This is a genomic window from Flavobacterium ardleyense (genome assembly GCF_033547075.1).
In the GTDB taxonomy this organism is placed as follows: Bacteria; Bacteroidota; Bacteroidia; order Flavobacteriales; family Flavobacteriaceae; genus Flavobacterium; species Flavobacterium ardleyense_A.
In genome coordinates, this window is the sequence record NZ_CP137891.1 from 2,595,216 (window position 1) to 2,652,886 (window position 57,671).

The following is a 57,671-nucleotide window of genomic DNA, read 5'->3' on the forward strand; positions in this document are numbered from 1 at the left end:
TATGCTTTAAATTCCACTGTCGATGTAGTTGCCTCAATAATTTCCAATTTAAGCCATCTATTTGCTTTTGACCAACTGAGAATATCAGATTTCTTGTGAAGTTTACGTGTAGATTTGTGAGTAGTCTGCACTAAATAATCGGCTTCTTGAGTGCAATAAGCGCTATAACGTGAACGCATCAACTGCTCTGCCGATGTGGCATTTAGAGTCCCTATAATTAGTGGTTGACAACAGTTTGCAAATAAAACTAAGCTTCCGCAATAACAATTAGTCATCTAATTCAGATTTTTTTTGCTCGTTAAACTGCTTGGCAATCTGCTTCAATTTCTCTTTCCGAGAGACTTCAGCTTGTTTTGCTTTTTCTTGCGATTTATGCAATTTGTCGTTATGTTTCTTGATATTTCCTTCGTTATTGCGACTCATGAATTTTGTATATATCGTGCAAATATATGTTTTTTGCAAAAAATCAGTGATCTTTAGAATTATAAAATTTATTAATACAACCTACTTAGATTTTACTTTTAAATATCCTATATGAAAAACATCTTCTGCTCTTGGTTCAGTTAAAGCGGTAATTTTTAGTGAATACAGTTGCTTTGCTTGATCGCTTAAAAGATCGGCAACCTTATGCGCATCGTCAATATCTACTCCATATTTTTCATCAATGTGACTAACTGCACCTTTAAAATCAAATTCTTTATAAAAAGCAGACTCTTTTGCCGACTTTACGGCGGTTGATATATTGGACGCGACAGTTAGCATTTTGAAATGATATTCGTCAAAATTTCCTGCTTTATAACCACCAAGATTCAAAAAATATAAATTCAATTTACCACTATTCTCCTGACTTCTTTCCACCACTTCTATCAAATAATTGTCAACAACAGTAACTTCTCGCCAAGCATCAATATGAAATTTTCCCGCTGCTTCTGGCCAAAAAACTGCCAATTGAGCGCTCAGATCTTTTACTTTAGTGGCAACGCCAAAATATATATCGTGCTGCTCTGTCACACGACCCACAATATTGCAGCCCATCATTATCATAAATAACTTTAAACGCTTTGCCATAATACTCTAAAAAACAAATTTAAACCACGTAAGTCAGCTTTACTTGCCATCCATCTTCTCATTACAAATCTCGGGAATAAATGGCAAAAACAAGTTGAACGTTGCACCTTCTCCTTCTGAGCCGTTTGCAAATATAAAACCTTTATGATTATCAACTATTTTCTGCACAATTGTCAGTCCGATACCTGTGCCACTATATAGATTATTGTCATTAAGTCTCCGGAAAATTTCGAAAATCATTTCTTTATGTTCATTATTGAATCCAATTCCATTATCGCTGATTACTATATGAGAATAAGCAATTTTATTAGGTAGATTTCTAAAGATGATGGCACTGCTTTCTGCTATTTTACACGAAATTTTAATCTCCAGGACTTCATCATGCCTTTTAAATTTAACCGCATTCGAAATTAAATTTTGTAGCAACTGCCGAAATTGAAAAGGAATAACTGTTATAAAATCGGTTTCAGAAATAGAAATACGGATCTCATCTTGCTGCCAATTCTCTTTTAATTCTGAAATTACTTCGTCAATACAGAATCTAAAATCGATTTTTTCTAAGTTCCTTTCACTTTCAGTTGATCTCGAATGCGCAAGCAAATCATTAATCAGAGATTGCATTCTAACCGCCGAACTATGAATTCTTTCAAAATAATACTTTCCCTTTTCAGTTAAATTTTCAGACTCTTCTTCCTTGATTCTACTAGCAAAAATCTGAATTTTACGCAAAGGTTCTTGCAAATCATGGCTAGAAATAAAAGCAAATGTCTCCAAATCTCTATTTGCCTGCAACAGTTCAATTTCACGTTTTTCCTTTTCGACATTCTGAAAGGCAAGTTCGTTGTTGGCGATAATTAATTCAGCGGCACGATCTTCTTTTTCGGCATTCTGATAAGTCAATTCCTTATTTGCAATCAGCAATTCAGATGCACGATTTTCCTTTTCCTGATTTTGATAGGCAAGTTCTGCATTCGCAATCAGCAATTCGGCCGCACGATCCTCCTTTTCTTGATTCTGAAAAGCTAGTTCCTTATTCGCAGTATACAATTCCGAAGCTCTTATTTCTTTTTGCGTATTCTGGAAAGCAAGTTCTCTATTTGCAATAATTAATTCTGCAGCTCTATCTTCTTTTTCCTGATTTTGATAGGCAAGTTCTGCATTCGCAATAAGCAATTCTGCAGCGCGATCCTCTTTCTCTTGATTATGAAAAGCCAATTCTTTGTTTACCGCAGCAAGTTCAGCCGCACGCTTATTGCTCTTCGCTATTTGCAAAGCAAGTTCTTTATTTAGCTCAGCTACTTCCATAGAGTACATTTCTTAATTAATATTTCAAAAATAAACTCTTGCAATTTCTCTAGTTATAATGTATTTCTACAGATCGTTTGCAGTCAAAGGTACTTCAAATCATACCCATACTTTCTTTAAATAGGCGATTTTTCTTCAATTCAAGATTTTTTGTTAGGGCGAATCCCGAGCCACAATGACCATTGTTAAAATTGAACAAATCGGTGGCTCGGGCCGGGCTGTCCTCTACGTCTTTGCTGCACTAACTACCCCATTATGGTAGGAAATTTAATTTGGCAGCAAAGGATGTGCTTCGCCAATTTGCTTTGCTCGGGAAGGTCCAATCCCTTTCGCAAAAAATCCTGCCATTAAAGAAAATTTATAAATAAAAAAAATCTACTTAACAAAAGCTAAATAGATTTTTAATTGAAATTACGTTTTTTAGAATTATCTGGACATTTTTTTCTTTTCCATCATCTTTTTTCTTCTCAGCTCTCGCTTGGCGTCCTTTTTTGAATGATTCTGTTTTCTATCAGCTTTCATTGCGGCCAATTTTTGTGACTGCTCAGGAGTTAATATCTCTGCCATCTTTTCTTTATTAGTATGACGAAGTTCTCGCATTGCTGCCTTTTTGGAAGTTTCGTCAGCCGTAACATCGCTTTGTACTTTTGCGCGCTGCATTTTGGTTTCTTTTCGCATTTCGGCCATTCTTGCCTGCTGCTCTTCGGTTAGATCTAATTTTTCTGCAACTGTCGCAGAGCGCATCTCCATTCTCTGCTCTTTGGTAGTTTCTGATTTTTTATCTTGAGCAAATCCTGCCGTACTCAGCAAGACTCCTAACATAAAAACTGATAATTTAATTGGTTTCATAACTGTAAGTTTAAGATTTGATTTTTAGTGTTTCAATATATATGCCAAAAAATTAGATTGTCATAATTTAAAAAATTAATATAAAACTTTTGATAATAATAATCAAGTAGAACAACGAGCTTTTTTCAAAAATAGTAGAGATTAAAATTATTTTTTAACAAAATTAACCACGGAGACCTCTTGGCTAATTTCTACCTTGGCAACCCTGTAAGATCATACTCAAAAATAGAAGCAATATTTTTCATAATTTTGCTTAGAGGCCAATTAAAATTACTGTCACTTCATTAGTATCCAAACTCATTTTGATAAATTCGAAAAAAATAAAACAGAATCTCCAAAAAATATTGCAGAAATTGGCTGGAGTGCGGAATAAGTTTTCAAACGTTCAGTACTTGTCAATTGGCGAAAATTGTCTAACCGATAATGTCCTTGACCGTCATAATCTCAAAAGTTTTAGTACACCCTACTCGCACGGCAGGAGCAATCTTGATTACGCAATTGCATTAGAAAAAGAAAAATATGCAAGTCTACTAAATCCAGAATATCTATATTATGATTATGTTGGTGACACAAAAGTTGTCAGAAATAAGTACTATTCCATTTCCAATTCTATTTACAATCAACTCCATAAAAATGGTTTTGAATTTACGCATCATGACGTTTTAAATAATAATGCGCAGCGACAGAGTTATGAGCGAAAAATCACTAGAATGCTGTCTTTTAACAAAAAACAACATCTAAAATTTATCTACCATTATCGAAATAATGACGATATAGACATCAAAATACTGATCGAGAAAGCGTCAGAATTTTTGCGATATTATCAAAATAGACAAATCAAATGCGAATTTATATTTTTTACTCAGGAAATCGTCGCAGAAAAATCGGAAAGATCTATTACCAAAATTCACGATCAAAATAACGTCACAGGATTTAAATTAAAAACTTTGGAATTTTGGGCAGGCGATGACGAAGATGTACTTTGGGCAAGAAAAGATGACGATTTGTTTACTATAATGCTAACTGATATTAGATGATTACCATTAATATGAGGCAAATCGATCATTATTTTCTGATCGACCACGATAGTAAATAGTGTATTTTTGCAGCCACTGTACTTTTTCGATCGTCAGTTTGCTAACCTTGAATTGCATAACATTATGGATATCTTATTTTCGACAGCTTTTTTTCTACTTGTAGTATTTCTGATTACTCAATTTTTAGATTCTAAAAATAGTAAGACATTGATTATCCTTGCATCATTTGCAATACTTGTCGGAATCATTTCAATTATATATGTATCGTACTTCACAACTTCAACAAAAATTATAAATCCAGTTGAAATAACTGTCCAAAATTCTACCAATCAATCTTTAAAAATTTATGCGATCACATTTGACGCAGATTTGACGGACACAATTAATACAACAGTTCTTCTTGAAAAGGAACTTGCGGTTGCCAAAAAAACGACTTTTCTCATAGATAATAAAAATTTACAAAAGTTTTGGATAGTTGCAAAAAATGAGGCTAATGAAATTAAATTTTTAAAATCATCTAATAAGTTTTTGCCTAACCTTATTTTTAAAATAACCACTGATGAAAATATTGATAAAGCTGAAGCACAAACCGCTAGAGAATTAATTTTTGATAGAGACATCAAAATGCAAGTTCTACGCTTTGCTATTTGGTCTAATATTCTGTTAATAGCACTTCTTCTTTGGAGCATTTTTAAATTAAATAAAATTAGAAATAAAAATAAATCTACACTTAGCATATAAAATATGGAAAAAGTTGAAAGCTTTAAAATAATTGGTATTTCGGTGTCAACATCCAATCAGGATGGGCAAAATGCTCAAGATTTAGGAAATCTTTGGAGTCAATTCTTTTCCAACGATTTACTTGAAAAAATTCCAAATTCTATTTCAAAAGAAATTTTTTGTATTTACACAGATTATGAAAGTAACTTTAAAGGTAGTTACACTGCCATTTTAGGACGTAAAGTTTCGTCCTTTGATGCTATTCCCGAGGGTTTAATTTCTCGTGAGTTGCCAGCTGGGAATTTCATGAAATTTACTGCCAAAGGAATTATTCCTAATGCTGTAATAGATACTTGGGAAGAAATTTGGGCCGACGATCAACAACTAAAAAGAAAATACACCTATGATTTTGAGGTCTATGGAGAAAAATCCCAAAATGGAGAACTTTCGGAAGTAGACATATTTATTGCTATATAGTCTAATAATATAGTTATTAAAAAAAAATAGCCTCCTAAATTTTTAAGAGGCTATTCTTTTAATAAGTGTTATTATTGAAGTTTACTGCTTTTAAGTCAACAAACAAATCTATTGTAGCTATTTGCTTTTGAAGAAATCTGCTAGATTATTCACATTCAAAAAACCCTTCTTAAATAGTGCAAAATTGCAGTTAATCCCAGTTCTTTCTGCTTTTATTAGAAGAAAAATTAGATTCAAAAATTCTGTATTTAAATAATCCTACCACAATTGCTCCTCCAAAACCATTCCCTAACATAGTGATAAGCAGGAACGATAAATAATTACCGGTAGATACAGTTTCTGAATGCAAATAGGCACCAAATACTTCGAGATTACCTACTATACTGTGGTGAAATCCAGCAAATCCAATTGCTCCCGTTACCATTAAAATTATTAAAATGCGTGTCAATGCCTGATTTGTACTGTTGAGTAGCCACGTAAGAAGCCCCATAAGCCATCCTGCTGCAATTGCGCTAAGGAATAATGCCCACGGTTTATGATTTAAAATATGCATACCAACCGTGACCATTGTATCGGTATCAAATAGGCCAAGTTCTGGCGCTAGCGAACTAATAAAGATTACAAAGAAATTTCCACCTAAAACGTTCCCAACAATTACAACTCCCCATACTCGGAGAAGTTCAAAAACTGTTCTCTGACCATTAAGGACGGGAAGCGCTAAAACCGAAGTCTGTTCTGTAAAAAGAGCAGATTTTCCGAGTATAACTAATACAAATCCAAAGGGATAGACGAAAGCAAATAGTCGGTAAATTACTGGATCTGAAATTCTTCCTTGCAATAAAAAAAACAAGGCACAGACTAGCACATAACTAAATCCAATTTCGAGACCTGCAATGCAAGAACTTAGAAAGATGGCTTGTTTCTTCTTTTTAAATATCTCCTCACCTTCGTGAATAACACTGGTCAAAATTTCGGTATACTCCTTAGAATATACTGCTTCATTTGATTTTTTCTCCAACTCTTGTTGTTGCTCTGTCTGCGTTTTGTCCTCTTCTTTCATAAATCACTATCAAAAAATGTTTCGAATCTGGCTAGCAAGGTAAATATTTGCTTGATTAATAAAGGTAATTTATTTGAATAATTTTGAGTGTTGAATTTTTATTTTGCCAATTATTTCACTAAATATTAAAATCATTTCTTCAAAAAAAAATACCCTCCCAAAATTTTACTAAGTTAAATAAAACAATATTTAAACGAACCTTCTGTTAAGTTACTCAAGATCAGACGCTCTCCAATAACAGAATTTACTAGCTAATTATAGAAATTCTTCAATGTTTGATTCATTTAAATAGGACCAAATAATACAATAATATAGTTGTTGATTTATATCATGAGACGTCAATTAAGCTAGTTGATTTCTAATTTTTTTTAATTACTAAATGTTTATCAAGAAACTTATTATCTATATTCGCAGTTAAATTACATAGTTCTCTAACCACTATTTTTTCAATTGCTTTTATGAAACAAAAATTACTATTCTTCGTATTATTTTTAGCCGTAAGTGCGAACTCGTACGCTCAGTTTACCTTCCAAAAAGGATATTTTATAAACAACAATAATCAGAAAACAGAGTGCCTCATTTACGATATCGATTGGAAAAATAATCCAACAAATTTTGACTATAAAGTAAATGAAACTGCCGAAATACAATCTGAAAATATTGAAAATGTCTTAGAATTTGGTCTAGTTGACGGTGTGAAGTACCAACGTGCAACATTCGAAATTGACCGATCATCTGATGATGTAAAAAAAATGGGGAAGCAAAGAAATCCCAGCTTTAAAGAAGAAACTTTGTTTCTGAAGACAATGATAAATGGAAAAGCTTCTCTTTATTATTATAGAGACGGAAGTTTAAAACGTTATTTTGTCCAAAAAGATTCATCGCCAATTACACAACTTGTTTATAAACGCTACCAAACTGAAGCTGGAGGACTTGCTACAAATACATATTTTAAACAACAACTATTATCTGATTTTCAATGTAGTTCTATCAGTCAAAAGGACGTTGAATCGCTTGAATATGAACTAAAAGATTTACAGAAATTTATTCTAAAATTTAATGAATGTCAAAATTCGACTTCTCAAACTTTTAAAAGCAAACAAAAAAGAGATTTATTTAATCTTGCCATTAGACCTGGAGTAGATTTTAATAGTTTGAATGTCTATTTGCCGAAAAATGATCGCCGAAATGTGGATTTTGGTAAGCAAACAAATTTTAGAGTTGGACTTGAAGCTGAATACATAATCCCGTACCATAACAATAAATGGAGTATCGTTTTAGAGCCTACTTATCAGTCGTATAGAAGTGAAAAAACCTACGAGGCTTCTGGAATTAATGATGGTATCCTTACAGCAAAAATTGATTATAGTTCTATTGAACTTCCAATCGGTATTAGACACACATTCTTTGTAGCCGAATCTTCAAAAATCTTTCTAAATGCTCAGTATGTACTAAATCTTGATCTTAGTCCATCGCTGAATTACTACCGATCTGATGGAACTGATTTCGATCAATTAGATATGAATTCTGGAAAAAATTTCGCTTTTGGTGCTGGTTTCAAGTTTCAGGAAAAATATATTATTGAATTTAGATATCAAACCGACCGATTTGTGTTGGAAAATTATCCTACCTGGAGCGCAGATTACAAAACAATGTCTGTAATTATTGGTTACAACTTTATGTAAACTTAAACGGTAATTGTCTTCAAAAGTAATTTCGTAAGTAGTAAAACCTAAAATCCCCATTTCGACACAAACGAAATGGGGATTTTTATCAAAAGTAAATTCAATATTATTTAAAAGCGCGATCGTATTGAGTTGGACAATCTACCTCTTCTCGAAGTTCTTTTGCTGCTTGCAACGGAAAGTAAGGATTGCGTAAAAGCTCTCGACCCAGAACGATAAAGTCTGCATTATCATTGACCAAAATCGTTTCTGCTTGTGCTGCGGTTGTGATCATTCCTACACTTGCAACGTGAATTTTATCTTTTAAAGCTTTTTTGATATCGGCCGCCAATGGCACTTGATAGCCTGGTCCAACTGGGATTTTGGCATCTGCCACCACTGCCCCACTCGAAACATCAACTATATCCACACAAGCATTTGCAAGCTTTTCGGAAAGCCACACTGAATCATCACTTTTCCAACCATCATCTCTCCAATCTGTTGCCGAAATTCTCACCGAAATTGGCAGGTCTGTAGGCCAAACTTTCTGCACGCTTTCTATAATTTCCATCAAAAATCGAGCTCTATTTTCGCGACTTCCACCGTATTGATCGTCCCTTTTATTGGTTAAAGGCGACAAAAATTCGTTGATCAGATATCCGTGGGCACCATGAAGTTCAATCATTTCAAACCCAGCTTTGTGCGCTCTTGCGGCAGCATCCTGAAACGATTGTTTAATCGCTTCAATATCATCAATAGTCATCTCGCGTGGTACCGCGAATTTATCCGAAAAAGCGATTGCCGAAGGTGCGATCATTTCCCAACCACCTTCTCCTTCGGCGAGATTTTTACTTTCACTCCCAAAGGCCCAAGTGCTCGCTTTTCGACCAGCGTGAGCCAATTGTATTGCAGGAATACTGCCGTTATCTTTGACAAATTGGGTAATTCGGCTCAACATTTCAATGTGCTCATCTTTGTAAATTCCCAAATCGCCGGTGCTAATTCGACCGTCCGCTCGTACTGCCGATGCTTCAAAAATTACGGTACCAGCGCCACCCATCGCTCGCGTTCCGTAGTGTACAAAGTGCCAGTCGGTAGCAAATCCATCCTCGCAGGAATACATACACATCGGCGACATTACGATTCGATTTTTAAATTTTATTGATTTTATAGATATGGGACTGAATAATTTTGACATAGTTAAATACTTTTAAATTGCGTACAAGCAAATTTCGCGCAATTTATCTAAACTAAAAATAATCAGTAGTTAAATCCTTGTCAAAATTAGCATTAGCAGATTTTTTTGGGCGCAACCCGTCGCCAGAATGACTTGCTTACCATAGAAATAAGAGCTGGCTCGGGTCGGGTCGTCCACTGTATCTTTGCTGCCAGAATATTTAATTTTCAAATAAGAAAATTTTAGTTGGCAGCAAAGGATGCCGCTCCCACCCCTTGCGCAATTGAATCAAAAAGATTAAAATAATCTAAAAAATCGAAATGAACGGAAGAGATTAAAAAATTTAAAGATTTAAAGATTTAAAGATTTAAAAATTCCAAGAATTATAATAATTGAATAATCTAAAAAGATCCAATGCTGAAAAGCACGGCCAAAAGTTTAAAAAAGTGCCTCAAATTTCTTAAACTTGTAGAACCAAATAAATCTAACTTCCGCGGATTGATAGAATGTTTCAAAAGTTAAAAAATGATGACAAAATGAATTTGACAAAGGAACAAGCAGCGATTATAAATTCCACAGAAAATATCAAAATAAATGCAGTTGCGGGTTCGGGCAAAACCACAACTATTATTGAGTATGCTCGAACTCGTTCAACAAGTGCAAAAATTCTCTATCTCGCTTTTAATAAATCGGTAAAGTTAGATGCGATCAAAAAATTCGTCGATAAAGGACTTGATAACGTTACTGTAGAAACCGCTCATTCTCTCGCGTACAAGCATATTGTGTACGGCAGCAGATACAAAATAAGTCCGCAGGGATATAAAACAAACGAAATTGCCGAAATTTTAAATCTACAAGGCAACGGAGAAAAACATACCGAATATGTGATTGCAAATCACATCAGTAAGTTTCTGAGTTATTTTTGCAATAGCGACAAAAAGAAAGTCCAAGATCTTAATTATTTAGATACAGTAACCGACGAAAAAGCAATAAAATTTGTCAAAACTTTTTACAACTATATCGAAAAGCAATCACGAATTTTTTTGGCTAAAATGAATTCGGGCGAAATTGACATAACCCACGATTTTTACTTAAAGAAGTTTCAGCTCTCGGATGTGCAGCTACAATACGACTATATTTTATTTGACGAAGGACAGGATGCATCTCCAGCAATGCTTGATGTATTTCTCAATCAGAAAGCTACCAAGGTAATTGTAGGCGATACACATCAGCAAATTTATTCTTGGCGATTTGCCGTAAATTCATTAGAAAAAGCGACTTTTAAAACTTTTAATCTTTCTACAAGTTTTCGATTCAGCCAAGATATTGCCGATCTTGCGATGAATATTTTAGAAAATAAAATCGACTTTGTAGCACAAGATATTCTTCCAATTACTGGCAAAGGGACTACTTCTGCAACAAAATCAAAAGCAATTCTGGCGAGAACAAATTTGGGTCTTTTGCTAAAAGCGATTGAATATGTTACCGAAAAAAAGAAAATTAAGCAAATTTATTTCGAAGGAAATATCAATTCCTACACTTATGCTGATGACGGTACTTCTTTATACGATGTTTTAAATTTATACAATTCAAAAAATCATCTGATACGTGACAATTTGATCAAAGGAATGTTGAATCTCGAAGAATTGGAAGATTATATTGAGAAAACCGAAGATGTACAATTGGGAATGATGGTGGAAATTATTCGCGAGTACGGAAATAAAATTCCCGACATCATCAAACTTATCAAAGAGAAACACATTACCGATGGCGAGCGCGAAAATGCCGAAATGATATTTTCGACCGTTCACAGATGCAAAGGAATGGAATACGATACAGTGCAACTGGTTAATGACTTTATTTCTGTAGAAAAACTAGAAAAATTGAAGAAAAATTTTAGGAAGGAAGAGATTAATTTGCAGAAGATTAATGAAGAAATTAATCTACTTTACGTTGCAGTAACAAGGACGAAAAACAGCATTCATATTCCAGAAAGTTTAGTCGACGAGGATTTCCCTATTTCTAGTCAAATTCATTTATTGAAAAGTATCTCGGCCGATGACCAAAAAATGATTAAACAATTACGAAGAGAAAAAGCAAGTAACACAACAGAAAAGGCATATTCTCTGGATGCTATTCGGCTAGTTCATAAAGGCGCTTACAATCCGTGGACGGCTGAACTTGACAACGAATTGACTGTACTTTTTTGCGAGGGAATGCACGAAAAAGATATTGCGACCCACTTTGGCCGAACTCGCGGAGCTATAAAATCTAGGATTAAAAAACTTGAATTGGCGGAGCTTTATAATTAATTAACCAAGAGCAGGAAGTAACTTGAATTGGATAATTTCGAATTAATTATTTTCTAAGCCTAAACAAATACAAAATAAAATGATAAAAATTGACGACAAGAAAATTAATGAAATAGCACAAAATCTTGATTGTGGAATGAACTGCTATCTCAACATTAAAACTGGAGAATTGATTGATTTACCAGAGAATTATGAAGACATTGACGAAGAAGATGCGATCGAAATGTTTGGGGATATTTTAGAAAAAATTGAAGATCCCGACTTTAAGAAAATCCCTGTTATAGAGTCTTACGAGAGTTTTCAGATAATGAAAAGCTTTTTAGATAAGGTCGAGAACAAAACTTTCTATGCAAAACTGCAATCTGCATTAGATGGCAAAAAGCCTTTTGCAAATTTTAAAAATGTCATTGATAATTCAGAATTTAGAGAAAATTGGTTTGCACACAAACAGGAAGAATTGGAAACGTATGTGCGTGAACAGATTCGGTTTTATGAAGAAAATTGAATGATTAAAAGATTGATAGATTGCGAGCACAATAGTGTAAAAATAATTAAAAAGAAATTAATAAAAACAAAAAATGATCGGTCAGCACCTGGTAGTAAATTATGAAAGATACGCTTGTAAATTGTAAGCGATACTGGGTCTTAAACCGTAAATTTTTGCCGCAACCCAAGCAGCTTCTGTTGATAAAGTTTTCAATTTGCCCCGAAAACTTATATCAGGAAAAGGGGCTGGTGCTCGCTCCGATCATTCCGCCTTTCGGCTAATCTACTAGGAAAGTAAGCCAATTTATTTCTTGAACTTTACTGTCAATCTCTCTAAAAGCTCTTCCCGCTTGATCAATTTCTATTTGCAGTTTCTCGATATTAATTGTCGTTTTCAGATTGCTATCGCCAGTATTAAATATTTGTGCGGAGCGTCTAATATTGCGAAGTTTTTCTGAAACTAATTTTAAAGAATCACGTTTTGCAAGCGCTTCCATCAGTAAACCTTCACCTTCCACAATTGTCACGTTATTGGTTTTATTGATTCTTATAATTAAAATTTCCAAATCCTGAATGGTTTTTCTAAGTTGCGCAAGCAATTTATCCGGATCTTCTTGTGGAAGCCTATCATCAGAAACAATTAGGACAGGCATAATTCTATTTTGCAGATGCTCTATTTTTTTTATCAAATCAGCTCTCAATAAAAGTCCTTCCGCAAGCTTCATATTCTTATTATTCTGTTCTTCTGACATTTATTTTATGTTTATAATGGGCTAATTACCTTCAATTCGAATTTACTAAATAATTACGAAATAGAAAACTTAAACCGTCTTGAAATTATTACTTTAATGATAATACGATTTCTTTGGGCGCATCCCGTCGCCAGAAGGTATTGTGAAAAGTTAGATATGAGATGTGGCTCGGGTCGGGTCGTCCGCTATATCTTTGCTGCCTAAATGAACCGTTTAAGTTTGAAATTTTCGTTTGGCAGCAAAGGATGTGCTTCGCCAGTTCGCTTTGCTCGGCTCTTTCCCAACCGTTGCGCGAAGGAATCTAAAAATACAAGAAATCTAAAAAATCGAAATGATCTAAAATACCAAAATGAACAGAAAAGATTAATAGATTGAAAGATTTCTACAACATCTTAAACCGGCGCTGCGATTTCCATCAAATATGCCGCAAGCAACGCACCATAAGTTCCGAGGACATAGCCAAAAACAGCAAGCAAAACTCCAACACTCGCCAATGATGGATGAAAAGCCGAAGCGACGATTGGTGCCGAAGCTGCTCCGCCGATATTGGCTTTACTTCCCACGGCAAGAAAGAAATATGGTGCTCTTATTAATTTGGCAACAATTACCAACAATAAGACGTGAATTGCCATCCAAATAAGTCCTACGATTAACAATCCTGGATTGCTCATTACAGATCCCAAATCCATTTTCATTCCGATAGAAGCTACTAAAATATAAATAAAGACACTTCCTATCTTGCTTGCTCCCGCACCTTCGTAGGTCTTAAGCTTGGTAAAAGAAAATGCGATTCCCAAAGCAGTCGCGATACTTACCATCCAAAAGAATCTATCTCCAAAGGTAGATGCAAAACTTGTAGGATCGTTTACAACATCAAAATTGGCTTTTAATAGTTCCGAAAGTGAGTTACTTCCCCAATGCGCTAATCCCACTGCCGAGAATGCGATTCCCAGAATAATCATCAAATCGGTTAAGCTTGGATTTCTAGTTACATTGTCAGAATAGGCGGTCATTTTATCCTTTAGTTCGTCAATGGACGAACTGTCCGCTTTAAGCCATTTGTCGATTTTTTCTTTTCTGCCAATTCCGAAAAGTAAAACTGCCATCCAGATATTTGCAACTACAATATCGACCAAAACCATTGCGCCGTACTTCTCCTGATTGTATTTGAAAACTTCAAGCATTGCCGCTTGATTCGCTCCTCCTCCAATCCAACTTCCTGCAACAGTCGAAAGTCCGCGCCACACTGCGTCAAAACCTGCACCGCCAACAGTTTCGGGTGAGAATATCGAAACTATCAAAACGGCAAGTGGCGCTCCAATTATAACTCCAACTGTTCCAGTAAAGAACATAATTAATGCTTTTGGACCGAGTTTAAACATTGCTTTTAAGTCAATACTTAAAGTCATCAAGACCAAAGCCGCAGGAAGCAAATATCGGCTCGCGACAAAATATATAGAAGATTTTTTGGTAACAACTTCGCCAGTTTCGGTGATTTCGCTCCATTCTGGCGAAATAATATTCAGCGAACTGAAAATAGATGGTAGTAAATAACACATCAATAGTGATGGAAAAATAACATAGAACTTTTTCCAAAAGCCACCTTTTATATTACTTGTATAAAATACAAACGCCAATAACAGCATTAAAAGTCCAAAAACAATGGTATCGTCAGTAATAAAAGGGGCGTTATTCATCTATTTTATTTTGGGCGCAAAATAGGACAATTTTTTTAGTGGTGAGGGTTGTAGTTGTGGAAAGTTTGGAAAAAGACTTTACAACTATATAGAAAACTTCATTAGTTTTCAAACTGTCTAAGCCTATAGAAGAGGAAATAAAATTAATATCGCTTGCGAAGACGTCAATATTTAGAGATAATTTGATCAAAATAAAAGTATTTTAAACTAAAAAAAAACTGCCGCCAGAAATAATTCTCCATTAGCAGTTTATTACCAAAATTTTGTAATCTCCAATTTGCCTACATCTTCTTAATATTGTTTACCACGCCTCCATCGACTATAATATCTGTTCCGGTGATGAAGCGAGCTTTGTCGCTGACTAAGAAATAAACAACATCAGCAATGTCTTCTGGTTGTCCGTTTCTACCAAGTGGTGTGGCTTTTTTGATCATTTCCATTCTTTCAGGATGTTCTTCGGCGGCTTTAAGTCCCATTGGAGTTTCGATTACTCCGGGTGAAACGGCGACGATTCTTGCGCCTTTGCTTCCCCATTTGTTGGCATGCTTCTGAGTTAGTAAAATCGTTCCGCGTTTTGCGAAATTGTAAAGCATATCCGAACTGCCATCAATAAACTTTTTAATGGTTTCGAATGATCCTTGCGCTTGCGGATTGCTCAGTGCTTCGTCGTAGTTTTCACTCGGCGGAACCGTGTGTCCCATCATTGACGATAGAATCACAGCAACTGATCCTTGGGTGGCTAATTCGTAAAAGGCATCAATCAAAACCTCGGGCGCGACTAAGTCGATGTCGTAAATTTTTTGAAGATCTTTCATTGTTCCGCTGACTCCTGCGGTGTGGATTAATGCTTTGAAAGTGCCGTTGTCTGACACGAACTTGGTCAGCTTCTCAATATCTTCTTTGCTGGTAATGTCGCAAGCGATTCCGATGGCGGTGATTCCCTCTTTTTTAAGATCTTCGATGGCGCGGTCGACGTCTTTTTGGGAATAATCAGTTAGAATAAGATGTTCGTCTTTAAATGCTTTTGCACAAGCTGTTCCGATTCCGCCGGCTCCGCCGGTAATTACTATCGACTGTTTTTGAGTTGCCATATAATTGAATTTTTAATTTTAGACTTTGAAATTTATCTTACAAAAGGTACAAAGATTTTCTGGTTTTTTCAACTTTTAAAAACGATAGTTCTTCGAAAAAGTTTGATTTTCTCTTCCCGGCAAAAGTCTTGAATCTTAGCAGAGTCTCGCGGCAGGGATGGGAACGCCATCCTTTGCTGCTTAACGAAAAAGCTGAAAATTTACTCAAAAATTTCTAGCAGCAAAGATACAGTGGACAGCCCGGTGATGCCGGTAGGAACGCTCCGGCAGCAGCCGCCCAAAAGAAAAAAAACACCAATTGAAAGGGTCAGTTTTATTCAAAAAAAAAAGCCTCACATACGTGAAGCTTTCTATATTTATGAGTCGAAATTGACTAGAATGCAACGTTCCATCTAGGAAGTCTGTCGTTTTCGTCCAAGAAATTTTGCAGAATTTGTGCTTCTACAAAAGTTGGAATTTGCTTGTCTGTGTCATTAAAAGTTTCATACCAAGTAACCTCAAGTCTATCGATATTTTCCTTTTTCATCTGTGCAGGCCAAGAATATTTACGACCTGTTTTGGCAAATTGATGACCATTTACGATTTTGTCGTAAAGACCGCCATTTTTGATTTTTAGGGTTCCGTCATTTTGTACTGTTCCAGTAGACCCAACCATTACAACTTCGGCTCCGTCCTCTGAAACTGCTGTTACAACAAATACTCCGCTACCGCTTTCAGGTGCATTGCAAACCTCTTCTAAACTACCATCGGCAGTAAGTGAAAATGATTCTGTTTTAAACTTCTCTAATTCTTTGTACATATAGGATATAATTGCTCAAACAATAGTTGACCACAGAAATGTGGACTTATATTGCTTAAATTCGGTGCAAAAGTAAGGTTTGTAAAGGCGTTTTCCGAATTTATTGTGAGAAAATTTGGGGATGTATTTCACTGAGGTAAATTAATTATTGGATTTATGATGAAATTTGAGGTTTTGTATAACTAATTCAACCAACTGCTTACCTGAAATTTTCGATGTCTATAATTATTGTTCGTCCTAATTCCATATTTACTATTGCAGAATCAAGTCGTTTCTCGTTCGCTCGACTTGACATCTCATAATTTGTTGCCATCCAAGAATTATATTCCTTGAGTGATATAATAACTATTCCGTCTCCCTCTTTTGATGTAATTGTAATTGGTTCGATACTTTTAATTACATCCTCAAAATGCAACTCTGTATTTCTCTTGAATTCAGCAAGTTTTAAAGTTTTCATAATAGCCTGATTTTGAATAAAATTAACCAGAATTGTTGAACTTTCAACTATTTTAAAGGTTATTTAAAACAGAGAAGCCACCTCAATTGAGATGGCTTCCTATATATAGTTGTTTTGGGAAAGACTATCCTAAAACTTCTTTCACTTTTTTTCCAATTTCTGCTGGAGAATCTACAACGTGGATTCCACATTCTCTCATAATGCGTTTTTTAGCTTCGGCAGTATCATCTTCACCTCCAACGATTGCACCTGCGTGACCCATTGTTCTACCTTTTGGTGCAGTTTCACCAGCGATAAAACCAATTACTGGTTTGCGGTTACCATCTTCTTTGATCCATTTTGCAGCATCAGCTTCTAGTTGACCACCAATTTCACCAATCATTACGATACAGTTGGTTTCTGGATCATTCATCAAAAGCATCACTGCTTCTTTTGTAGTTGTTCCGATAATTGGATCTCCACCAATACCAATTGCAGTAGTGATTCCCAATCCTTGTTTTACAACTTGATCAGCAGCTTCGTATGTTAATGTTCCTGATTTAGAAACGATTCCAACAGTTCCTTTTTTGAAAACAAAACCTGGCATAATACCTACTTTCGCTTCTCCTGGAGTAATGATACCTGGACAGTTTGGTCCTACAAGTGTACAAGGTTTGTTCTCGATGTATGCAGCTACTTTGATCATATCTGCGACTGGAATACCTTCTGTAATTGTAATAATAACTTTGATTCCTGCATCTGCAGCTTCCATAATAGCATCAGCAGCAAAAGCTGGCGGTACAAAAATGATTGTAGTGTCAGCCTGAACTTGGTCTACAGCATCTTTTACAGTATTAAAAACTGGACGGTCTAAGTGCGTAGATCCACCTTTTCCTGGAGTTACACCACCTACTACATTTGTTCCGTACTCAATCATTTGTTCAGCGTGGAAAGTTCCTTCGCTACCTGTAAATCCTTGTACTATTATTTTCGAATCTTTATTAACTAAAACACTCATACTATATCTTTTAAATTGTTTTTTAAAATGGTGTTGCAAAAATAGGTTTTTAGGGGCAATATTTATAGTAAAATCATAAAAAAATGTAGCCTACAACTTATTCAAGTCTTTTAATATTCTCTTTCATGTAAGGATACTGATAGATTACAAATTCTGCTTCTGAATTTGGATATTTTTTGTCCCCATATTTTTGAATTTTTATGTAAACCCTTTCTTCGGGATATAGGGCAACATTCATTGCCTTCATTGCCCAATCATCTACAGAAATGCTCCCTTTTGAATCGCAGTAATGCTTGTTTTTCGAAAGGTATTCATTGAGATCATCGTCTATTCTAGTTTCATCAATACAAATTCTAAAGCTAGTTAACTTCCCCGAATAGAGATTAAAGGAGAGGTAATTATCATATAATCCAAAAAAGGATACTAGTGGTAAAATGGCAATTACTGCAAACGGGATTTTGTTAGATCCGCTCACAAGATTTCTAAATGAAATTATAGTGTTGTTGTGGTAAAATAAAATTATCAAATATAGTATCATCAGCACATTCCAAGGCCAAACAATTGAAATGTAGTTAATTCCTAATGGAGAAAGAAAAATTAGAATAAATATGTGCATTGCAATCAATAGAAGTGCGTAACGTTGTTTGTTTTTTACAAATAACAAACCTAATGCAGCAAGAATTTCAAAGATTGGCAGGGCTAAACCAGCATAGTGAACTACGATATTCTGAATTTGATTTGGTTCGAAACCACAAAATCTAATCTGGATCATTTTCTCCCAAACGGTTTACAGAAAACCACCGTTCAATTTGTGTAGACCACTAAAGAAGTATGTCGCAATTATCAAAAATGAAAAATAGTTGAGAAACTGCTTTGGATTTTTATTATAAAAGAAAAAGAAAATGAATGTTAGCAAATATTGATATTCCCAAGGTTGCCAGCGACTTTGATCTAAAAGGCAAGAGGAGAATTCAACCGCAGTTGTGGCTACTAGAATTACTTTCGACTTTGGAAAAATTCCTACCAAAGCAATTCCACTTAAGGCGATAAAGAATAAGGCCAAATGGACCGAATTCGGAATATTCTCTAGAAATTCAAACGGAGGAATAACAGGGAAAAGTCTGTCAGTATGCCAGACTTTATAAGAAAATAGTTTTGTAAAAATCCAAAAAGCGGACGTGATTCTGATAATCAAAATCGTTGTCGAATCTTCCGATTTAAGTTGAAACATAATTACAATATGGTTAAATTATGCTTGCAAAAAGTATTTACGACAGTTGACTCATCTGATAGCACTTAAACAGCTTTCCGTCTTTTAACTCCCAGACAACCATAAAATGTGCAAGCAACATTTCCTCATTAGGATTCTCAATTGTCGAAACATATTGCGAATATCGGACAGCAACCTTTTGGTTTTCGGCAACAATATGACCAATCTCAATACGAGAACTTGGATAAGCTTTAGACAACTCGTCAGACAGAGCAATCATCTCCATCCTATTCATCATAACCAGTCCCTTGCTGCTCTGCCACTCGAGACTTGCATCTGCATGAAGCAAAGTGTCTAGTGCCTTACTATTAATAATCGCATCTGATTTGTATAAACTTTCAACAATTTTTCTAGCGCTCATAATTTTTTAATTTGTTTATAATCTCCGGCAATTTTTTAATATTTGCCAATTGCTTTAGTTTCTCCCTAGATTCTTCTATTGGAGTTCCAAAATAACTTTTGCCACCTGCAATAGATTTGGTTACGCCTGTTTGTCCCATCACCACAGCTTTTGTGCCGATAGTAATGCCACTCGTAGTACCTACTTGTCCCCACAGAGTCACCTCATCTTCTATAATAACACAGCCGGCAATACCTGTCTGAGAAGCGATAAGGCATTTTTTACCGATAATAGTGTCATGACCAACGTGCACCTGATTGTCAATTTTAGTTCCCCAACCAACAGTAGTATCTCCAGTAACGCCTCTATCAATTGTGCAAAGTGCACCAATATCGACATTATCTTCTATAATTACACGACCACAGGAAATAAGTTGATCAAAACCACTTTCTCTCTTTTTGTAATAAAATGCATCCGCTCCCAAAACAGAGCCGGCGTGTATTTTTACATTATTACCAATAATAGTATTATCATAAAGCACTACATTGCTATGAATAAGACAGTTATCGCCAATTTTAACATTATTTCCAACAATTACATTTGGTTGCAAAATTGTCCCTTCTCCAATCGTTGCCGATGGCGAAATGCTCGAATGCGAAGGATTAAAAGGACTAAAATGCTTTATAATTTTATTAAAATCTCTAAAAGGATCATCCGAAATTAAAAGTGCTTTTCCTTCAGGACATTCCACTTCTTTATTGATTAAAACAATCGTTGCAGCAGATTGCAAGGCTTTATCGTAATATTTTGGATGATCTACAAAAACAATATCCCCAGGAGTAACGACGTGAATTTCATTTAAACCGTAAACTGGAAAATTTTCATCTCCTACGAATTTGGCGTCTATTAAAGCAGCAATTTCTGCTAGTGGATATTTTTCTGTAAACTTCATTATATTTTTTTAGTGCGCTTTCGCGAAATGTAGAATGGTATAATTACGATTTAACGCGTTCCATATAAGAACCTGATGTTGTATCGATTTTAATTTTGTCTCCTTCATTAATAAACAAAGGTACATTTACTGAAGCTCCAGTTTCAACTTTTGCAGGTTTCATAGCATTTGTTGCCGTGTTTCCTTTCATTCCTGGCTCTGTATAGGTTACTTCAAGAACAACCGAAGCTGGCATATCTACAGAAAGAGGCAGTTCAGTTTCCGCATTAATCTGCACCATTACATTTTCTCCTTCTTTTAATAAATCTGGAGCGTCAAGGATTGCTTTGTTTAAAATGATTTGCTCATATGTTTCTACGTGCATAAAGTTGAAATCATCGCCCTCTGCATATAAAAATTGGAACTTATGTGTTTCTACACGTACTTCGTCAATTTTATGTCCTGCCGAGAAAGTGTTTTCTAAAACTCTTCCCGTGGTAAGACTACGCATCTTTGTACGAACGAAAGCTGGTCCTTTTCCTGGTTTTACGTGAAGGAATTCGATAATTTTATAAATATCGTTATTAAATTTTATGCATAATCCGTTGCGAATATCTGAAGTACTTGCCATTTGATGGTGTATTATTTAAAAGTTATTATTTTTGTATTGTGATTTTTAGTTGCTTCCGGTATATCCTTTCATCACGCCTCGGGATGAATTGCGAATAAACAATATAATTTCGTCACGTTCTGGAGTCGCTTCCATTTCAGCTTCAATTATTCCTAAAGCTTGAGTCGTATTGTAATTTTTCTGATAAAGGATTCGGTAGATCTCTTGTATTTCGCGAATTTTCTGGGCTTCAAAACCTCTTCTTCTAAGTCCTACCGAATTTATTCCAACGTAAGATAAAGGTTCTTTTGCAGCTTTGGTAAATGGAGGTACATCTTTACGAAGCAACGAGCCACCAGAAATCATTGCATGTGCTCCAATATTTATAAATTGATGTACTGCAGATAATCCACCGATAATAGCATAGTTTCCTACACTGACGTGACCACCAAGTAAAACACCATTTACAATAATAACATTGTCACCTATCTGACAATCATGTGCAATGTGTGCAGTAGCCATCACTAGACAATTATTACCTATCACCGTTTGGCCAGAAGCAATTGTGCCTCTATTTATAGTTACACATTCTCTTATAGTTGTATTGTCTCCAATGATGGCAAGTGAATCCTCTCCACCAAATTTAAGATCTTGCGGAACGGCAGAAATTACAGCGCCTGGAAAGATGTTGCAATTTTTACCAATTCTAGCCCCTTCCATTATAGTAACATTTGATCCAATCCACGTTCCATCACCAATTATAACATTATTATGTATTGTTGTAAAAGGTTCGATGACCACATTTTTGGCAATCTTTGCGCCTGGATGTACATATGCGAGTGGTTGATTCATAATCTGAATTTAATTTTTAATTTACTCTGGCAATTTGAGCCATCAATTCTGCTTCCGCAACTAATTTACCATTCGCGTAAGCGTTCGCTTGCATATGACAGATACCGCGACGAATCGGCGAAATAAGATCACATTTAAATATTAATGTATCTCCTGGTAATACTTTCTGTTTGAACTTAACATTGTCTATTTTCATAAAATAGGTTAAGTAATTTTCGGGGTCAGGAACAGAACTTAAAATTAAAATTCCTCCTGTTTGAGCCATCGCTTCAACTATAATAACTCCAGGCATCACCGGTGCTCCAGGAAAATGACCAATGAAGAATGACTCGTTCATGGTTACATTTTTTAACCCTACCACATGCGTTGCCGACATCTCAATTATTCTATCAATAAATAAAAATGGAGGTCGGTGCGGCAAAATACTCATAATTTTATGAATATCCATTAAAGGCTCTTGATTCAAATCAAAGGCAGGCACTTGATTGCGCTGCTCTAATTTAATTATCTTCGAAAGTTTTTTTGCAAATTGCGTATTAATATTATGACCTGGTTTATTTGCTATAACTTTTCCTTTGAGTCGAATTCCCACCAAAGCCAAATCGCCAATCACGTCAAGTAATTTGTGTCTTGCAGCTTCGTTAGGATAATGTAAAGTAAGATTGTCAAGAATACCATTTGGCTTTACCGAAATATGTTCTTTACCAAAGGCTTTTTTCAAATTCTCCATTGTCGAATCTGAAATTTCTTTGTCTACATATACAATTGCATTGTTGAGATCGCCACCTTTTATAAGTCCATTATCCAACAAAGATTCTAATTCGTGTAAAAAACTAAAAGTTCTTGCATTTGCAATTTCTTCCTTAAAGTCGTCAATACTCTTAAGAGTGGCATTTTGAGTTCCTAATACTTTAGTTCCAAAATCGACCATTGCCGTTACTTGATAGTCATCAGAAGGCATAATTAGAATTTCGCTTCCTGTCGTTTCATCTGTAAAATTGATTACTTCCTTAACAACATAATATTTGCGTTCGGCATTTTGCTCTTCAATTCCTGCTTGCTCAAGTGCTTTGACAAAATACTTAGAAGAACCATCCATAATTGGGGGCTCTGATTCATTTAATTCAATTATAATGTTATCAATGTCACAACCTACACAAGCTGCAAGTACATGTTCTGAAGTTTGGATTTTTACCCCCAATTTTTCCAGATTTGTCCCTCGCTGCGTGTTGACTACGTAATTAACATCGGCTTCAATTACGGGCGAACCTTCCAGATCAACCCTTACAAAGGTGTAGCCATTGTTCACAGGCGCCGGTTTTAATGTCATAGTGACTTCCTTTCCAGTATGCAGACCTACTCCCTTGAGAGTAACTTCCTGCTTTATGGTTTTTTGTTTAACCATTATAATCGTCTTTTTTAATTATTTGTTTTTTTAATTCGTCAATATCATTAATAATTTTTGGTAAATTTCTGAAATGCACATACGATTTACTAAAGTCATTGTATCCAAATGATGGTGACCCCTGTACAATCTCGCCATCTCCGAGGCTTTTTCCAACACCTGCTTGTGCTTGAATGCGTACATTATTACCAATTGTAATATGACCCACGATCCCAACTTGACCTCCAATCATACAATTTTTGCCGATTTTGGTCGATCCAGCAACTCCCGTCTGACTTGCAATTACAGTATTTTCTCCAATTTCGACATTATGAGCAATCTGAATCTGATTGTCCAGTTTTACTCCTTTTCTAATGATTGTAGATCCCATCGTTGCTCGATCAATTGTTGTCCCTGCTCCTATCTCTACATCGGCCTCTATGATTACATTTCCTATTTGTGGAATCTTATCAAATGTTCCGTCTTTTTGAGGTGCGAAACCAAATCCGTCTGAGCCTATAATAACACCTGAATGGATCACGCAATTATCGCCAATAATACAATCTTCATAAATACGAACGCCAGCAAAGATGCGAACATTATTGCCAATTTTGCAGTTTTGTGCAATATGTACGTGTGGATGAATCTGCGCATTGTCGCCAATTTCTACATTATCTTCGATAACGGCAAAGTGACCTAGGTATAAATCCTTTCCGCAAATCGCAGAATTGGAGATATAAGAAGGTGTAGCAATACCATTTCGGTTGCTCTTAGTTTCGTTGTAATGTTGTAATATTTTTGAGAATGCGTCATACGCATCGTCCACTCGGATCATCGTAGTAGAAACAGGATGATCTGGCGAAAAATTGGAGTTTACAATAACTACACTTGCCAAGGTATTGTATATAAAGTGATTGTATTTTGGATTAGATAAAAAAGTTAAAGCTCCTTCCGTACCTTCCTCAATCTTGGAAAGCTTGAAAACTTCGGCTTCAGGATTCCCTTCAATCGTCCCCTCTAATACAGTTGCTATTTGGTGTGCAGTAAATTTCATTCTGACAAAAATATAAAAAATAGGTCTTAGTTCTTATTTTTCAACAAGTACTTTTGGAAAACAAATATAATACTTAGTTACTGGTTTGGACAACGCTCTGAGATTTAATTGATCTGATGCATCAATAACATCTTCAACAGAACCATCCTTCTTCAAGATTCGGATAGGTTCCAAACATTTATTATAAGCTTGATTCTTGATTTTACCTTTAAATATAAAGTACTTCGCTTCTGTGGCAGTCAATTTATTTGTTTCTAAAAATCGGTCCACTAATTTTTGAGTTTCCTCTGATGAAAATTTATCATTACTCAAAATAATTTTAGGCAACTCTCGGTTAATGATCATATTACTTAGCTTTCGCAAAATAAAATCATCATGAGTTAGCCACTGTTTCACAGCCGAAATAATATCGTAATCGTCAAGCAGTGCAAAAGTATCTAGAGCATCACCACACAATTCTTCTTTGCTAACGTTGTGATTAAGAAAAAACGACAATGGCGCTGAACAATTAACTTCAATCTTATTCTGAATTAATTCTCTTGCTCTTTTCATCACTTTTATCAAAATCAACTCGGTGACAAGACTTGTTTTATGTAAATAAACTTGCCAATACATCAATCTTCTCGCCGTTAGAAAGTTTTCGACGGAGTAAATACCTTTTTCTTCGATGACCAAAACATCATCCTTTACATTCATCATCTGAATCATTCGCTGCGAACTGATATTACCTTCTGCAACTCCAGTAAAAAAGCTATCTCGTTTTAGATAATCCATCCGGTCCATATCGAGTTGACTTGAAACCAACTGAATCATGAATTTTCGAGGGTAAGAAGCTTTAAAAATTTCGATTGCCAAATCTAATTTGCCTGGGAAAATAATATTAAATTTCTCCATAAACGCCAACGAAATATCTTCGTGTGACACTTCTTCGATAATACTGTGTTCCAAAGCGTGCGAAAATGGGCCGTGTCCGATGTCGTGCAAAAGAATAGCCAAGTAAAGTCCATTTTCTTCATCATCAGAAATACGTACCCCTTTTATTCTTAAGGTATTTACAGCCTGTTGCATTAAATGTAAACAACCTAAGGCATGATGAAATCTCGTGTGATGCGCACCTGGAAAAACCATATATGCCATTCCCATTTGGGATATTCGTCGCAATCGCTGAAATTCAGGGTGCTGTACAATATCGTAAATAAGCGTATTTGGCAAGGTTATAAAACCATAAATAGGATCACTAAAAATTTTTAATTTGTTTATTTTCTCCAAAATCCAATTTTTATTGAGAGCAAATATACAGTATCAGACCGAGAAACTTTATACCTTGGGGTAATCTCAAAAAATTTTCGGCATTTTCTATTAAATATCTTATATCTAAATTACACAATGACTTGTTAAGATTTCTTGGACTTTCTAATTTTAGCGAAAGCAATATCATAAGAATTCTTGTACTTTTACAATAAGTTTAATAATGCGGTGTGGTGAATAGTGCTAAATTGCCTTCAATAAATAGATACTTATGAATCAAATAAAAATATTATGGGTAGATGACGAAATAGATCTACTCAAACCACATATTCTCTTTTTGGAGAAAAAAAATTACCACCTTACTACGTGCAATAATGGCCGCGACGCTGTAGATATGTATGCCGATGGTGACTTTGACCTCGTCTTCCTTGACGAAAATATGCCCGGAATGAGCGGACTTGAAGTTCTTGCCGAAATAAAAGAAATAAAGTCCTCAACGCCTGTAATTATGATTACAAAAAGTGAGGAAGAATATATTATGGAAGAAGCGATTGGATCAAAAATCGCAGATTACCTTATAAAACCAGTAAATCCAAACCAAATACTCTTAAGTATTAAGAAAAATCTTGATCATTCTCGATTAATTTCGGAGAAAACAACTTTGGATTATCAAAAGGAATTCAGAAAAATTGCACTTGATCTTTCAATGGTAAATACATATGAAGGTTGGGTTGATTTGTATAAAAAGCTGATTTTCTGGGAACTTCAATTAGAAAATATTGAAGATCAAGGAATGAGCGAAATATTAGAATCGCAAAAAAGTGAAGCAAATTCACAATTTGGGAAATTTATCGAACGTAATTACGAAGATTGGTACGAACCAAAAGCGGAACATCCAGTACTATCACACACATTATTTAAAACTTTGGTGGTTCCCGAGCTAAAGAAGAAGGACAGACCCGTCCTCTTTGTAGTGATCGACAATTTGCGCTACGATCAATGGAAATCTTTTGAAAGTATTGTTGCTAATCATTACAAATTAGAAAAAGAAACTGCTTACTACGCAATCCTTCCTACTGCAACTCAATATGCTAGAAATGCGATTTTCGCTGGTTTGACGCCATTGGAAATGGAAAAGAAGTTTCCGCAATATTGGAAAAATGACGTAGAAGAAGGTGGAAAAAATCTATACGAGGCCGAACTTTTGTCTGCTCAACTTAAAAGATTAGGATTAAATCTTAAGGAAGATTACTTCAAAATTACTAGTTTGGCAAGTGGCCGTAAACTTGTAGATAATTTTAAAGGGCTAAAAGAAAATGATTTAGTGACGGTAGTCTACAACTTTATTGATATGCTATCTCACGCAAAAACCGAAATGGACGTGGTAAAAGAGCTTGCCGCTGATGATAAAGCATATCGATCATTAACTTTAAGTTGGTTCAAAAATTCGCCACTTTTAGAAATTATTCAGCAAGCGCAGCAAATGGGTTTCCGCTTAATTATAACCACAGATCACGGAACAATTAATGTAAAAAGTCCGTCGAAAGTTATTGGAGACAAAAACACTAGTTTGAATTTGAGATATAAAACCGGTCGCAGTTTAACTTACGAAGACAAAGATGTTTACGCAGTAAAAGATCCCAAAATAATTGGATTGCCTGCGATAAATATGAGTAGCTCATTTATTTTTGCTAAAAATGATAGTTTCCTGGCCTATGTAAATAATTACAACCATTACGTCAGTTATTACAGAAACACCTATCAACACGGGGGAATTTCGCTCGAAGAGATGATTGTTCCATTCCTGGTTTTTAATCCAAAATAATTAGAGTTATAATGGAAAAGATTTTCTCTTTAAGTACTATTGATTTGGCTGTTGCTCACTTTTTTAATTCTGATCCTCATAAAGTAGTATTATTTAATGGGTTGATGGGTGCTGGTAAAACGACTTTTATCAAGTCATTATGCAAACATTTAGGAGTTGAAGATGTTACAAGTTCACCTACTTTTTCTTTAGTAAACGAGTATAAAACTCTTGAAGGTAGTAGTATCTATCACTTTGATTTATATCGAATAAACTCCGAGATAGAAGCTTTGGATATGGGAATCGACGATTATTTGTATTCAGGAAACTGGTGCTTTATTGAGTGGCCAGAAAAAATCCCTAATCTGCTTCCAGACAATGTTACCACGGTTACTATCCGTGAAACTGAATCTGGAGAAAGAGCTTTGGAAATAATATAATAAGAGTCACTATTGCCGAGAAAAAAAATTCAACAATACTTTTTTTTATAATTTTGGAAAAGAAGAAAATAGAAATCTTGCTTTTTTTTGATAACTTAGAGCGTTAATTTACTAATACTATGTCATTTAGCCCATTTACAAAACAACAGTTAATGCCACAGGAAGAAACTCTGGAAGTTGGCCGCCATAAAAGTCAACTTTTCATTGGTATTCCCAAGGAAATTAGTTGCCAAGAACGGAGAATTTGCCTTACGCCAGATGCAGTTGCTTCTCTCACGCTTCATGGTCACAGAATTTTAATGGAAGCTGGTGCAGGATTGTCAAGTAGCTATTGTGATAGAGAATACAGTGAGGCTGGTGCCGAAATTACTACCGATACGAAAAAGGTTTTAAGCTGTCCGTTACTACTAAAGGTAGAGCCACTAACTCTCGAAGAAATTGAACATATTGCGATAAATGCCGTCATTATATCGGCAATTCAAATAAAAACCCGTCAGAAAGAGTATTTTCAAGCTCTAATGAAAAAGAAAGCTACAGCTTTGGCCTTCGAGTATATTAAGGACGAAGACGGAAGTTATCCAGCTGTAAAATCACTGAGTGAGATCGCAGGAACAGCTTCAATCTTGATTGCTGCCGAATTAATGATTAACAGCCACGCGGGAAAAGGTTTACTATTTGGAAATATTAGCGGCGTTCCACCTACAGATGTTGTAATTATTGGAGCAGGAACCGTTGGTGAATATGCTGCCAAAACGGCCTTGGGAATTGGAGCAACAGTAAAAGTCTTTGATAACAGCATTACCAAACTGCGACGATTGCAAAATAATGTGAAGCACAATATCTTCACTTCAACTATTCATCCAAAGACATTACTCAAAGCCTTGAGAAGATGTGATGTAGCCATTGGTGCAATGCATGGCAAAGAGCGCTGTCCGATTGTGGTCTCAGAAACAATGGTGGAGCATATGAAACGAGGTGCCGTAATCGTAGATGTGAGCATTGATACAGGAGGTTGTTTTGAAACTTCGGAAGTAACTTCTCATGAAAAACCAACCTTTATCAAGAACAACGTGATTCACTATTGCGTTCCAAATATCCCGTCGCGCTATTCCAAAACTGCATCACTTTCTATCAGCAATATCATTACGCCATATTTAATCGAGGTTGGTGATGATGGTGGCATCGAAGAATCTATTCGCTCCAACGTCGGGCTTCGCAATGGCGTATACTTATACCACGGGATTTTAACAAGCAAAACTATCGGTGAATGGTTCGGATTGAATGATAGTGACATCAATTTATTTGTGTTTTAACATTGCTTTGGAGTACCTTTGCGCAAAATAAATTACAATGAGATTTAGATTTAGACTCGCATATTACCTTGCTGGATTTGCGATAGGAATATTTTTTCTTTCAATGATTTTAAGCGGGAAGGAAACTCGATGCACCTATTTTCCCAACGGAAGAGTGCTCAATGATTTACGTAATAAGCCATTTCATTACTCAGACGCTGCTTCTGCAGTCCTTGCAGAATCGTGGATTGACACTATCGATATCAAAAACACTCTAAATCACGGAGATGTGGACTTTGATAGGAGTAATACAAAACTTGACAATGGAAAAATTTATGTAATTGAAGGCAAAACAATGCAAAATGTTCCAATTACCTTGAAAGTTGTCAACTATAGTAGTAAAGCAGTTTTGCAAGAAATTTCGAAATAGCTTTTTCAAAATAAAAATTAAAGCCATTGCAAATAGTGATGGCTTTTTTATTGTAATAATAATTTCAAGGAGCTATATCCAGCTTTCTGCGACAAGTCCTCACAAAAAAAGCCATTTTTTATGGCCATAATAAGAGCTTCCGTTGGTCGCTTTATTCTGTCCAAAAAATGTGTTTTTTTTTGTTCCGGGCTTTTTGCGGCAGTCTGGGCTAGGGGTCTGATGGTTGTTCAGAACTCAACTTTTGAAAAGCTAAGAACATATTCTAAAATTTGTGTAGTTGATCAAGCTTTCCAGAAGCAAATGGAACCAGCTGTTATTGTGTACCTAAAATATCTTGTGAATTCTCAAATTTTTGAATCTTTCAATCTTTCAATTCTTTTCAATTATTTTCTAAACATCTTCCTCGCCACAATCACTTTCATAATCTCATTGGTTCCGGCATAAATCCTTGCAACTCTATTATCAACGTACATTCTCGAAATCGGATATTCCCACATATAGCCGTAACCACCAAAGAGTTGAAGACATTCGTCCACAACTTCTCCACACATATCGCTTGCACTAAATTTGATCATCGAGGCAATTTCTGCCGAAAGTGTTTCATCCATCAAGTGCTCAATACTTGAATCCAAAAACGATTGGTGCAATTGCAATTTCGTAGCACATTCGACTAACTTAAATTGCGTATTCTGAAATGAAGAAATTGAATTTCCAAAAGCAGATCTTTCGTTGGTATACTCAATTGTACTTTCAATAGCACCTTGAGCAGTTGCTACCGCTGTGATTGCCACGGTGAGTCGTTCTCGTGCAAGTTCGCTCATCATAATATAAAATCCTTTTCCCTCCTCGCCTAGCAAATTCTCTTTGGGAACTTTTACATTATCAAAGAATAATTCGGCAGTATCTTGAGCTTTCATTCCGATTTTCTTGAGAGGATTTCCTTTTGCAAAACCTTCAGCGTTGACATCCATAATTAAAAGGGAAACGCCTTCATCTTCGGTATTTCTGTTGGTTTTTACTGCGACTATAACCATATCGCACATAAAACCATTGGTGATAAAAGTTTTTTGACCGTTTACAAGATAATGATCTCCACAATCTTGAGCAGTAGTTTTAATTGCTTGCAAATCACTTCCGCAGTTTGGCTCGGTCATTCCAATTGCGGTAATAATTTCGCCCGAAGCCATTGCGGGTAAATATTTAGATTTTTGATCATCGGTTCCGTATTTTAGTAAATAGGGCGCAACTATATCAGAATGTAGAAAAAACCCAGGTCCAGAAATTCCTTTTTTTCCCAACTCTTCAATAAAAAGTGCACTAAAAGAAAAGTCTAGTCCACTTCCACCGTATTTTTCTGGCATATCAAGACATAACAAACCCAAGCTCCCAGCCTTCGTCCATAATTCTCTCGGAACCATTTGATTGTTCTCCCATTCCTCCTGAAAAGGCAGCATATCCGATTCGATAAATTGCACAATCATCTCGCGCATCATTTTATGTTCGGCCGAGCTGTATAATTTTCGCGGAAGCAAGATGTCTTTTAGCATTTATAAAATTTTTAAATAGTCAAAACAATACTGAAGTGGTCTTAGACCTAAAAGTACGTTTTATTATTCAAAATTTCTAAACGCATTTTTTAAATTGCATCTAATATCATGCAAACCAAAGAGAGGCATGCAAAAGCGACCTTTAGCAATACTATAAATATCGGAATGGGGGAAATTTTAAAAATGTAGTAAAGTGACTATAGCCAATCGGGAGAAAGCTGTAGAACGAATTTTATATTAATTAGTCTGTATTTACTACTTTTTCTTGAAAGAATTTTTAACAAATAAAAATAATTTTACTACTACAACACATAGTGCACCAACCGCTAAACCGATTATAGCTTCACGAACGATATCTGGAAGATTAGGTAAAAAGTGGTGAAAGTAATCAACATTGTGGGCAAAAATACCACCTGAAACGAGGATTAAGGCGATCGTTCCAATGACAGTGAGAGATTTAATTACATACGGAAGTGCCTTTACGAGCATCATTCCAAAGGATTTTTTTAAACTTTTTTCCTTTTTACTTTTCTTGATAAGGTAATAGCCAGCCTCGTCCATACGAACAATTACCGCAACAATGCCGTATACACCTACTGTTGCAAGTAGAGCAATTGCACTCACTACCAAGATTTGTGTTGTTAGCGTATTATTAACAACTGTACTCATCGCGATGATAATAATCTCGACAGAGAGTATAAAATCAGTTACAATGGCAGATTTTATTTTAGATTGTTCCATTGCAAGAATTTCTTCTTCGGTAATGTCTTGATCCAAATCGACTACCGCCGCATCCTTATGTGGGACCAAAAATTCATAAATTTTCTCAGCTCCTTCATAGGCTAAGTAGAATCCTCCTAATAATAAAGCTATTGTTATCGCAATTGGAAAAAATGCACTTAGTAGAAATGCTACCGGTAAAATAATTATTTTATTAATTAAAGAACCTTTTGTAATTGCCCATAGCACCGGAATTTCTCGCGATGATGCAAATCCTGAAGCTTTCTCCGCATTTACTGCCAAATCATCACCGAGAATACCTGCAGTTTTCTTTGCTGCAACCTTACTCATAACCGCAACATCATCCATAATTGCGGCGATATCATCCAATATTGCAAAAAAACCTGAAGCCATAGTTTTATATATTAAGATGCCAAATATAAAATATATTAGAAAATTCTAATCTAAATTTTTCATAAATAGTTTTTTATTCTAAAGTATGATTCAGTTGAAGCAGCAAGAATGACATCATGCTTTTTGTGAAAATTGAGTCTGCAAAGACAAGGCATGTCTAATTTGTTGTTTATCAAACGATGTAAAAAATTGCCTGCACTCAGCTAATGAAGAGTTAGAAATTTGGTGAAATTATGCGCTTAACATAGCAATAAGCTGTATAGAAATGAAATTGATTCGGAGTAATAAATCTTGCGAAGTTCAATGTATTTGATGTTCCAAAAAAGTAATTGTTGTTCCAGTAATTAGCAAAGATGGATCGTAGTAAAACACTATCACCACTACAGAATTATCTTGTCAGGTTTTATGGCGGAATTTAAACTTTGTAGTTTGGCCAAAGGAAACAATTTAGGATTCTGCGCAGTTTGATAGTTTTCATTTGGTATCGAGTGCAGAATTATTCCCATTGCGATCTGAATTTTGCAAAATTCATTTAAATCCTAAAAATATAATTATTAGATAATTATTGTATTTAATCTCACTTAAAGATTTCAGTTCAAGATTTCAGTTGAAACATGTTTCTTGGGTTTGTTGAAATAGATTTATTTGTTTAAAACGGATAAAATTTATTCTAAGACAATTGTTATTTTTGAAAAATTTCCGTCTATAATAACATTTTCCCTAGCCGTGATAGCAATGGAAATCCCGTCGTGAGAATTTGCCTTCTGTGGCAACAGTTGCAAACAAGAGCGACCAACGGAAGCTCCTTGATTGCTAACTGTTGCGGCAAATTCTCACGACGGATTGTAATGGATAGCGCGATTAGCTCCTAAAAAAAACAATTTTCGTCTTCATCAGTCGATTCTCCATTGTCGTTTTGAGCTTTTTTAAACAACCGCTTCAAAATTTTATTACAGTGAGAATGCCGTAATTAAATATATAAAATTGGTTAGTTTGCGAAAATTCAGAATTTTGCCGGTGACATTCCCACAGCGAGCAACATTTGCGTTTTTGCTGTTAAAGAAATAATAAAAACACTGCAAATTTTCTGTTACAATTCGATAAGAGTATTTTTACAATTAACCTAAAAAAATTGATTGTAGATGGAAGTTTTTCAGCAATGGTTTGATACCTTATTATCAGATGCCGGAGTAGCACCTGACTGGATTTCCTTTTTCAGCATGCTCATTGGCCTAGCGATTTTAATTGCAGTTGCCGTATTTACCTACTTAGTTATTAAGCATTTTCTCATTCGGTTTTTGAATGCCTTTTTCAGAAAAACATCTTTTAAATGGGATGATGTGTTGGCCGATCGCAATACCTTTAACAATTTGGCCCATATTATACCTGCAATTATAGTTCGAATTGCAATACCAAAATTGTTTGTAGACTATCCGCAAGTACAGCCATTCATGATCAAGGTTGGTGATGTCTACATATTAATTGCTGCGACATTGATTATTATATCATTCGTAAAAGCGGTGGAATACATCCTATCGCAATCGCCTGTTTTTGCCAACAAACCGCTTGCGAGTTACTTTCAATTATTGCGAATTGTAATTTATATTGCAATTTTCATCACGATACTTTCGGTGCTTTTAGGCAAATCGCCAATGTATTTTCTGACCGCCTTCGGGGCAATGACTGCAATAATATTATTAATCTTTAAGGACACTATTTTAGGTCTAGTGGCTAGCGTTCAAATATCAGCAAATGATGTAGTGAGAGTTGGTGATTGGGTAGAAATGCCAAAATATAACGCTGATGGAGATGTAATAGCAATAAATTTAAATACGGTAAAAGTCCGCAATTGGGATAAAACGATTACGGCAATTCCAACTTTTTATTTTATTACCGACAGTTTTAAAAATTGGCGCGGAATGCAAGAAAGTGGTGGAAGACGTATCAAGAGATCCATACTTTTTAATGTGCATACAGTTAAGTTTGTAAATCCAGAAACGCGAGAACGCTTTAAACAATATAGCTTAATTACGGAGTATGTATCTGAACGCCAAAACGAAATAGAGGTATACAATACAGAAAATGGTGTAGACACTTCACAACTGATTAATGGAAGAAGAATGACAAATATTGGAGTTTTTCGGATTTATGTTGAAAATTATCTTAAGCAACATAAAGGTATTCAGCAAGAGATGACGATGCTGGTGCGACAACTTCCGAGCGATGATCGAGGTTTACCTATAGAAATTTATTGCTTTACTAACACCACCAGCTGGTTGGAATACGAAACTATTCAATCTGATATATTTGACCATTTATTTGCAGCTGCCTCTTGGTTTGAGCTTGAATTATATCAGCAACCAGCAGGTAGTGATATTGCTTTGGCGATAGAGAAAGTCTCTCAAATATCTAAGTCACAGATGGAGTAATAGAAAAAAATGAGGAATGATTTTGTTAACAATATTCACACCCCTATTTGTAAATTGCATTTCTATTTCCTAAAAGTCTTAAAAGTAAAAGTTGCGGTATTTTAAAATTACTGGGATTACCTGCGGTCATCCCGGAGAGAGTTAATGCTACAAGAAAAAGCAAAATCCACTCGCGCTGGTCATGGATTGCTTTTTTATTTCCCAAATGCTTACAAAAGCTTTGCTTTTGAAACTGCAATAAAACAAAATACTACTCGAAGAATTCCGGGATTACCTGCGGTGATCCCGGAGGGAGTAAATGCTACAAGAAAAAGCAAAATCCACTCCCGCTGGTCATGGATTGATTTTTTATTTCCCAAATGCTTACAAAAGCTTTGCTTAATTCTGCAATTAAAAAAAATACTACTCGAAGAAGTCCGGGATTACCTGCGGTGGTCCCAGAGAGAGTTAATGCTACAAGAAAAAGCAAAATCCACTCCCGCCGGTCATGGATTGATTTTTTATATCCCAAATGCTTACAAAAGCTTTGCTTTATTCTGCAGTTAAAAAAAATACTACTCGAAGAATTCCGGGATTACCTGCGGTGATCCCGGAGGGAGTTAATGCTACGAGAAAAAGCAAAATCCACTCCCGCTGGTCATTGATTGATTTTTTATTTCCTAAATGCTTACAAAAGCTTTGCTTTATTCTGCAATTAAAAAAAATACTACTCGAAGAATTCTGGGATTACCTGCGGTGATCCCGGAGGGAGTTAATACTACAAGAAAAAGCAAAATCCACTCCCGCTGGTCGTGGATTGCTTTTTTATTTCCCAAATGCTTACAAAAGCTTTGCTTTATTCTGCAATTAAAAAAAATACTACTCGAAGAATTCTGGGATTACCTGCGGTGATCCCGGAGGGAGTTAATACTACAAGAAAAAGCAAAATCCACTCCCGCTGGTCGTGGATTGCTTTTTTATTTCCCAAATGCTTACAAAAGCTTTGCTTTTGACACTTTTGGGAAATAAAAAAGCAGAAACTCTCGTTTCTGCTTTTTCTTGTGGGCGATGAGGGATTCGAACCCCCGACCCTCTGGGTGTAAACCAGATGCTCTGAACCAACTGAGCTAATCGCCCCTTTTTATCGGTGTGCAAATATACATAAGGAAATGTAATCTGCAACTATAAAAAGAATTTTTTTTGAAAATTATTTTTGTGACCTTCTTTCGCGTTCAGCCGAAATTAAATTTAACTCTCTACTTGTCTGTCCAGCAACCGAAGTGTTCTCCTGCGCACGTCTGATCAAGTAAGGCATCACCTCTCTCACCGGTCCAAAAGGCAAATATTTGGCAACATTATAACCTTGCTCACCCAGATTGAAAGATATATTATCACTCATTCCATACAGCTGTCCAAAATAAATCCGACTATCTCCTTTTTCAATACCGTTCTCTTTCATCATACGCATCAGCATATACGAGCTGTCTTCATTGTGTGTACCTGCAAAAACGCCCATCATATCTATATTGGCAAGCATATAGGTAACTGCTGCATTGTAATTTTCGTCAGTAGCTGCTTTGCTACTGCAAATGGGCGATGGGTATCCATTTTGTGCTGCGCGCTCATTCTCCTTTTCCATATAAGCGCCACGCACCAATTTTTGGCCTATAAAAAATCCTTCCAACTTAGCTTGCGCATGGAGTTTTTTAAGGTAAGCCATACGGTCATGTCTATACATCTGAAGCGTGTTAAATATTAACGCTTTTTCTTTATTATAACGTTGCATCATCGATGTTACCAAATCATCAGCAGCATCTTGCATCCAACTTTCTTCGGCATCAACAAGTACTTCGATATCATTTTCATAGGCTTTTTTGCAAACTTTGTCAAAACGTGCTACTACTCTATCCCATTCATTTTGTTCTGCCTCGGTGAAAGCAATACCTGCACCTTTCTTGTCGTATAACTCAAATCGACCAAAACCAGTTGGTTTAAATACCGCATACGGAAGTGCTTTTCGTTCTTTGGCAAAATCTATAATGCGCAAGGTCATTTCCATTGCATCATCAAAGTGTTCCTCATCCTCTTTACCTTCTACTGAATAGTCTAAAACTGAAGAAACGCCTTTCTCAAACATTTTATCTACCACAGGAAGACAGTCGCGCTCCGTTGTACCACCACAAAAATGGTCAAAGACCGTTGACCGAATTAGTCCTGTAACTGGCAAATGTAATTTGAGAGCAAAATGTGTAAGGGATGTACCTACCTTTACTAGAGTAGGATTCTGAATCATTTTAAAAAGCCAGTAGGCACGATCTAATTCGTTTTTTGACTTTAATGCAAAAGCAACTTCGGTATTATTAAATATTTTTTCCATGACTAAATTTAATCCTGCAAAGATAATCACACTACTTCTATTATTGGTCAAAAAATACCTTAATTTGCGCCCTCTAATTTCATACTAAATCTCCTATGCAATCCATACTTTCAACAGGCTACTCGGTACATTTTAATAGCGATGGCTATGCAGCACTGAATACCTATTTAAAGTCAACCGCTCACTCCACAATATTTATACTCGTTGACACCAATACTAATGACTTTTGCTCTTCAAAATTCTTAAGTAATATCGCCACTGAAAACCGAATTGAAATTATTGAAATAGAACCTTCAGAAGAGACCAAAAATATTGAAACATGCGTTGAATTATGGAGTGCACTGTCAGACCTTGGAGCAGACAGAAAAAGTCTCTTACTTAATTTAGGAGGCGGTGTTGTAACGGATATTGGTGGATTTGTTGCAGCAACTTTCAAGAGAGGAATCTCCTTTATTAATATTCCAACATCTTTATTATCAATGGTGGATGCAGCAATTGGAAGTAAGAATGGGGTTGATTTAGGAAATTTAAAAAATCAAATTGGAACAATCACATCACCTCAAATGGTTATAATTGATACTGATTTCCTAGAAACGCTTCCGCAAAATCAGATGCGCTCGGGATTGGCTGAGATGTTAAAACACGGATTGATTGCTAATCACCACTATTGGGACAAATTTCAAGATCTTGCAAAGATTGATTACGCAGATTTTGATTCTCTAATTGCTGAATCTGTTGAAATAAAAAATAATATTGTGCTGCAAGATCCAACCGAAGAAGGCATGAGAAAAGCTCTAAACTTTGGACACACACTTGGACATGCTATCGAAAGTCACTTTATGTCCAAAGAAACTACTCTTCTGCATGGTGAAGCGATTGCAATTGGAATGGTATTAGAAAGTTTCTTATCTTTCCAACTAAATTTTCTGTCAAAAACTGAATATTTGGAAATCAAAAATCAAATTCTAGCTATTTTTGGTAGAGTAGAAATTTCCCAATCAGATATCACCGAAGTATTAAATTTGCTCAAGCATGACAAGAAGAATGAATATGGCAAAGTAAAATTTGCTCTTCTCGATGGGATTGGAAATGCAAAAATAGATCAGGAAGTTGACAATGAAATCATTATAGCATCGTTTGATGATTATAAAAATAGCTTATTTATTTAAACAAAAACATTGCATATCGCATATAATATTTTTTACATTTGTCCCGTGAAAAAAGCTCAAAATACATATAAGTCGTTTAGACAATATTTCAGTAGTCTGACTTTACTTTTGGCCAACATCTCGACATCCTTACAATCTGTTGATTTATTAAAACAGCCACTTTTATCTATTTTAAATATAAGAATAGACAAGTTGCAAATCATATACGCAAAGCTGCGAGTTTGATTTTTACCAACTATCTAATTCTTTAATTAACTTTATTTAACACACAGTAACTCAAATGAATACAAAGTATAGTGATCTTATAAATCAAACATATTATTTTCCTCAAGAAGAATTCAAACTTAACAAAGATAATCTGCAATTTCACGATATCGATTTGATGAAGCTTGTAGAGCAGTACGGCACTCCACTAAAATTTACGTACCTTCCTCAAATTTCGAAAAATATTCAAAAAGCAAAAGGATATTTCAGAAAAGCGATGGAAAAGAATAAATACGACGGTAAATATTACTACTGTTATTGTACGAAAAGTTCACATTTTGAATTTATAATGAACGAAGCTTTCAAAAATGACATTCATATTGAAACTTCTTCTGCCTTTGATATTGATATAGTTGAACGTCTTATCGCTAATGGCAAGATTAATAAAAACACCTTTATTATTTGCAATGGTTTTAAGAGAGATCAATACGTTACAAATATCGCTCGACTTATTAACGGTGGTTACAACAAAACTATTCCGATAATAGATAACTACGAAGAACTAGATTTACTTCAGGCAGAAATCAACGGGAAATTCAAAATCGGAATTAGAATCGCAGCTGAGGAAGATCCAAAATTCGAGTTTTATACAAGTCGACTAGGAATAGGATATAAAAATATTGTTCCTTTTTACAAAAAACAGATTCAGGATAACGAAAATCTTGAATTAAAGGTTTTACACTTCTTTATCAATACTGGAATTATGGATAATTCTTACTATTGGAACGAACTTGTAAAATGTATCAAAGTTTATGTCGCTCTAAAAAAAGAATGCCCTACTCTTGATAGTTTAAATATTGGTGGTGGTTTTCCAATCAAAAATTCATTGGCTTTTGATTACGATTATCAATATATGATTGATGAAATTACCAATCAGATTAAAATTGCTTGCGAAGAAGCAGATGTGGACGTTCCGCATATCTTTACTGAATTCGGATCCTACACTGTAGGTGAAAGTGGCGGTGCCATTTATCAGGTTTTATACCAAAAACAACAAAATGATCGTGAAAAGTGGAATATGATTGATAGCTCTTTTATCACCACTCTTCCTGATACTTGGGCAATTAACAAGCGATTTATTATGCTTGCCGTTAATAGATGGAATGATACGTACGAACGTGTACTTCTTGGCGGTTTGACTTGTGATAGCGATGATTATTACAATTCTGAGCAAAATATGAATGCCATTTACCTGCCAAAATACAATAAAGAAAAACCTCTATATTTAGGATTTTTCAATACTGGCGCCTACCAAGAAACTATTGGAGGTTTTGGAGGATTGCACCATTGTTTGATTCCACAACCAAAACATATTTTGATTGATCGCGACGAAAATGGAATTATTGCTACAGAAGTTTTCTCTGAACAGCAAAATGCTGAAGATGTTCTTAAAATTTTAGGTTACGATAAAAAAGTAGAATAATTTTGAATTTGTAATTTTCGATTAAATATTATTTCTTTGAAAATTAATTTCCGCTAATGCGACAAGTATTATTAAAAATTGAATCATTTAAATAAAGTTGATAATGAATAAAGGACCAATTAGCCAGTTTATTGAAAAATACTACCTGCATTTTAACTCTGCATCAGTAGTAGATGCCGCAAAATCATACGAAGAGCAGTTGAAAAAAGGCTCAAAAATGATGGTAACATTAGCTGGAGCAATGAGTACAGCTGAAATTGGAAAAATTTTTGCAGAAGTTATTCGCCAAGACAAAGTGCAAATTATTTCATGTACAGGTGCAAACCTTGAAGAAGATATCATGAATCTTGTAGCACATTCTCATTACGAACGTGTGCCAAATTACAGAGATTTGACACCTCAAGAAGAATGGGATCTGATGGAGCGCGGGTTAAACCGTGTCACTGATACTTGTATTCCTGAGCACGAAGCTTTTAGAAGATTACAAAAACACATTGTGAAAATCTGGAAAGATGCAGAAGAAGCTGGAGAACGTTATTTTCCGCATGAATTCATGTACAAAATGTTGCTTTCTGGTGTTCTAGAAGAATACTACGAAATTGATCTTAAAGATAGTTGGATGTACGCAGCAGCAGAAGCAAACCTGCCTATTATCGTCCCAGGATGGGAAGATAGTACAATGGGAAATATCTTCGCTTCATACGTTATCAAAGGAGAGCTTAAAGCCTCTACGGTGAAATCTGGTATTGAATACATGGGATTCCTTGCTGATTGGTATACCAAAAACTCTGACAAAGGAGTTGGATTTTTCCAAATTGGTGGTGGTATCGCTGGAGATTTCCCAATTTGTGTTGTGCCAATGCTTTACCAAGATATGGAAAAGCCTGAAACACCTTTCTGGAGCTATTTCTGTCAGATTTCTGACTCTACAACAAGTTATGGTTCGTACTCTGGAGCCGTTCCGAACGAAAAAATTACTTGGGGAAAATTAGATATTAACACCCCAAAATTCATAATAGAATCGGATGCAACCATTGTGGCACCCTTAATTTTTGCTTACCTTTTAGACTATTAATAAATTTATGAAAAGAGTTATTGTTGATTATTCAAAACTGACCAACGAAATTTTAAACCTATTGGTTGACAAATTTCCAGAAGGTTATGACGATACTAATATTGTCCGGTTTAGAAATGCCCAAAATGAAATGGTCGAAGCAGTCGAAGTTCGCACAGAAGACACTATTTATCTCGTTAAAGTGAGTACCAAACTAGCTAATAGTATGGAAAACTTTGATGAAGATGATGATATTGACTCTTTGGTGGAGCCTTTGGATGATATCGTAAAAGGAATTGACGAGGACGATGATATGGCTGACGATGAAGAGGAAGATGACGAAGAGCTTATCAAGAAAACTCGCAAGCGTGATCAGGATGATGATGATGCCACTGACGACGACGACGAAGATCAAGATTTCGCTGAAGAAGATGAGGACGAAGACGAAGAATAATCTTTCTGATTATATATCAAAGAGGAATCTAGAAATAGGTTCCTCTTTTTTATTTATCATATTTTTTTGTAGGTAATCGCGCTATTCTCTGCAATTCCTCGGTGCAGTGCTTTTTTTCCAGTGACATAATAGGAGCTTCCGCTGGTCGCTCTATTCTGTCAGGAAAAAATAGCACTCCATCCTGCGGGATTTCCGTTCCTATCACGCCTATGGCTTCTAACTACCGATTCATATTTAGTTGTTATAAACAATCAATCATCAAATTGCCATTAAGAACTACCCAAAATAGTTGAATATTTTTATTTAAATAGGAAATTTCGAGAGGATGCAGTTAGTTTTAATTAGCATAACAAACTATTTTGTTATTTAGAAGCACACAGGAGAGTAATAAAAAGGCAAACATCGCTACGTTATCTACGGGTATATTTACTGCCATCAAATCAGTCCCAGTTTGCGCCTTAGCAGACACAACTAACTAACTAACTAACTAACTAACTAACTGAATTTTTCTTTTATAAATAGCGTTCTTTAAAAATATTTTTATGATGCTCTTGATGTCCGATAATAATAAACCCTAGCGCTGCCAATGAGACTTCATTATTACCAGTCACCCACTGCTGATGTAATTGTTCTGCAGTAAAATTTTTGTACAGTAACAAAGTACTCTGACGAACGGTCGATAATTCTGTCAATAAATTTTGTAATGTTCGAAGATTGCCTCCAGCTTGCTCCGCGTACTCATTTTCATCAAAAGAGACTAACTGAGATTGATCATTACGACCCAATCTAAGTGCGCGATAGCTGAAAATTCGCTCGCAGTCAATGAGATGCTGAATAATATCTTTAATCGTCCATTTGCCTACAGCATAACGATAATCGTGCTTACCGAGAGGAATTGACTGCACAAACCGAATAAATTCGTAAAGGCTAATCTCCAGTCCGTCAACAAGATTGGTGTCAGGATCTAATGTGTTGATATAAGTGTTATACTTTTCTGGATATGAATTTGGTGGAAGGTCTATTAGAAGCATATTCGTATATATTTTTTTATAAATCTAATGTAAAAAAAAAGTCTCAGTAAATACTGAGACTTTCCAAATCAATTGTAAATAAAAATTACATATTTTTAAAGATGGTATGCATCAATCTTTTCTTATCATTAATGCTTTCTTCTAGAGAAATCATTGTTTCTGTTCTGTAAACGCCTTCAATATCATCAATCATAAAGATAACATCTTTTGCATGTTTGGTGTCTTTCGCTCTTATTTTACAAAAAACATTGAACTTTCCAGTAGTAACGTGGGCAACGGTTACAAACGGAATTTCGTTGATGCGCTCTAAGACAAATTTAGTTTGAGAAGTATTATTAAGAAATACTCCAACGTACGCTATAAACGAATAGCCCAATTTTTCATAATCTAAAGTAAGCGACGACCCAGTAATAATGCCAGCATCTTCCATCTTTTTCACACGCACATGAACCGTTCCAGCCGAAATCAATAATTTCTTAGCAATATCTGTAAAAGGTATTCTTGTATTATCGATTAGCATATCTAAAATTTGATGATCTACATCATCCAAACGAAACTTACTCATAGTATCTAAATTATTATTTTACTTTCAAATTTTTCAATGCAACTACTCCAATTTTACTTTCCGTCAATTAAAACACCATTTAAATAGCGTTTTTCACCAATTCTGAAGTTCGCTACTCGATTTTCGACAGGATAATTCCCATAATTATCACGATACAACGCAAACTCCCCATCATATTCTACATGACCTCTTACATTCTCAGGAACATTAACATCTGATATATAAGGAATTAAAACAATGGAATCGCCTTGAAGCACTTCTTTGTATTGAGCGGCAAAAATACTACAGATTTCATTACCATCATAATTAATTTTGACATTTTTATAGACAATATCATAAAATAACGTTTTATTTTGAGGAATATTCAGGTATAAGGCAATTCTGTTATCAAGATATGTCTTATTTATAATAGAATCGCAAGAAGCGAGCAAACTAATAAAAACCACTTCACGACTAACTTCTCGCTCGTAGTCATCTTGATAATGCCCTGCTTCAAATAATATTGTCGATTTACCAAGGGTTTGAAAGGTATCTCCCACGCAGTTGCGATTATAACTATCATCAAACCGACCAACTTGACCCGGAATATACTGTTGCAGTACCTTATTAAGATCTACAATAATCTGCATAGCTCGCTCTCTAGTTGCATTGATATCGCAACCGTCATTGAAGGAAGGCGCAAGAAACGATATAGTTGCAGGCTTGCCAGTATCTCCAACGCTAAAAATCGTGCGCTGATCGTGCATATTAAAGCAGTAATCAGGAGAAAAACTAGCAAATAAATCCATTAACAACCGACTTTCGGGCTGACTTAAATCTACAAAATCTCTATTTAGGTCAATACCATTTGCATTCACTCTAGTATAAGATTCTGCTCCATCAGGATTTAAAATTGGTATTATGTTAAAAGTAAATACACCCCTAAATTTTTTCGCAATCACGTTATCAGATGTAACGAAAGTAATAAAGTCGACGACAGCCTTGGTTGTAGTGCTTTCATTTCCGTGCATCTGCGACCAGATTAGCAACTTTATATTTCCTGATCCTACCTGACATTGGTATATAGGTTTGCCTAAAACAGAATAGCCCAAAATGGAAAAAATCTCATTCTTGTGTTTGAATTCTAGCCACGAATTCAGGTGTCTATTAGTAATATATCGACCGGTAATTTCCTCGTTTTTAAAAGTGGTATGTAAAGCTCTATAGAAATCTGAATTTTTCATTTTACAAAAATACTACACAATTAATTTACATTTGTAATTTACAATTCAGTTTACATTTATTACAATTGTAAATTTACAAATAACAAAGTGCCGTTATATTTAGCTTGCCACCATAACATCAATCTTAATTTTATATTACAATTATTAATCATATCAAAACCTGATACTTACACTATGCTACTTATAGCTTTAATTTTATTGAAATAGAGTTTATTTATCTATTTACAACAAATTATTGCAATTAAAAAACAAATAGTTTACATTTGTAATTACAATATTTCCCCTATGAATTCAGAAGATATTATTGCAAAATTAGAATCGATATTCTTAGAGCTAAACATCACTCCTTCTATGTTTGCAGATCAAATTGGAGTGCAGAGATCCAGTATTTCGCACTTGCTTTCTGGTCGAAACAAACCTAGTTTGGATTTGGTTTTGAAGATTGTAAATGCGTTTCCTCAAATAGATTTATATTGGCTACTTGGCCAAAAAGAGTTGAAAGAAAAGTTGAATCTGAAAATAAAAAATGACCAATCCCCTCCCACCGAAAAGGTTGAAAATATTAAAATCGAAGAACCACTAAAGACAAAAAAGGCTGACTCTAAAATTGAAGTAACTAAAACTACCACAAATTCTAAATCGTCGGAGGTGGAAAAAATAGTTGTCTTTTATCGCGATGGAACTTTCTTAGAATATGCTCCGCGTGAATCGTAAAAAAGATTATATTTAAAAAAAAGATTTTATGTTTCAGAAGTTTCTAAGTTATCTCGTTCCGATAAATATTCTAAAAGTCAAATCCGATTTTAGCAAAACGCTCGAAGTAACTTATAATAATGGTGAACTTGTTATTGATTCTCTAAACACCAACTATTCATATGGAAGTCTGCAGCGTATTCTCGCAAAGGGCCTGCGATTTATCGGAAAAGAGAAAATTCAGAAGATGAATCACATTTTGATCCTTGGTATCGCTGGCGGAAGTGTAATCAAGACCTTGAAGAATGAATTTGAATATCAAAACAAAATAACTGGTGTTGAAATTGATCCAAATATTATAGACCTTGCAAATAAGTATTTTCAATTAGATGAAATTCAAAACTTAGAAATAATAATTACAGATGCTTTCGAATTTGTATTAAGAAGCAGTACTCAATACGACTTAGTAATTATTGACATCTTTCAAGATACTGTTATGCCCTCATTTCTTTTCGAGAAATATTTTATCGAAAAAATAGAAGACTTAACTGCAACAAATGGCTACATTTTATTTAATACAATGATTCTTAACGACGAACATCAAAAACGCAATGATCAATATGTTTTAAAATACGATGATGCATTTAAAGTTGTACGATTGTCAAAAGTGGAAAACCACAATGAAGTTATTATAATAAATAGAACAGATTAAAACCAATCTTTCTTTTTGAAGTACGCAACCATTGACAATGCGATCAATAACATTACTACCATCACAACATAATATCCATTTTGCGCTCGGAGTTCTGGCATATTATCAAAATTCATCCCGTAAACACCGACCACAAACGTTAGCGGAATAAATATTACCGAAACAATCGTCAGGGTTTTCATAATCATATTCATCTTCTGATTTTGAGTAGAAAAGAAAATATTGGTTGCAGATTCAATAGAGTTCATATCGTAATCTATTTGCTCAAGCAACTCTAGCGCCTTTTGATGCAATCTCGAAAAGAAATTATAGTTCTTCTGATTCAAACCTTCAAACACTTCATCTTGTGCAAAGTTTTTTAGATTATATAGAGCATCACGCAACGGTAAAATCGATCTTTTTAAAAAATATAAATCATCTCTACTTTTCTCTATTTCTTTTAAAACTTCAATATTGCTGCTGTCTTTTGCAATAGTCAGAGTTTCATCAAGAGCATTTTCATAATTTTCGAGGGTTATAAAGAAGTTTTCCATCACCGCATCAAGTAAGAGATAAAGTAGATAATCATTTTTCTTTCTGCGAACCATTCCGGTTTTATTTCGTATTCTATCACGAATTTCGGTAAAAAAATCGCTTTTCTTTTCTTGGAAAGAAACCAGAAGATTATCCTTCATAAGAAAACTTATTTGTTCAACCTGAATTACATTTGAAGTTTGTTCTAATATTGATTTAATATTGAAAAATAAATTATCGTCAAGATCTTCGATACGCGGTCTACTATTAATATTGAGAATATCTTGCACTACATAATCATCCACCACCACAATATCTGCAATTTGTTTAATTAATCCGGCATCTGACAGTCCGTGGATGTTGAGCCAAACAACTTCATCTTTTGTAGAGGCTTTTTCAATTTCTTGCTTAGCTTTCTCTATAGAGATATCAGGAAATTCTTGAAATTTCAAGTCACTATACACAAATAGCTGCATTCTCACTGGCTCATCCTTATATTTTCCAGTGTAGATTCCTCGATTTCTACGATTCAAATTTACTTTCTTATGCTTTACCCTCTTCACATCTATATTTTTGGAATAAAGATAGGAGAATTTGATTATCCCTTATACTTTTACAAAAAACAATATCACTATGCTTTTAATCAAGAATATTAAAGAACTGCTACAAATACGAGACAAGAATGTAAAAATACTTTCGGGCGCTGAAATGAAAGAACTCCCTTCTATCAGCAATGCGTATTTGCTTATTGAAGACGACCTCATTAAAGATTTTGGACCTATGGATAGAATTCCAACGGTAGCTAATGCAACTATAATTGATGCCGACGGTAAAACCATACTCCCAACCTGGTGTGATAGCCACACACACCTTGTATATGCCGGAAATCGTGAGCAAGAATTTGTTGATAGGATAAATGGCCTGTCCTATGAAGAAATAGCCAATCGCGGCGGAGGAATTTTAAACTCGGCAAAAAAACTAAATGCTACATCAGAAGATCAGTTGTACAATGAGTCAAAAATACGATTAGAAGAAGTTATGCGACTTGGCACTGGAGCAATTGAAATTAAGTCAGGTTATGGTCTAACTGTAGAAGGAGAATTGAAAATGCTTCGTGTAATCAAGCGACTATCAGAAAACTACCCTGTTGCTATTAGAGCCACATTTCTTGGCGCGCACGCTTTTCCGGCGGAGTATAAAGAAGATCACAAAGGATATATTGATATGCTTTGCAATGAATTAATGCCCAAAATTGCAGAGGAGAAATTAGCGCAGTATGTAGATGTCTTTTGTGAAACCGGTTATTTTTCGGTGGAAGAAACAGAACGAATTATGAAAAGTGGAAAAGAGTTTGGCTTAGTACCAAAAATTCACGTAAATCAATTTACAATTATTGGCGGAATTGAAGCTGCGGTTAAGGCTGAAGCACTATCTGTAGACCATTTGGAAGTTTTAAATGACTCAGATATTGAAGTGTTGCGAAATTCGAAAACAATCGCGGTTGCACTGCCATCTTGCTCGTATTTTATTAGTATCCCTTATACTCCTGCTCGCGCGATTATCGATGCTGGATTACCCTTAGCAATTGCAACCGACTATAATCCCGGAACAACTCCTTCGGGAAATATGAATTTTGTGGTAGCAACCTCCTGCATCAAAATGAAAATGACGCCCGAAGAGGCAATAAATGCTGCAACCTTAAATGGCGCCTATGCAATGGGACTAGAAAATACCCACGGTAGCATTACAATTGGTAAAAAAGCAAGCTTTATAATGACAGAGAAAATTGCATCTTTTTATGAGCTGCCGTATTCTTTCGGAACAAATTTAATTGACCAGGTTTATATAGATGGGAAAGTAGTAAGCTAAATTTTAGTTTTAATTTAGTACTAAATAAAAAAGGTTCGCAATATGCGAACCTTTTTTATTTTATAACTGAAAATGAAATTCTTATCTTAAGTCAAAACTAGTTTTGCTCACAAGAGTTCCTTTGTCAAAGATATTCACAAAGTATGTCCCTTTTTCAAAATCTGAACCAGCAATTAGTTCACATACATCTACTGATTTATTTTCGTATGGTACCGTAGTTACAAAACTGTAAGTAAGACTCATATCACCAAAAGTTTCAGTTTTCTTCTCACCTAATACATTATTTTTCGAATCGATAATTTGAACATAATAATTTCTACTTCCACTTTTTGCAAGAGTATTTGCCGCTAACGAAAAGCAAACTTTAAGTTTGTCAGCTCTTCTAGCTTTATCTGTTACAATCTGTTTTCCAGAATTTCTTTCTTTTATAGCTTGTGTTCTTAGGTTCATTACTGAAACTGCCGAACCTTTCTCAACCGCTTTTGCAAGGTTTTCATTTTGTATAACAAGAGTGTCATTAAAAGTTTGTGCTCTACCCAAAGCCACAATTGTACTATCGCGTTCTGTTGTAAGTTGTGCGTTTGCTTGTTTAAGCATTGCTACCTCTTTCATAAGCCCTGCCATCTTTTTTTCTAGTGCTCTGTATTGATCTCTATATTTGGCAAGAGATTTTACATCGCCTTTAGACTTGTCAAGTTCAGCAATCAGTTTTATAACTTTATCACGCTCTGCAATCAATTCATCAGACATTGAGGTGTTTTCTGCAATTGCTTTGTCATAGTTTGCTTTTAACGCAGTTAAGTCATTCATAACCGCCGACTTTTCGCTCACAAGAACAGATTGTGTGCTTTTTGCATCACTGCTCATTTTGTACATATATCCTAAACTACCAATTAATAGTATTGCCAGAATGACAATGATAGCTTTCAGATTAGAATTGTTTGTTTGGTTTTCCATAATTTTTTTATAAGATTTAAACAAAAATAATAAATATAAAATGATAACGTCCTTTATATAATTATATTATTTTTGATGAAAAGTATTTAATCTGATGGAACATTTAAAAATATTTACAAATAAAGATTTAGCGCAACTCACAAATTATCGAAGTGGCGAACTTAAATTTGGAGAAAAAGTACAGATTGTGCCAGCAGGCATGTCGGTGACCGAGTTTTTGTCCAGTAATGAAGCTGAATTTGTTCTATTTGGAATTCCTGAAGATATAGGAGTTCGGGCAAATGGAGGTCGAAAAGGAGCCGCATCAGCTTGGAAAGATACCGTGAAAAGTGTACTTAATATTCAACATAATAAGTTTTGTAAAGGTTCCAATCTAATTATATTAGGTTTTTTAGATTTCCAAAAGGAAGTTGCCATTGCCGAAGAACTAGAAATTAGTAATCTTGAGCACCGAAATCAGCTGCATAATATAGTTTCATCAATTGATAAGGAAGTATGTCATTTGGTTTCTCTAATTGTAAAATTGGGCAAAATTCCAATTATCATTGGTGGAGGTCACAATAATGCCTATGGAAATATAAAAGGTTCTGCTCTCGCAAAAGGTCAAAAAATCAACGCTATAAATTTTGATGCTCACAGTGATTTTAGAGCTCTCGAAGGAAGACATAGTGGTAATGGTTTTTCTTATGCCTTTGACGAGGGTTTCCTAAAAAAATACTTCGCGTTTGGACTGCATGAAAACTATAATTCGAAAGCTGTGCTTGAAGTTTTTCGTAAAAACGAAGATTATTTACAGTTTAATACCTACGAAGAGATTAAAATAAGACAGTCTAAAAAATTTTCGCAAGAACTTGATGATGCATTAGCGTTTATTGCTGATGATTATTTTGGAATCGAACTTGATTTAGATTCCCTGCCTAACATCGCCTCTAGTGCGATGACTTCGACAGGTTTTTCTGTTGAAGATGCTCGAAGATTTGTCGATTTTTATGGTAGAAATGAAAATTCAATCTACTTGCATATTGCAGAAGGAGCTCCCAATTTGGCAGAAGAAAAAACTCAACATCTAGTGGGAAAATTAATTGCGTATTTAATTACTGATTTTATGAAAAGCAAATCTGATTTGTAAATTTAGAATACAAGATAAATAGTCGAAAAGCAAGTTAACAAATAAGTGTATATTTGCAGCGCCTTTATGTTGAATGCAAAGGTTTAATCAATTATTTTAGATGTTATTCGAAGAAATATCGCTCTCAAAGAGCATACAAAGAGCAGTTTATGAAGAGGGTTATATTACTCTTACTCCAATACAAGAACAATCAATACCAGTTATTTTAGAAGGTAAAGATATAATAGGATGCGCTCAAACAGGTACAGGAAAAACAGGAGCTTTTGCAATTCCCGTAATCCATCAATTGCACCGAAAAGTGGGATCGTCAAAAAAGCATAAAGTAATTAGAGCACTTGTAGTTGCTCCTACTCGCGAACTTGCTGTACAAATTGGGGAAAGTTTTGATAAATACGGAAAATATACAAATTTAGTTCAGCTGACAATTTTTGGTGGAGTTTCTCAAATTCCCCAAGTAAGTCAGCTAGACCGAGGTATCGATATTCTAGTTGCTACGCCAGGACGATTATTAGATCTTCATAAACAAGGATTTATAGATTTAACTCAAATTGATACTTTAATCCTTGACGAAGCAGATCAAATGCTAGATATGGGATTTATAAACGATATCAAGAAAATTGTGAAGTTAGTTCCAAATGACCGACAAACTTTATTATTTTCGGCTACAATGCCTATGTCTATCAGAGAACTGGCAGAGATGTTTTTAAAAAATCCTGTAAAGGTAGAAGTTGCTCCCGTTTCTTCGACTGCCGAAAATGTAGAGCAGCGATTATATTTTGTTGATAAGGCTGATAAGAGACAATTGCTTCACCACCTTATAACGCAAGAAAATATTACCGATGTTTTGGTTTTTTCTCGTACTAAGCACGGCGCTGATAATATTGTCAAAGCTTTAAGAAAACAGGGGGTTGCCGCCGATGCAATTCACGGTGATAAATCTCAAAATGCAAGACAAAGAGTTCTTGAAAGTTTTAAAAGTAAAGAAGTAGGTGTTCTTGTTGCAACTGATATTGCTGCACGCGGAATTGATATTGATCAATTAGACTACGTAATAAATTTTGATCTCCCAAATATACCTGAAACGTACGTGCACCGAATTGGTCGTACAGGTCGCGCTGGAAATAATGGTGTTGCCATTTCTTTTTGCGGTAAAGACGAATTACCTTATTGGAAAGATATTAAAAAACTAATAAAAGTAGACGTTACAGAAATAAAGGACCATCCTTATCCTTGGAATGGAAATGCCGAATCGGATAAACCTCAATCAAATTCTAATAGAAGTGGTGGAGCGCATAAATCTAGAAAATCTGATGCATCTAAAAAAAATAAAAAACGTTGGTACTAACCAACGTTTTTTTTTATTTCACAAGTCTGTTAATAATGGTGAATAAGGTAACAGCTTCAAAAGGTTTCACTAAACAATCATCCATTCCACTTGCAAGGACGCGCTCTATAATTTCATCCCTACCATAAGCTGTTAGTGCGATAATAGGAATTTTGAAACCTCGTTTTCTTATTTCTCTACTAGTTTCATAACCGTCCATTACTGGCATATTAATATCCATTAAAATTGCGTCAAAATGCTCACTTTCCAATAAATCTAATGCTTTAGAGCCACTCTCCGCCACCTCACAACTATGATTTTTATCCCTCAAAGTTTTGCAAGTGACAATTTGATTAATTTTATTATCTTCTACCACAAGAATCTTAAGTGGTTTGCATGTTTGATGATCAATTATTTCATCTTCCATCATTTTTTTACATTTTTCTTGATCGGCATCAAACGGTATGGTGAATGTAAATGTTGAACCCACATGTTCTTCGCTCTCAATATAAATTTCACTTCCAAACAAATTTACAAGCTTCTTTACAATTGATAATCCTAGACCTGTACCTTGATAATCTTCATTTTTCCGTTCAATTTGAACAAATTTATCAAATATCTTTTCTTGATTTTTCTTAGCGATTCCTATTCCATGATCTATAACTTCAAATTTCAAAAAGCAGACCTCCCCTAATTTTTTATCTAAAGAAACTTTTAATAAAACTTCGTCATTAGAAGTGAATTTTAATGCGTTGCTAATTAAATTTATCAAAATTTGACACAATCGAATTTTATCCCCAATTAAATTTGCGGGAATATCTTTGGCAATATCCAAAACAATGTTGTTTTTATTAAATTTTGAAATAAAACTGAGACTATCTTTAATAGTCTCGAGCTGGTCCACTAGATTGAAACAATACTTCTCCAGCACAAGTTTATTTTCTTCTATTTTATTAATTTGCAAAATATCATTCACAAGCGATAATAAATATTCCGCAGAGAATTTTAGTGAATTTAAATGTTTACTATTTGCAGAACCTTTATACTCCTCCATTATCATATCTGCTAGCCCTACTACTCCATATAGTGGAGTTCGCAATTCATGACTAATGGTAGATACAAATTGGGTTTTCACCTTTGCAGCCTCAATGGCCATGTCTTTTGCGATTTTTAATTCACTGTTTGCAATTTGCAATTCGGAGTTGAGTTTCTTTTTATAAAGATAATTTTTGTAGACACTATATAAAATAATCAAGAGGCCAATTATTCCCGCGACAAACAAATAGACTGTAATTCTTGATTTCTTTAACTTACTTGCTTGGTCAGCTTTTTCTTGGTTTATCTGAACCAATGCTCGTTTATACTCATCAATTTCAAAATTTAGACCTTCTGATAATGCTTTTTTAAGCTTCTGCTGATCATAAATTTTAGATCTCAAAATTCTATATTGATCTAAATTTTCAAATGCACTCTTATACAGCCCATATTTGTTTAAAAACATAGAATATTCTAAATAGGCGAATGACAAATCTACATCTTGTTTTAATCGAGTCGCTTCAGCAATACTTTTTTCAAAGTCACTAGTAGCAATGTCAACCTTTCCTTTATAGGAATTATACATTCCGTTAAGCATAAAAACCACAGGTACTGCGTCTGCATTGAGATAATGAATATTCTTATTGATATAATTAAGGTGCTTGTATCCCTCGTCGTATTGGCCTATATCAAATTTTGCCCAAGCAAGGTTTAAATTTGCAAATGCAACACGTGATGTATCCTGAATTTGCTCGCCATAGAAAATTGATTTATCATAAAGATCGAGCGCCTTCTCATATTCTTTTTTGTGAAAGAAATATATGTTGCCAATATTATTATTTATTCGCGACAACAGGTCAGAATTGCCAATTTTCTCTGCGTACTGCAATGCTATATTGTAATTTGCTATCGACTTTTCATATTCTGATAATTCTTCATAATTAGAGGCAATTATTTTATAAGAGATACTTTTAAAATAATCATCATTGAGACTTATCGATAGTTTGAGTGCTTCTCGGGCATAAAAAAGCGATTCCTTAAACTCTGAGTTATTAAGGAATCGCTCTGATTTTTGCGTAAGCATCAAAATTTGCTCTTTACTAATAGTAGTTTCTTGCCCAACCAATACATTGCTGGAAAACAAGAATATTAGTAACGTAATAATGGTCCGACACACATGCATATCTGAAATATTTCAATTCAAATATACACTATTCATTTTAACATTAATTAACCTCTAATCAATTTTCTATATTTCAATCTTTTTGGAGTTAAGTCACCGCCCAATCTTTTGCGCTTATTCTCCTCATATTCTGAGAAACTACCTTCAAAAAAGTAAACTTCAGAATTTCCTTCAAATGCAAGAATGTGTGTACAAATTCTATCAAGAAACCATCTATCGTGCGAAATAACAACTGCACAACCAGCAAAGCTGTCAAGACCTTCCTCTAACGCTCTCAAGGTGTTAATGTCCAAATCATTGGTTGGCTCATCTAATAAAAGAACGTTTCCTTCTTCTTTTAATGTCATTGCCAAGTGCAATCTATTACGTTCTCCTCCAGATAAAGTTGCAACTTTTTTATTTTGATCGCTTCCGCCAAAATTAAATCGACTTAAGTAAGCTCGAGAATTTACTTGACGGCCGCCCATCATAATTAATTCTTGGCCATCACAGAAATTTTCCCAAATGGTTTTATTTGGATCAATATTAGAGTGTGCTTGATCTACATAAGCGATTTTCACAGTTTCACCAACATTAAAAGTTCCTGAATCTGTTTGCTCTTCACCCATTATCATTCTGAAAATAGTAGATTTACCAGCTCCGTTTGGTCCGATAATTCCAACAATTCCAGCTTGTGGTAATGTGAAATTTAAATTATCATATAATAACTTATCGCCAAACGCTTTTGAAACATTTACTGCCTCGATTACGTTTGTACCTAGACGAGGACCATTAGGAATATAGATTTCTAGTTTCTCGTCAAGTGCTTTCTGATCTTCGTTTAATAATTTATCGTAATTCTGCAAACGTGCCTTTTGTTTAGTCTGACGACCTTTTGCTCCCTGACGAACCCAGTCCAACTCACGCTCTAAGTTTTTTCGGCGCTTACTTGCAACTTTTTCTTCCAATGCCATTCTGCTAGATTTCTGATCTAACCAAGAAGAATAATTTCCTTTCCACGGAATACCTTCTCCTCTATCAAGTTCTAAAATCCATCCTGCCACATTGTCAAGGAAATAACGGTCGTGAGTTACTGCAATTACAGTTCCGGCATACTGTGCCAAGTGCTGTTCAAGCCATAAAACACTTTCTGCATCAAGGTGGTTGGTAGGCTCATCCAAGAGCAAAACGTCTGGCTGCTGCAACAATAATCTACACAAAGCAACACGACGACGCTCACCACCTGATAAATTTTTAATTGGAGTATCACCTTCTGGAGTACGCAACGCATCCATAGCAATCTCTAATTTTGTATCTATTTCCCAAGCTCCTAGCGCATCAATTTTGTCTTGAAGTGCCGCTTGTCTGTCCATCAGTTTGTCCATCTTGTCTGCATCTTCATACACTTCTGGAAGACCAAACATATCATTGATTTTATTAAACTCTTCAAGTACAGCCATCGTTTCAGAAACACCTTCACGAACTATTTCAATAACTGTCTTGCTGTCATCCAAAATTGGCTCTTGCTCCAGATATCCAACCGTGTAACCAGGGGCAAAAACAACATCACCTTGGTAATTTTTATCAACACCAGCAATGATTTTTAATAAAGAAGATTTTCCCGATCCGTTAAGACCCAAAATTCCAATCTTTGCACCATAGAAAAAACTTAAATATATATTTTTCAAAACTTGCTTGTCGCTACTTGAGTAGGTCTTACTCAATTTTGACATCGAAAAAATAACTTTTTTATCGTCTGACATTTATTCTTTTATTTAATAATTAAAATTCTTACTTCTAAAATCTCTAAGCAATAAATATTTTTTTTGAATTTAATTTATTGCAGTTTGCAAATTTACTGATAATTCTTGAGCATATTAAACTATCTAAAGCTTATAAACAATATGTCAACTACTATACACGGCCTTTTAAGGCATTAAATACCCACGCATTTGCAAAGAAACCCACCCCAACGGCTGCAAATCCCCAGCCCGACACATCTTGATATCTAAAAGCTCCCAGACAAATAAGAATAATGCCCATAACAATCATTATCAAAGTAGCCCACGCCAAAATGCTATTCTTATTTCTAGACATAATTGATTACATTGAAGTATTTATGCAAATATCGTTATATATAATTACTCTCAAAAACTTTAAAAAGTCAGTTGTCAATATTCTATTGTTAATAAGCGAAAATACAACTTAAAGCAATATAATCTAGTAACTTACAAACATGTAAATGAAGAAAACTCTAATATTTCTTATGAGTGGTATCAACATTTCTATTTTTAATATTGTTCGAAAGTTGTTGATTGCAAAGCGACAACTTTCGGATAATTATTAAGATCATCAAGTTCGTTTGCAACATTTTGGTTGGGAGTATGCCAAAACCTTTAAACTTGTCTTAAAGATCATTTAAATAACATAGTCGGGAAAATTTTCTCAACTGACATAAAAAGAATTAATTTTCTTTACCACTCTAAGATGTAAGACCCAGATTATCTTGCGAGCAGAAACTCTATTTTAATCCAATTTCATGACGCAATTTTAATGGTCAAATTGTATTAACTACATATTCTAAAATGGTCTTAGTGGAAATATTTAGCAACTTGCAAATGCTAACAACCTCAATTAAAAGAGTCTTTTATTACATAAAAATTTTAATTAGCAGCTCTTTGTATAAATCGGCTTGGGTCATGCTTGCACCTACTCCTTTACTTTTAACGTCAATTTCTCGAATACTATTGAGAACTTGACTGACCTTTCTCATCGAATAATTTTTAATGGCAATATCATAATCCTTCATAAAGTAAGGATGTATTCCTAGAAGACTAGCGACGTTCTTTGGGTTTTTATCTTTGGTACCATGGTATTTCATCAGTTGAATGAAAAATGAAAAAATTTGCGGCAACGTTTTTGGAAGCGGATTTTCTTTAGGATTTTGAGCAAAATTATTCACAATCTGATACGCTTTAAACTCATTGCGCTCTCCAATGGCATTTCGCAATTCAAAAACGTTAAAATCTTTACTGAAACCTATGTTCTCTTCGATATTTGCCGCAGTAATTGTGCTGCCTTTCGGCAAAATTATCTCAAGCTTTCCTAATTCATTGCTAATTTTTGAAAGGTCAGTTCCGAGAAATTCCCCAAGCACTGCAGCCGCTTTTGGCTCGATCTTATAGCCTCTACCTTGTAATTCAGTCCGCATCCAAGTTAAAACCTGGTTATCATACAATTTTTTACTTTCCAATAAAACCCCCTTTTCTTTAATAAGTTTGGCGATTCTTTTGCGCTTATCTACGGTTTTATACTTGTAACAAATGACCAGTACAGTTGTAGGCGTAGGGTTTTCTAGATATTTTTCCAAGATATCCATGTCACCTTTGATGTCTTGTGCTTCTTTTACGATAATTACTTGCTTTTCGGCCATCATCGGATACCTTTTGCAATCCGAAATTATCTCATCATATTTGACATCTCTTCCGTATAGGATAGTTTGATTAAAACCTTTTTCTTCCTCGCTCAGTACGTTCTCTTCGATGTAATCGCTAACCACATCAATAAAATAACTCTCTTCGCCTGAAAGAAAATAAATTGGCTTTATAATTCCGTTTTTTAGATCCGCTATAATTTTGGTAATTTCGTCCAAGTCTTTTAGTGTTTAAAGTCCATTTTTAGACTTTTTATTTTAAATAAGATACCTTTGCAATATGCAGCAGCTTAATTTTCCTCCCTGTAAATTTCGATTCAAAAATAGCGAAAATAAGATTGCCATCTTTGACGAAATTAGAAAAAAATTTATATTCCTCACCCCCGAAGAATGGGTAAGACAGCATGTAGTTCATTTTTTAATTAATTTCAAAAACTATCCTGCATCATTGATAAATGTTGAAAAGCAACTTAAAATAAACGGTCTAATAAAGCGCTACGACGTCGTGGTATATCATCCCGACGGTGCAATAAATGTGTTAGTAGAATGCAAAGCGCCATCGGTAAAAATCACTCAGGAAACATTTGACCAA

General features: G+C 34.9%; 56 protein-coding genes and 1 tRNA gene (2 of these 57 cut by a window edge). 22 read left to right on the plus strand and 35 right to left on the minus strand.

The features are described from left to right. From SBO79_RS11215 to SBO79_RS11235, 5 genes are all read right to left on the minus strand, one after another. Positions 1–275: the 5' portion of a YchJ family protein gene (locus SBO79_RS11215; protein ID WP_318640489.1), read on the minus strand. Its footprint begins 100 nt before the window's first position; only the first 275 of its 375 coding nucleotides appear in the window; it begins with the start codon at positions 273–275; its stop codon lies off the left edge, out of view. Next, positions 268–423 (minus strand): hypothetical protein, encoded by a 156-nt coding sequence (locus tag SBO79_RS11220; RefSeq protein ID WP_318640490.1) that lies wholly within the window; start codon positions 421–423, stop codon positions 268–270. Before SBO79_RS11220 ends, SBO79_RS11215 begins: the two co-directional genes overlap by 8 nt. An 81-nt stretch (positions 424–504) precedes the next feature. Continuing rightward, positions 505–1,068, minus strand: coding sequence for a DUF1543 domain-containing protein (locus SBO79_RS11225; protein WP_318640491.1), 564 nt, complete (start codon positions 1,066–1,068; stop codon positions 505–507). Positions 1,069–1,107: 39 nt separating this feature from the next. Further along, positions 1,108–2,373 carry a sensor histidine kinase gene (locus tag SBO79_RS11230; RefSeq protein ID WP_318640492.1) on the minus strand — a complete coding sequence of 422 codons (1,266 nt, stop codon included), beginning with the start codon at positions 2,371–2,373 and terminating at the stop codon, positions 1,108–1,110. Positions 2,374–2,799: 426 nt separating this feature from the next. Next, positions 2,800–3,222 (minus strand): hypothetical protein, encoded by a 423-nt coding sequence (locus SBO79_RS11235; protein ID WP_318640493.1) that lies wholly within the window; start codon positions 3,220–3,222, stop codon positions 2,800–2,802. 344 nt (positions 3,223–3,566) lie between these two features. Here SBO79_RS11235 and SBO79_RS11240 point away from each other — a divergent pair, with 344 nt between their 5' ends. The 3 genes from SBO79_RS11240 (at position 3,567) to SBO79_RS11250 (ending at position 5,456) form a co-directional block, all read left to right on the plus strand. Continuing rightward, positions 3,567–4,259, plus strand: a complete 693-nt coding sequence (locus SBO79_RS11240) for a DUF1796 family putative cysteine peptidase (protein WP_318640494.1) — start codon at positions 3,567–3,569, stop codon at positions 4,257–4,259. Between the two features lie 123 nt (positions 4,260–4,382). Continuing rightward, on the plus strand, positions 4,383–5,000 hold the full coding sequence (locus tag SBO79_RS11245) for a hypothetical protein (protein WP_318640495.1): 618 nt from the start codon (positions 4,383–4,385) through the stop codon (positions 4,998–5,000). Between the two features lie 3 nt (positions 5,001–5,003). Then, entirely contained in the window at positions 5,004–5,456 is a 453-nt protein-coding gene (locus tag SBO79_RS11250) for a GyrI-like domain-containing protein (protein WP_318640496.1), read from the plus strand. A 190-nt stretch (positions 5,457–5,646) separates the two neighbouring features. Here the strand turns inward: SBO79_RS11250 and SBO79_RS11255 are convergent, their stop codons facing one another. Then, complete coding sequence (locus SBO79_RS11255; RefSeq protein ID WP_318640497.1) at positions 5,647–6,516, minus strand: formate/nitrite transporter family protein; 870 nt, start codon at positions 6,514–6,516, stop codon at positions 5,647–5,649. 458 nt (positions 6,517–6,974) lie between these two features. Between SBO79_RS11255 and SBO79_RS11260 the strand changes: the two genes are divergently transcribed. Next, positions 6,975–8,201 (plus strand): porin family protein, encoded by a 1,227-nt coding sequence (locus SBO79_RS11260; protein WP_318640498.1) that lies wholly within the window; start codon positions 6,975–6,977, stop codon positions 8,199–8,201. Positions 8,202–8,307: 106 nt separating this feature from the next. On the opposite strand, the gene namA is transcribed toward SBO79_RS11260, so the two are convergent. Beyond that, entirely contained in the window at positions 8,308–9,378 is a 1,071-nt protein-coding gene (namA, locus tag SBO79_RS11265) for an NADPH dehydrogenase NamA (protein WP_318640499.1), read from the minus strand. Positions 9,379–9,893: 515 nt separating this feature from the next. On the opposite strand from namA, the gene SBO79_RS11270 reads away from it, so the two are divergent. Then, positions 9,894–11,669: a UvrD-helicase domain-containing protein gene (locus tag SBO79_RS11270; RefSeq protein WP_318640500.1), complete on the plus strand. Its 1,776-nt coding sequence runs from the start codon at positions 9,894–9,896 to the stop codon at positions 11,667–11,669. Positions 11,670–11,748: 79 nt separating this feature from the next. After that, the gene (locus tag SBO79_RS11275; RefSeq protein ID WP_318640501.1) at positions 11,749–12,174 is read left to right on the plus strand and encodes a UPF0158 family protein; all 426 of its coding nucleotides are present in this window, start codon (positions 11,749–11,751) and stop codon (positions 12,172–12,174) included. A 259-nt stretch (positions 12,175–12,433) separates the two neighbouring features. On the opposite strand, the gene SBO79_RS11280 is transcribed toward SBO79_RS11275, so the two are convergent. From SBO79_RS11280 to SBO79_RS11350, 15 genes are all read right to left on the minus strand, one after another. Then, positions 12,434–12,907, minus strand: coding sequence for a DIP1984 family protein (locus tag SBO79_RS11280; RefSeq protein WP_318640502.1), 474 nt, complete (start codon positions 12,905–12,907; stop codon positions 12,434–12,436). Between the two features lie 392 nt (positions 12,908–13,299). Beyond that, positions 13,300–14,604 carry a DUF819 family protein gene (locus SBO79_RS11285; RefSeq protein WP_318640503.1) on the minus strand — a complete coding sequence of 435 codons (1,305 nt, stop codon included), beginning with the start codon at positions 14,602–14,604 and terminating at the stop codon, positions 13,300–13,302. A gap of 281 nt (positions 14,605–14,885) precedes the next feature. Beyond that, positions 14,886–15,695 carry an SDR family oxidoreductase gene (locus SBO79_RS11290; protein WP_318640504.1) on the minus strand — a complete coding sequence of 270 codons (810 nt, stop codon included), beginning with the start codon at positions 15,693–15,695 and terminating at the stop codon, positions 14,886–14,888. Positions 15,696–16,068: 373 nt separating this feature from the next. Next, positions 16,069–16,494, minus strand: coding sequence for a hypothetical protein (locus SBO79_RS11295; protein WP_318640505.1), 426 nt, complete (start codon positions 16,492–16,494; stop codon positions 16,069–16,071). A 199-nt stretch (positions 16,495–16,693) separates the two neighbouring features. Then, a complete protein-coding gene (locus SBO79_RS11300; protein ID WP_318640506.1) occupies positions 16,694–16,951 on the minus strand; it encodes a type II toxin-antitoxin system Phd/YefM family antitoxin in 258 nt (85 codons plus the stop codon). Positions 16,952–17,075: 124 nt separating this feature from the next. Beyond that, positions 17,076–17,948, minus strand: coding sequence for a succinate--CoA ligase subunit alpha (sucD, locus tag SBO79_RS11305; protein WP_318640507.1), 873 nt, complete (start codon positions 17,946–17,948; stop codon positions 17,076–17,078). Between the two features lie 97 nt (positions 17,949–18,045). Next, a complete protein-coding gene (locus SBO79_RS11310) occupies positions 18,046–18,720 on the minus strand; it encodes a hypothetical protein (protein WP_318640508.1) in 675 nt (224 codons plus the stop codon). A gap of 15 nt (positions 18,721–18,735) precedes the next feature. Then, on the minus strand, positions 18,736–19,179 hold the full coding sequence (locus SBO79_RS11315; protein ID WP_318640509.1) for a hypothetical protein: 444 nt from the start codon (positions 19,177–19,179) through the stop codon (positions 18,736–18,738). A gap of 37 nt (positions 19,180–19,216) precedes the next feature. Beyond that, on the minus strand, positions 19,217–19,579 hold the full coding sequence (locus SBO79_RS11320) for a nuclear transport factor 2 family protein (protein ID WP_318640510.1): 363 nt from the start codon (positions 19,577–19,579) through the stop codon (positions 19,217–19,219). Beyond that, on the minus strand, positions 19,569–20,510 hold the full coding sequence (locus tag SBO79_RS11325) for a UDP-3-O-(3-hydroxymyristoyl)glucosamine N-acyltransferase (protein ID WP_318640511.1): 942 nt from the start codon (positions 20,508–20,510) through the stop codon (positions 19,569–19,571). The genes SBO79_RS11320 and SBO79_RS11325 overlap by 11 nt, the downstream gene beginning before the upstream one ends. 43 nt (positions 20,511–20,553) lie before the next feature. Next, a complete protein-coding gene (gene efp / locus SBO79_RS11330) occupies positions 20,554–21,120 on the minus strand; it encodes an elongation factor P (protein WP_318640512.1) in 567 nt (188 codons plus the stop codon). Positions 21,121–21,165: 45 nt separating this feature from the next. Beyond that, positions 21,166–21,951, minus strand: coding sequence for an acyl-ACP--UDP-N-acetylglucosamine O-acyltransferase (lpxA, locus tag SBO79_RS11335; protein ID WP_318640513.1), 786 nt, complete (start codon positions 21,949–21,951; stop codon positions 21,166–21,168). Positions 21,952–21,967: 16 nt separating this feature from the next. Then, positions 21,968–23,356: a bifunctional UDP-3-O-[3-hydroxymyristoyl] N-acetylglucosamine deacetylase/3-hydroxyacyl-ACP dehydratase gene (locus SBO79_RS11340; protein WP_318640514.1), complete on the minus strand. Its 1,389-nt coding sequence runs from the start codon at positions 23,354–23,356 to the stop codon at positions 21,968–21,970. Beyond that, positions 23,349–24,389, minus strand: coding sequence for a UDP-3-O-(3-hydroxymyristoyl)glucosamine N-acyltransferase (gene lpxD / locus SBO79_RS11345; protein WP_318640515.1), 1,041 nt, complete (start codon positions 24,387–24,389; stop codon positions 23,349–23,351). Before lpxD ends, SBO79_RS11340 begins: the two co-directional genes overlap by 8 nt. Before the next feature lie 33 nt (positions 24,390–24,422). Continuing rightward, entirely contained in the window at positions 24,423–25,658 is a 1,236-nt protein-coding gene (locus tag SBO79_RS11350) for an HD domain-containing protein (protein WP_318640516.1), read from the minus strand. Between the two features lie 250 nt (positions 25,659–25,908). Here SBO79_RS11350 and porX point away from each other — a divergent pair, with 250 nt between their 5' ends. The 4 genes from porX to SBO79_RS11370 all read left to right on the plus strand — a co-directional run bounded on the left by porX (position 25,909) and on the right by SBO79_RS11370 (position 29,603). Beyond that, complete coding sequence (porX, locus tag SBO79_RS11355; protein WP_318640517.1) at positions 25,909–27,462, plus strand: T9SS response regulator signal transducer PorX; 1,554 nt, start codon at positions 25,909–25,911, stop codon at positions 27,460–27,462. A gap of 11 nt (positions 27,463–27,473) precedes the next feature. Then, complete coding sequence (gene tsaE / locus SBO79_RS11360; RefSeq protein WP_318640518.1) at positions 27,474–27,881, plus strand: tRNA (adenosine(37)-N6)-threonylcarbamoyltransferase complex ATPase subunit type 1 TsaE; 408 nt, start codon at positions 27,474–27,476, stop codon at positions 27,879–27,881. Between the two features lie 119 nt (positions 27,882–28,000). Then, on the plus strand, positions 28,001–29,194 hold the full coding sequence (locus SBO79_RS11365; RefSeq protein WP_318640519.1) for an alanine dehydrogenase: 1,194 nt from the start codon (positions 28,001–28,003) through the stop codon (positions 29,192–29,194). A gap of 37 nt (positions 29,195–29,231) precedes the next feature. Then, entirely contained in the window at positions 29,232–29,603 is a 372-nt protein-coding gene (locus SBO79_RS11370) for a DUF4258 domain-containing protein (RefSeq protein ID WP_318640520.1), read from the plus strand. Between the two features lie 383 nt (positions 29,604–29,986). Here the strand turns inward: SBO79_RS11370 and SBO79_RS11375 are convergent, their stop codons facing one another. Further along, positions 29,987–31,150 carry an acyl-CoA dehydrogenase family protein gene (locus SBO79_RS11375; protein WP_318640521.1) on the minus strand — a complete coding sequence of 388 codons (1,164 nt, stop codon included), beginning with the start codon at positions 31,148–31,150 and terminating at the stop codon, positions 29,987–29,989. A 255-nt stretch (positions 31,151–31,405) separates the two neighbouring features. After that, entirely contained in the window at positions 31,406–32,284 is an 879-nt protein-coding gene (locus tag SBO79_RS11380) for a DUF808 domain-containing protein (protein ID WP_318640522.1), read from the minus strand. A 1,142-nt stretch (positions 32,285–33,426) separates the two neighbouring features. Between SBO79_RS11380 and SBO79_RS11385 the strand changes: the two genes are divergently transcribed. Together SBO79_RS11385 and SBO79_RS11390 are read left to right on the plus strand one after the other, a co-directional pair. Continuing rightward, positions 33,427–34,713: a mechanosensitive ion channel family protein gene (locus SBO79_RS11385; RefSeq protein WP_318640523.1), complete on the plus strand. Its 1,287-nt coding sequence runs from the start codon at positions 33,427–33,429 to the stop codon at positions 34,711–34,713. Between the two features lie 144 nt (positions 34,714–34,857). Further along, on the plus strand, positions 34,858–35,259 hold the full coding sequence (locus SBO79_RS11390; RefSeq protein WP_318640524.1) for a hypothetical protein: 402 nt from the start codon (positions 34,858–34,860) through the stop codon (positions 35,257–35,259). Positions 35,260–35,754: 495 nt separating this feature from the next. On the opposite strand, the gene SBO79_RS11395 is transcribed toward SBO79_RS11390, so the two are convergent. Continuing rightward, a tRNA-Val gene (locus SBO79_RS11395) sits at positions 35,755–35,829 on the minus strand. A 70-nt stretch (positions 35,830–35,899) separates the two neighbouring features. Beyond that, positions 35,900–37,069, minus strand: a complete 1,170-nt coding sequence (locus tag SBO79_RS11400; RefSeq protein ID WP_318640525.1) for a proline dehydrogenase family protein — start codon at positions 37,067–37,069, stop codon at positions 35,900–35,902. 95 nt (positions 37,070–37,164) lie between these two features. Here SBO79_RS11400 and aroB point away from each other — a divergent pair, with 95 nt between their 5' ends. The 4 genes from aroB to SBO79_RS11420 all read left to right on the plus strand — a co-directional run bounded on the left by aroB (position 37,165) and on the right by SBO79_RS11420 (position 41,433). Beyond that, a complete protein-coding gene (gene aroB, locus SBO79_RS11405; protein ID WP_318640526.1) occupies positions 37,165–38,238 on the plus strand; it encodes a 3-dehydroquinate synthase in 1,074 nt (357 codons plus the stop codon). Positions 38,239–38,518: 280 nt separating this feature from the next. Further along, positions 38,519–39,925: a type III PLP-dependent enzyme domain-containing protein gene (locus SBO79_RS11410; protein ID WP_318640527.1), complete on the plus strand. Its 1,407-nt coding sequence runs from the start codon at positions 38,519–38,521 to the stop codon at positions 39,923–39,925. 103 nt (positions 39,926–40,028) lie between these two features. Next, on the plus strand, positions 40,029–41,000 hold the full coding sequence (locus SBO79_RS11415; RefSeq protein WP_318640528.1) for a deoxyhypusine synthase family protein: 972 nt from the start codon (positions 40,029–40,031) through the stop codon (positions 40,998–41,000). Between the two features lie 7 nt (positions 41,001–41,007). Then, a complete protein-coding gene (locus SBO79_RS11420) occupies positions 41,008–41,433 on the plus strand; it encodes a DNA primase (RefSeq protein WP_318640529.1) in 426 nt (141 codons plus the stop codon). Positions 41,434–41,945: 512 nt separating this feature from the next. Here SBO79_RS11420 and SBO79_RS11425 read toward each other — a convergent pair. The 3 genes from SBO79_RS11425 to SBO79_RS11435 form a co-directional block, all read right to left on the minus strand. Then, positions 41,946–42,464: a DinB family protein gene (locus SBO79_RS11425; protein ID WP_318640530.1), complete on the minus strand. Its 519-nt coding sequence runs from the start codon at positions 42,462–42,464 to the stop codon at positions 41,946–41,948. A gap of 85 nt (positions 42,465–42,549) precedes the next feature. Beyond that, entirely contained in the window at positions 42,550–43,029 is a 480-nt protein-coding gene (locus tag SBO79_RS11430) for an Lrp/AsnC family transcriptional regulator (RefSeq protein WP_318640531.1), read from the minus strand. A gap of 53 nt (positions 43,030–43,082) precedes the next feature. Continuing rightward, the gene (locus tag SBO79_RS11435; protein ID WP_318640532.1) at positions 43,083–44,252 is read right to left on the minus strand and encodes a M14 family metallopeptidase; all 1,170 of its coding nucleotides are present in this window, start codon (positions 44,250–44,252) and stop codon (positions 43,083–43,085) included. A gap of 285 nt (positions 44,253–44,537) precedes the next feature. Here SBO79_RS11435 and SBO79_RS11440 point away from each other — a divergent pair, with 285 nt between their 5' ends. Beyond that, a complete protein-coding gene (locus tag SBO79_RS11440; RefSeq protein ID WP_318640533.1) occupies positions 44,538–44,966 on the plus strand; it encodes a helix-turn-helix domain-containing protein in 429 nt (142 codons plus the stop codon). A 28-nt stretch (positions 44,967–44,994) separates the two neighbouring features. Next, positions 44,995–45,657 (plus strand): spermidine synthase, encoded by a 663-nt coding sequence (locus SBO79_RS11445; RefSeq protein WP_318640534.1) that lies wholly within the window; start codon positions 44,995–44,997, stop codon positions 45,655–45,657. On the opposite strand, the gene corA is transcribed toward SBO79_RS11445, so the two are convergent. Then, complete coding sequence (corA, locus tag SBO79_RS11450) at positions 45,654–46,733, minus strand: magnesium/cobalt transporter CorA (RefSeq protein WP_318640535.1); 1,080 nt, start codon at positions 46,731–46,733, stop codon at positions 45,654–45,656. The two genes, SBO79_RS11445 and corA, sit on opposite strands and share 4 nt — an antisense overlap. A 70-nt stretch (positions 46,734–46,803) precedes the next feature. On the opposite strand from corA, the gene hutI reads away from it, so the two are divergent. Next, positions 46,804–48,039, plus strand: coding sequence for an imidazolonepropionase (gene hutI / locus SBO79_RS11455; protein WP_318640536.1), 1,236 nt, complete (start codon positions 46,804–46,806; stop codon positions 48,037–48,039). A gap of 81 nt (positions 48,040–48,120) precedes the next feature. Here the strand turns inward: hutI and SBO79_RS11460 are convergent, their stop codons facing one another. Continuing rightward, positions 48,121–48,996 carry a DUF8428 domain-containing protein gene (locus SBO79_RS11460; protein WP_318640537.1) on the minus strand — a complete coding sequence of 292 codons (876 nt, stop codon included), beginning with the start codon at positions 48,994–48,996 and terminating at the stop codon, positions 48,121–48,123. A gap of 94 nt (positions 48,997–49,090) precedes the next feature. Between SBO79_RS11460 and SBO79_RS11465 the strand changes: the two genes are divergently transcribed. Next, the gene (locus tag SBO79_RS11465) at positions 49,091–50,125 is read left to right on the plus strand and encodes a formimidoylglutamase (RefSeq protein ID WP_318640538.1); all 1,035 of its coding nucleotides are present in this window, start codon (positions 49,091–49,093) and stop codon (positions 50,123–50,125) included. Positions 50,126–50,225: 100 nt separating this feature from the next. Continuing rightward, positions 50,226–51,470, plus strand: coding sequence for a DEAD/DEAH box helicase (locus tag SBO79_RS11470; RefSeq protein ID WP_318640539.1), 1,245 nt, complete (start codon positions 50,226–50,228; stop codon positions 51,468–51,470). 13 nt (positions 51,471–51,483) lie between these two features. Here the strand turns inward: SBO79_RS11470 and SBO79_RS11475 are convergent, their stop codons facing one another. The 4 genes from SBO79_RS11475 to holA all read right to left on the minus strand — a co-directional run bounded on the left by SBO79_RS11475 (position 51,484) and on the right by holA (position 57,298). Beyond that, positions 51,484–53,568, minus strand: coding sequence for a tetratricopeptide repeat-containing hybrid sensor histidine kinase/response regulator (locus SBO79_RS11475; RefSeq protein ID WP_318643504.1), 2,085 nt, complete (start codon positions 53,566–53,568; stop codon positions 51,484–51,486). Between the two features lie 146 nt (positions 53,569–53,714). Further along, on the minus strand, positions 53,715–55,409 hold the full coding sequence (gene ettA / locus SBO79_RS11480) for an energy-dependent translational throttle protein EttA (protein ID WP_318640540.1): 1,695 nt from the start codon (positions 55,407–55,409) through the stop codon (positions 53,715–53,717). 151 nt (positions 55,410–55,560) lie between these two features. Next, the gene (locus SBO79_RS11485; RefSeq protein ID WP_318640541.1) at positions 55,561–55,743 is read right to left on the minus strand and encodes a CAL67264 family membrane protein; all 183 of its coding nucleotides are present in this window, start codon (positions 55,741–55,743) and stop codon (positions 55,561–55,563) included. A 553-nt stretch (positions 55,744–56,296) separates the two neighbouring features. Continuing rightward, positions 56,297–57,298, minus strand: coding sequence for a DNA polymerase III subunit delta (holA, locus tag SBO79_RS11490; protein ID WP_318640542.1), 1,002 nt, complete (start codon positions 57,296–57,298; stop codon positions 56,297–56,299). 61 nt (positions 57,299–57,359) lie between these two features. Between holA and SBO79_RS11495 the strand changes: the two genes are divergently transcribed. Then, positions 57,360–57,671, plus strand: partial view of a type I restriction enzyme HsdR N-terminal domain-containing protein gene (locus SBO79_RS11495; RefSeq protein WP_318640543.1) — the 5' portion only. The gene runs 141 nt beyond the window's last position; 312 of the gene's 453 nt are visible here — the first part of the coding sequence; it begins with the start codon at positions 57,360–57,362; its stop codon lies off the right edge, out of view.

Bases quoted from the DNA above. Each gene is read 5' to 3' on its own strand.
- SBO79_RS11370 (WP_318640520.1), top strand. From the start codon at position 29,232: ATGAGATTTAGATTTAGACTCGCATATTACCTTGCTGGATTTGCGATA.
- SBO79_RS11255 (WP_318640497.1), bottom strand. From the start codon at position 6,516: ATGAAAGAAGAGGACAAAACGCAGACAGAGCAACAACAAGAGTTGGAG.
- SBO79_RS11340 (WP_318640514.1), bottom strand. From the start codon at position 23,356: ATGGTTAAACAAAAAACCATAAAGCAGGAAGTTACTCTCAAGGGAGTA.
- SBO79_RS11325 (WP_318640511.1), bottom strand. From the start codon at position 20,510: ATGAAGTTTACAGAAAAATATCCACTAGCAGAAATTGCTGCTTTAATA.
- SBO79_RS11385 (WP_318640523.1), top strand. From the start codon at position 33,427: ATGGAAGTTTTTCAGCAATGGTTTGATACCTTATTATCAGATGCCGGA.
- porX (WP_318640517.1), top strand. From the start codon at position 25,909: ATGAATCAAATAAAAATATTATGGGTAGATGACGAAATAGATCTACTC.
- SBO79_RS11260 (WP_318640498.1), top strand. From the start codon at position 6,975: ATGAAACAAAAATTACTATTCTTCGTATTATTTTTAGCCGTAAGTGCG.
- SBO79_RS11270 (WP_318640500.1), top strand. From the start codon at position 9,894: ATGAATTTGACAAAGGAACAAGCAGCGATTATAAATTCCACAGAAAAT.
- SBO79_RS11470 (WP_318640539.1), top strand. From the start codon at position 50,226: ATGTTATTCGAAGAAATATCGCTCTCAAAGAGCATACAAAGAGCAGTT.
- efp (WP_318640512.1), bottom strand. From the start codon at position 21,120: ATGGCAAGTACTTCAGATATTCGCAACGGATTATGCATAAAATTTAAT.
- SBO79_RS11290 (WP_318640504.1), bottom strand. From the start codon at position 15,695: ATGGCAACTCAAAAACAGTCGATAGTAATTACCGGCGGAGCCGGCGGA.
- SBO79_RS11320 (WP_318640510.1), bottom strand. From the start codon at position 19,579: ATGAGCGCTAGAAAAATTGTTGAAAGTTTATACAAATCAGATGCGATT.
- SBO79_RS11310 (WP_318640508.1), bottom strand. From the start codon at position 18,720: ATGATCCAGATTAGATTTTGTGGTTTCGAACCAAATCAAATTCAGAAT.
- SBO79_RS11365 (WP_318640519.1), top strand. From the start codon at position 28,001: ATGTCATTTAGCCCATTTACAAAACAACAGTTAATGCCACAGGAAGAA.
- ettA (WP_318640540.1), bottom strand. From the start codon at position 55,409: ATGTCAGACGATAAAAAAGTTATTTTTTCGATGTCAAAATTGAGTAAG.
- SBO79_RS11285 (WP_318640503.1), bottom strand. From the start codon at position 14,604: ATGAATAACGCCCCTTTTATTACTGACGATACCATTGTTTTTGGACTT.
- SBO79_RS11375 (WP_318640521.1), bottom strand. From the start codon at position 31,150: ATGCTAAAAGACATCTTGCTTCCGCGAAAATTATACAGCTCGGCCGAA.
- SBO79_RS11230 (WP_318640492.1), bottom strand. From the start codon at position 2,373: ATGGAAGTAGCTGAGCTAAATAAAGAACTTGCTTTGCAAATAGCGAAG.
- lpxD (WP_318640515.1), bottom strand. From the start codon at position 24,389: ATGAAATTTACTGCACACCAAATAGCAACTGTATTAGAGGGGACGATT.
- sucD (WP_318640507.1), bottom strand. From the start codon at position 17,948: ATGAGTGTTTTAGTTAATAAAGATTCGAAAATAATAGTACAAGGATTT.
- SBO79_RS11465 (WP_318640538.1), top strand. From the start codon at position 49,091: ATGGAACATTTAAAAATATTTACAAATAAAGATTTAGCGCAACTCACA.
- SBO79_RS11435 (WP_318640532.1), bottom strand. From the start codon at position 44,252: ATGAAAAATTCAGATTTCTATAGAGCTTTACATACCACTTTTAAAAAC.
- SBO79_RS11445 (WP_318640534.1), top strand. From the start codon at position 44,995: ATGTTTCAGAAGTTTCTAAGTTATCTCGTTCCGATAAATATTCTAAAA.
- SBO79_RS11280 (WP_318640502.1), bottom strand. From the start codon at position 12,907: ATGTCAGAAGAACAGAATAATAAGAATATGAAGCTTGCGGAAGGACTT.
- SBO79_RS11315 (WP_318640509.1), bottom strand. From the start codon at position 19,179: ATGTTTCAACTTAAATCGGAAGATTCGACAACGATTTTGATTATCAGA.
- SBO79_RS11475 (WP_318643504.1), bottom strand. From the start codon at position 53,568: ATGCTTACGCAAAAATCAGAGCGATTCCTTAATAACTCAGAGTTTAAG.
- SBO79_RS11275 (WP_318640501.1), top strand. From the start codon at position 11,749: ATGATAAAAATTGACGACAAGAAAATTAATGAAATAGCACAAAATCTT.
- SBO79_RS11380 (WP_318640522.1), bottom strand. From the start codon at position 32,284: ATGGCTTCAGGTTTTTTTGCAATATTGGATGATATCGCCGCAATTATG.
- SBO79_RS11440 (WP_318640533.1), top strand. From the start codon at position 44,538: ATGAATTCAGAAGATATTATTGCAAAATTAGAATCGATATTCTTAGAG.
- hutI (WP_318640536.1), top strand. From the start codon at position 46,804: ATGCTTTTAATCAAGAATATTAAAGAACTGCTACAAATACGAGACAAG.
- SBO79_RS11430 (WP_318640531.1), bottom strand. From the start codon at position 43,029: ATGAGTAAGTTTCGTTTGGATGATGTAGATCATCAAATTTTAGATATG.
- namA (WP_318640499.1), bottom strand. From the start codon at position 9,378: ATGTCAAAATTATTCAGTCCCATATCTATAAAATCAATAAAATTTAAA.
- SBO79_RS11295 (WP_318640505.1), bottom strand. From the start codon at position 16,494: ATGTACAAAGAATTAGAGAAGTTTAAAACAGAATCATTTTCACTTACT.
- tsaE (WP_318640518.1), top strand. From the start codon at position 27,474: ATGGAAAAGATTTTCTCTTTAAGTACTATTGATTTGGCTGTTGCTCAC.
- SBO79_RS11425 (WP_318640530.1), bottom strand. From the start codon at position 42,464: ATGCTTCTAATAGACCTTCCACCAAATTCATATCCAGAAAAGTATAAC.
- SBO79_RS11235 (WP_318640493.1), bottom strand. From the start codon at position 3,222: ATGAAACCAATTAAATTATCAGTTTTTATGTTAGGAGTCTTGCTGAGT.
- lpxA (WP_318640513.1), bottom strand. From the start codon at position 21,951: ATGAATCAACCACTCGCATATGTACATCCAGGCGCAAAGATTGCCAAA.
- SBO79_RS11390 (WP_318640524.1), top strand. From the start codon at position 34,858: ATGCTACAAGAAAAAGCAAAATCCACTCGCGCTGGTCATGGATTGCTT.
- SBO79_RS11225 (WP_318640491.1), bottom strand. From the start codon at position 1,068: ATGGCAAAGCGTTTAAAGTTATTTATGATAATGATGGGCTGCAATATT.
- SBO79_RS11245 (WP_318640495.1), top strand. From the start codon at position 4,383: ATGGATATCTTATTTTCGACAGCTTTTTTTCTACTTGTAGTATTTCTG.
- aroB (WP_318640526.1), top strand. From the start codon at position 37,165: ATGCAATCCATACTTTCAACAGGCTACTCGGTACATTTTAATAGCGAT.
- SBO79_RS11485 (WP_318640541.1), bottom strand. From the start codon at position 55,743: ATGTCTAGAAATAAGAATAGCATTTTGGCGTGGGCTACTTTGATAATG.
- SBO79_RS11415 (WP_318640528.1), top strand. From the start codon at position 40,029: ATGAATAAAGGACCAATTAGCCAGTTTATTGAAAAATACTACCTGCAT.
- SBO79_RS11300 (WP_318640506.1), bottom strand. From the start codon at position 16,951: ATGAAAACTTTAAAACTTGCTGAATTCAAGAGAAATACAGAGTTGCAT.
- SBO79_RS11420 (WP_318640529.1), top strand. From the start codon at position 41,008: ATGAAAAGAGTTATTGTTGATTATTCAAAACTGACCAACGAAATTTTA.
- SBO79_RS11400 (WP_318640525.1), bottom strand. From the start codon at position 37,069: ATGGAAAAAATATTTAATAATACCGAAGTTGCTTTTGCATTAAAGTCA.
- SBO79_RS11460 (WP_318640537.1), bottom strand. From the start codon at position 48,996: ATGGAAAACCAAACAAACAATTCTAATCTGAAAGCTATCATTGTCATT.
- SBO79_RS11410 (WP_318640527.1), top strand. From the start codon at position 38,519: ATGAATACAAAGTATAGTGATCTTATAAATCAAACATATTATTTTCCT.
- SBO79_RS11220 (WP_318640490.1), bottom strand. From the start codon at position 423: ATGAGTCGCAATAACGAAGGAAATATCAAGAAACATAACGACAAATTG.
- SBO79_RS11250 (WP_318640496.1), top strand. From the start codon at position 5,004: ATGGAAAAAGTTGAAAGCTTTAAAATAATTGGTATTTCGGTGTCAACA.